At 60.3% G+C, this 56,354-nt stretch carries 54 protein-coding genes and 1 tRNA gene (2 of these 55 running past the window's edge); 16 read left to right on the top strand and 39 right to left on the bottom strand.

Annotation, left to right across the window (positions count from 1 at the left end):
* Positions 1–400, top strand: the 3' portion of a protein-coding gene (locus tag BMW49_RS09565) for a DUF2062 domain-containing protein (protein ID WP_069519019.1). Its footprint begins 137 nt before the window's first position; only the last 400 of its 537 coding nucleotides appear in the window; its start codon lies beyond the left edge, outside the window; the stop codon is at positions 398–400.
* Positions 401–452: 52 nt separating this feature from the next.
* Here the strand turns inward: BMW49_RS09565 and BMW49_RS09570 are convergent, their stop codons facing one another.
* From BMW49_RS09570 to BMW49_RS09580, 3 genes are read right to left on the bottom strand one after another with little or no spacing between them, the layout of a single operon-like run.
* On the bottom strand, positions 453–1,700 hold the full coding sequence (locus BMW49_RS09570) for a lipoprotein-releasing ABC transporter permease subunit (protein WP_069519018.1): 1,248 nt from the start codon (positions 1,698–1,700) through the stop codon (positions 453–455).
* Positions 1,700–2,383: a lipoprotein-releasing ABC transporter ATP-binding protein LolD gene (gene lolD / locus BMW49_RS09575; RefSeq protein ID WP_090390914.1), complete on the bottom strand. Its 684-nt coding sequence runs from the start codon at positions 2,381–2,383 to the stop codon at positions 1,700–1,702. The genes BMW49_RS09570 and lolD overlap by 1 nt, the downstream gene beginning before the upstream one ends.
* Before the next feature lie 7 nt (positions 2,384–2,390).
* A complete protein-coding gene (locus tag BMW49_RS09580) occupies positions 2,391–3,641 on the bottom strand; it encodes a lipoprotein-releasing ABC transporter permease subunit (RefSeq protein WP_069519015.1) in 1,251 nt (416 codons plus the stop codon).
* Between the two features lie 96 nt (positions 3,642–3,737).
* Here BMW49_RS09580 and BMW49_RS09585 point away from each other — a divergent pair, with 96 nt between their 5' ends.
* From BMW49_RS09585 to BMW49_RS09595, 3 genes are read left to right on the top strand one after another with little or no spacing between them, the layout of a single operon-like run.
* Positions 3,738–4,319 carry a PilZ domain-containing protein gene (locus BMW49_RS09585; protein WP_069519013.1) on the top strand — a complete coding sequence of 194 codons (582 nt, stop codon included), beginning with the start codon at positions 3,738–3,740 and terminating at the stop codon, positions 4,317–4,319.
* A gap of 11 nt (positions 4,320–4,330) precedes the next feature.
* A complete protein-coding gene (locus BMW49_RS09590; RefSeq protein ID WP_069519011.1) occupies positions 4,331–4,621 on the top strand; it encodes a phosphodiesterase in 291 nt (96 codons plus the stop codon).
* Positions 4,622–4,623: 2 nt separating this feature from the next.
* On the top strand, positions 4,624–5,343 hold the full coding sequence (locus BMW49_RS09595) for a glycerophosphodiester phosphodiesterase (protein ID WP_069519009.1): 720 nt from the start codon (positions 4,624–4,626) through the stop codon (positions 5,341–5,343).
* A 382-nt stretch (positions 5,344–5,725) separates the two neighbouring features.
* Here the strand turns inward: BMW49_RS09595 and BMW49_RS09600 are convergent, their stop codons facing one another.
* The 14 genes from BMW49_RS09600 to BMW49_RS09665 all read right to left on the bottom strand — a co-directional run bounded on the left by BMW49_RS09600 (position 5,726) and on the right by BMW49_RS09665 (position 20,755).
* Positions 5,726–6,676 carry a hypothetical protein gene (locus BMW49_RS09600; protein WP_069519006.1) on the bottom strand — a complete coding sequence of 317 codons (951 nt, stop codon included), beginning with the start codon at positions 6,674–6,676 and terminating at the stop codon, positions 5,726–5,728.
* A gap of 3 nt (positions 6,677–6,679) precedes the next feature.
* A complete protein-coding gene (locus tag BMW49_RS09605; protein WP_069519004.1) occupies positions 6,680–7,816 on the bottom strand; it encodes a DUF3696 domain-containing protein in 1,137 nt (378 codons plus the stop codon).
* On the bottom strand, positions 7,809–9,599 hold the full coding sequence (locus tag BMW49_RS09610) for a DUF262 domain-containing protein (protein ID WP_069519002.1): 1,791 nt from the start codon (positions 9,597–9,599) through the stop codon (positions 7,809–7,811). The genes BMW49_RS09605 and BMW49_RS09610 overlap by 8 nt, the downstream gene beginning before the upstream one ends.
* 11 nt (positions 9,600–9,610) lie before the next feature.
* Positions 9,611–10,975 (bottom strand): DNA cytosine methyltransferase, encoded by a 1,365-nt coding sequence (locus BMW49_RS09615; protein ID WP_083251738.1) that lies wholly within the window; start codon positions 10,973–10,975, stop codon positions 9,611–9,613.
* Between the two features lie 48 nt (positions 10,976–11,023).
* A complete protein-coding gene (locus tag BMW49_RS09620) occupies positions 11,024–11,320 on the bottom strand; it encodes a DNA-binding protein (RefSeq protein ID WP_069519000.1) in 297 nt (98 codons plus the stop codon).
* A gap of 839 nt (positions 11,321–12,159) precedes the next feature.
* Positions 12,160–13,554 carry a Si-specific NAD(P)(+) transhydrogenase gene (sthA, locus tag BMW49_RS09625; protein WP_069518997.1) on the bottom strand — a complete coding sequence of 465 codons (1,395 nt, stop codon included), beginning with the start codon at positions 13,552–13,554 and terminating at the stop codon, positions 12,160–12,162.
* Positions 13,555–13,648: 94 nt separating this feature from the next.
* Entirely contained in the window at positions 13,649–13,876 is a 228-nt protein-coding gene (gene nqrM, locus BMW49_RS09630) for a (Na+)-NQR maturation NqrM (RefSeq protein WP_069518994.1), read from the bottom strand.
* Entirely contained in the window at positions 13,873–14,796 is a 924-nt protein-coding gene (locus tag BMW49_RS09635; RefSeq protein ID WP_069518993.1) for an FAD:protein FMN transferase, read from the bottom strand. The genes nqrM and BMW49_RS09635 overlap by 4 nt, the downstream gene beginning before the upstream one ends.
* Positions 14,797–14,900: 104 nt before the next feature.
* Entirely contained in the window at positions 14,901–16,127 is a 1,227-nt protein-coding gene (gene nqrF / locus BMW49_RS09640) for an NADH:ubiquinone reductase (Na(+)-transporting) subunit F (RefSeq protein WP_090390916.1), read from the bottom strand.
* 15 nt (positions 16,128–16,142) lie between these two features.
* The gene (gene nqrE, locus BMW49_RS09645) at positions 16,143–16,751 is read right to left on the bottom strand and encodes an NADH:ubiquinone reductase (Na(+)-transporting) subunit E (RefSeq protein WP_069518992.1); all 609 of its coding nucleotides are present in this window, start codon (positions 16,749–16,751) and stop codon (positions 16,143–16,145) included.
* On the bottom strand, positions 16,751–17,425 hold the full coding sequence (locus BMW49_RS09650) for an NADH:ubiquinone reductase (Na(+)-transporting) subunit D (protein ID WP_170829049.1): 675 nt from the start codon (positions 17,423–17,425) through the stop codon (positions 16,751–16,753). The genes nqrE and BMW49_RS09650 overlap by 1 nt, the downstream gene beginning before the upstream one ends.
* Complete coding sequence (locus BMW49_RS09655) at positions 17,422–18,210, bottom strand: Na(+)-translocating NADH-quinone reductase subunit C (RefSeq protein WP_069518989.1); 789 nt, start codon at positions 18,208–18,210, stop codon at positions 17,422–17,424. Before BMW49_RS09655 ends, BMW49_RS09650 begins: the two co-directional genes overlap by 4 nt.
* On the bottom strand, positions 18,203–19,414 hold the full coding sequence (locus BMW49_RS09660) for an NADH:ubiquinone reductase (Na(+)-transporting) subunit B (RefSeq protein WP_069518988.1): 1,212 nt from the start codon (positions 19,412–19,414) through the stop codon (positions 18,203–18,205). The genes BMW49_RS09655 and BMW49_RS09660 overlap by 8 nt, the downstream gene beginning before the upstream one ends.
* A 3-nt stretch (positions 19,415–19,417) precedes the next feature.
* Positions 19,418–20,755, bottom strand: a complete 1,338-nt coding sequence (locus BMW49_RS09665) for a Na(+)-translocating NADH-quinone reductase subunit A (protein ID WP_069518987.1) — start codon at positions 20,753–20,755, stop codon at positions 19,418–19,420.
* Between the two features lie 271 nt (positions 20,756–21,026).
* Between BMW49_RS09665 and BMW49_RS09670 the strand changes: the two genes are divergently transcribed.
* Positions 21,027–21,587 (top strand): chalcone isomerase family protein, encoded by a 561-nt coding sequence (locus BMW49_RS09670; protein WP_069518985.1) that lies wholly within the window; start codon positions 21,027–21,029, stop codon positions 21,585–21,587.
* A 59-nt stretch (positions 21,588–21,646) separates the two neighbouring features.
* Here BMW49_RS09670 and BMW49_RS09675 read toward each other — a convergent pair whose 3' ends face one another.
* Positions 21,647–23,116, bottom strand: a complete 1,470-nt coding sequence (locus BMW49_RS09675) for a glyceraldehyde-3-phosphate dehydrogenase (RefSeq protein WP_069518983.1) — start codon at positions 23,114–23,116, stop codon at positions 21,647–21,649.
* A gap of 133 nt (positions 23,117–23,249) precedes the next feature.
* On the opposite strand from BMW49_RS09675, the gene mfd reads away from it, so the two are divergent.
* Positions 23,250–26,702 carry a transcription-repair coupling factor gene (gene mfd, locus BMW49_RS09680; protein ID WP_069518981.1) on the top strand — a complete coding sequence of 1,151 codons (3,453 nt, stop codon included), beginning with the start codon at positions 23,250–23,252 and terminating at the stop codon, positions 26,700–26,702.
* Between the two features lie 39 nt (positions 26,703–26,741).
* On the opposite strand, the gene BMW49_RS09685 is transcribed toward mfd, so the two are convergent.
* From BMW49_RS09685 to BMW49_RS09700, 4 genes are read right to left on the bottom strand one after another with little or no spacing between them, the layout of a single operon-like run.
* Positions 26,742–27,482 carry an S-methyl-5'-thioinosine phosphorylase gene (locus tag BMW49_RS09685; protein ID WP_069518980.1) on the bottom strand — a complete coding sequence of 247 codons (741 nt, stop codon included), beginning with the start codon at positions 27,480–27,482 and terminating at the stop codon, positions 26,742–26,744.
* Between the two features lie 9 nt (positions 27,483–27,491).
* Entirely contained in the window at positions 27,492–28,490 is a 999-nt protein-coding gene (nagZ, locus tag BMW49_RS09690; protein ID WP_170829050.1) for a beta-N-acetylhexosaminidase, read from the bottom strand.
* 21 nt (positions 28,491–28,511) lie between these two features.
* Positions 28,512–29,036, bottom strand: coding sequence for a L,D-transpeptidase (locus BMW49_RS09695; protein WP_069518975.1), 525 nt, complete (start codon positions 29,034–29,036; stop codon positions 28,512–28,514).
* Between the two features lie 38 nt (positions 29,037–29,074).
* A complete protein-coding gene (locus BMW49_RS09700) occupies positions 29,075–29,776 on the bottom strand; it encodes a TetR/AcrR family transcriptional regulator (protein WP_069518968.1) in 702 nt (233 codons plus the stop codon).
* 249 nt (positions 29,777–30,025) lie between these two features.
* Between BMW49_RS09700 and lexA the strand changes: the two genes are divergently transcribed.
* Both lexA and sulA read left to right on the top strand, forming a co-directional pair.
* A complete protein-coding gene (gene lexA / locus BMW49_RS09705) occupies positions 30,026–30,637 on the top strand; it encodes a transcriptional repressor LexA (RefSeq protein WP_069518967.1) in 612 nt (203 codons plus the stop codon).
* A gap of 10 nt (positions 30,638–30,647) precedes the next feature.
* Positions 30,648–31,118, top strand: coding sequence for an SOS-induced cell division inhibitor SulA (gene sulA, locus BMW49_RS09710; protein WP_069518965.1), 471 nt, complete (start codon positions 30,648–30,650; stop codon positions 31,116–31,118).
* Positions 31,119–31,231: 113 nt separating this feature from the next.
* Here the strand turns inward: sulA and BMW49_RS09715 are convergent, their stop codons facing one another.
* The 7 genes from BMW49_RS09715 to BMW49_RS09745 form a co-directional block, all read right to left on the bottom strand.
* Positions 31,232–31,468, bottom strand: coding sequence for a hypothetical protein (locus tag BMW49_RS09715; RefSeq protein ID WP_069518963.1), 237 nt, complete (start codon positions 31,466–31,468; stop codon positions 31,232–31,234).
* 118 nt (positions 31,469–31,586) lie between these two features.
* Positions 31,587–32,108: a DUF6586 family protein gene (locus tag BMW49_RS09720; protein ID WP_069518961.1), complete on the bottom strand. Its 522-nt coding sequence runs from the start codon at positions 32,106–32,108 to the stop codon at positions 31,587–31,589.
* A 63-nt stretch (positions 32,109–32,171) separates the two neighbouring features.
* Entirely contained in the window at positions 32,172–34,781 is a 2,610-nt protein-coding gene (topA, locus tag BMW49_RS09725) for a type I DNA topoisomerase (protein ID WP_069518959.1), read from the bottom strand.
* Between the two features lie 364 nt (positions 34,782–35,145).
* Positions 35,146–35,382 (bottom strand): DUF1653 domain-containing protein, encoded by a 237-nt coding sequence (locus BMW49_RS09730; RefSeq protein WP_069518957.1) that lies wholly within the window; start codon positions 35,380–35,382, stop codon positions 35,146–35,148.
* Between the two features lie 75 nt (positions 35,383–35,457).
* A complete protein-coding gene (fadA, locus tag BMW49_RS09735) occupies positions 35,458–36,633 on the bottom strand; it encodes an acetyl-CoA C-acyltransferase FadA (RefSeq protein WP_069518955.1) in 1,176 nt (391 codons plus the stop codon).
* A gap of 30 nt (positions 36,634–36,663) precedes the next feature.
* Entirely contained in the window at positions 36,664–38,811 is a 2,148-nt protein-coding gene (gene fadB / locus BMW49_RS09740; protein WP_069518954.1) for a fatty acid oxidation complex subunit alpha FadB, read from the bottom strand.
* Between the two features lie 778 nt (positions 38,812–39,589).
* On the bottom strand, positions 39,590–40,030 hold the full coding sequence (locus tag BMW49_RS09745) for a hypothetical protein (protein WP_069518953.1): 441 nt from the start codon (positions 40,028–40,030) through the stop codon (positions 39,590–39,592).
* Between the two features lie 88 nt (positions 40,031–40,118).
* On the opposite strand from BMW49_RS09745, the gene BMW49_RS09750 reads away from it, so the two are divergent.
* Positions 40,119–40,559: a universal stress protein gene (locus BMW49_RS09750; RefSeq protein WP_069518951.1), complete on the top strand. Its 441-nt coding sequence runs from the start codon at positions 40,119–40,121 to the stop codon at positions 40,557–40,559.
* A 22-nt stretch (positions 40,560–40,581) separates the two neighbouring features.
* On the opposite strand, the gene BMW49_RS09755 is transcribed toward BMW49_RS09750, so the two are convergent.
* Positions 40,582–41,271: a DUF6901 family protein gene (locus tag BMW49_RS09755; RefSeq protein WP_069518949.1), complete on the bottom strand. Its 690-nt coding sequence runs from the start codon at positions 41,269–41,271 to the stop codon at positions 40,582–40,584.
* A 47-nt stretch (positions 41,272–41,318) separates the two neighbouring features.
* Complete coding sequence (locus tag BMW49_RS09760) at positions 41,319–43,241, bottom strand: ATP-binding cassette domain-containing protein (RefSeq protein ID WP_069518947.1); 1,923 nt, start codon at positions 43,239–43,241, stop codon at positions 41,319–41,321.
* 359 nt (positions 43,242–43,600) lie between these two features.
* On the opposite strand from BMW49_RS09760, the gene BMW49_RS09765 reads away from it, so the two are divergent.
* Positions 43,601–45,526 (top strand): transglycosylase SLT domain-containing protein, encoded by a 1,926-nt coding sequence (locus tag BMW49_RS09765; protein WP_069518945.1) that lies wholly within the window; start codon positions 43,601–43,603, stop codon positions 45,524–45,526.
* A gap of 194 nt (positions 45,527–45,720) precedes the next feature.
* On the opposite strand, the gene BMW49_RS09770 is transcribed toward BMW49_RS09765, so the two are convergent.
* The gene (locus BMW49_RS09770) at positions 45,721–46,527 is read right to left on the bottom strand and encodes an MOSC domain-containing protein (protein WP_069518943.1); all 807 of its coding nucleotides are present in this window, start codon (positions 46,525–46,527) and stop codon (positions 45,721–45,723) included.
* Here BMW49_RS09770 and BMW49_RS09775 point away from each other — a divergent pair.
* A complete protein-coding gene (locus tag BMW49_RS09775; RefSeq protein ID WP_083251736.1) occupies positions 46,526–47,026 on the top strand; it encodes a DUF1499 domain-containing protein in 501 nt (166 codons plus the stop codon). The genes BMW49_RS09770 and BMW49_RS09775 overlap by 2 nt on opposite strands.
* Here BMW49_RS09775 and BMW49_RS09780 read toward each other — a convergent pair.
* Positions 47,014–47,946 (bottom strand): chemotaxis protein CheV, encoded by a 933-nt coding sequence (locus BMW49_RS09780; protein ID WP_069518941.1) that lies wholly within the window; start codon positions 47,944–47,946, stop codon positions 47,014–47,016. The genes BMW49_RS09775 and BMW49_RS09780 overlap by 13 nt on opposite strands.
* An 88-nt stretch (positions 47,947–48,034) precedes the next feature.
* Positions 48,035–48,964, bottom strand: a complete 930-nt coding sequence (yegS, locus tag BMW49_RS09785) for a lipid kinase YegS (protein WP_069518939.1) — start codon at positions 48,962–48,964, stop codon at positions 48,035–48,037.
* Between the two features lie 228 nt (positions 48,965–49,192).
* On the opposite strand from yegS, the gene BMW49_RS09790 reads away from it, so the two are divergent.
* On the top strand, positions 49,193–49,891 hold the full coding sequence (locus BMW49_RS09790) for a pirin family protein (RefSeq protein ID WP_069518937.1): 699 nt from the start codon (positions 49,193–49,195) through the stop codon (positions 49,889–49,891).
* A 31-nt stretch (positions 49,892–49,922) separates the two neighbouring features.
* Here BMW49_RS09790 and BMW49_RS09795 read toward each other — a convergent pair whose 3' ends face one another.
* Both BMW49_RS09795 and moaB read right to left on the bottom strand, forming a co-directional pair.
* On the bottom strand, positions 49,923–51,137 hold the full coding sequence (locus tag BMW49_RS09795; RefSeq protein ID WP_069518935.1) for a molybdopterin molybdotransferase MoeA: 1,215 nt from the start codon (positions 51,135–51,137) through the stop codon (positions 49,923–49,925).
* Positions 51,134–51,673 carry a molybdenum cofactor biosynthesis protein B gene (gene moaB, locus BMW49_RS09800; protein ID WP_069518933.1) on the bottom strand — a complete coding sequence of 180 codons (540 nt, stop codon included), beginning with the start codon at positions 51,671–51,673 and terminating at the stop codon, positions 51,134–51,136. The genes BMW49_RS09795 and moaB overlap by 4 nt, the downstream gene beginning before the upstream one ends.
* 68 nt (positions 51,674–51,741) lie before the next feature.
* On the opposite strand from moaB, the gene mobA reads away from it, so the two are divergent.
* From mobA to BMW49_RS09815, 3 genes are all read left to right on the top strand, one after another.
* Positions 51,742–52,338 (top strand): molybdenum cofactor guanylyltransferase MobA, encoded by a 597-nt coding sequence (gene mobA, locus BMW49_RS09805; RefSeq protein WP_069518932.1) that lies wholly within the window; start codon positions 51,742–51,744, stop codon positions 52,336–52,338.
* 66 nt (positions 52,339–52,404) lie between these two features.
* Complete coding sequence (locus tag BMW49_RS09810) at positions 52,405–52,626, top strand: YgdI/YgdR family lipoprotein (protein WP_069518930.1); 222 nt, start codon at positions 52,405–52,407, stop codon at positions 52,624–52,626.
* Between the two features lie 202 nt (positions 52,627–52,828).
* Positions 52,829–52,905, top strand: a tRNA-Pro gene (locus BMW49_RS09815).
* A gap of 77 nt (positions 52,906–52,982) precedes the next feature.
* Here the strand turns inward: BMW49_RS09815 and BMW49_RS09820 are convergent.
* The 3 genes from BMW49_RS09820 to BMW49_RS09830 all read right to left on the bottom strand — a co-directional run bounded on the left by BMW49_RS09820 (position 52,983) and on the right by BMW49_RS09830 (position 55,382).
* Positions 52,983–53,867, bottom strand: coding sequence for a chemotaxis protein CheV (locus tag BMW49_RS09820; RefSeq protein ID WP_069518928.1), 885 nt, complete (start codon positions 53,865–53,867; stop codon positions 52,983–52,985).
* 83 nt (positions 53,868–53,950) lie between these two features.
* Positions 53,951–54,196 (bottom strand): glutaredoxin family protein, encoded by a 246-nt coding sequence (locus BMW49_RS09825; protein WP_069518925.1) that lies wholly within the window; start codon positions 54,194–54,196, stop codon positions 53,951–53,953.
* Positions 54,197–54,236: 40 nt separating this feature from the next.
* Complete coding sequence (locus BMW49_RS09830) at positions 54,237–55,382, bottom strand: DUF5610 domain-containing protein (RefSeq protein ID WP_069518923.1); 1,146 nt, start codon at positions 55,380–55,382, stop codon at positions 54,237–54,239.
* 249 nt (positions 55,383–55,631) lie between these two features.
* Between BMW49_RS09830 and BMW49_RS09835 the strand changes: the two genes are divergently transcribed.
* Positions 55,632–56,354, top strand: partial view of an OprD family porin gene (locus BMW49_RS09835; protein WP_069518921.1) — the 5' portion only. 576 nt of this gene lie beyond the right edge of the window; only the first 723 of its 1,299 coding nucleotides appear in the window; its start codon is at positions 55,632–55,634; its stop codon lies off the right edge, out of view.

Here is a 56,354-nt window from a genome sequence, read left to right on the forward strand (position 1 = left end):
GGCCATCGGCCTGTTCTGGGCGATGATCCCAATGCCCATGCAGATGCTTGCCGCCGCTGCGGTGGCCATTCCCGCCCGCGCCAACCTGCCCATATCCGTGAGCCTGGTCTGGCTGACCAACCCCATTACCATGCCGGCCGTGTTCTATTGCAACTACAAGGCAGGTGCCTGGATGACCGGTACACCCGCCCTGCAAATGCCCGAACACATGTCCCTGGGCTGGATCGGCCACGTATTGCAGACCCATTGGCAGGCGCTCTACCTGGGCTCACTGGTGCTTGGCCTGATCATCGCCGTACTCGGCTACGTCGGCACCAATGTTTACTGGCACTGGTGGGTGCGCCATAACTGGCGCAAACGCCAGCAACGTCGCGCAGCAGCGCCTGGCAGCGCTGAATGACAGCCAATAAAAAGCCGCTACCTGATAGCGGCTTTTTACTGGCCGGCAGTCACTACTCGTAACGCAATGCCTCAGCCGGCTGGATCTGCGCGGCGCGCCATGACGGGTAGAGCGTGGCCAGAAAGCTCAGGGCCAGTGCCGCACTGCAAATCAGCAGCACATCAGTGGCCTGCAATTCCGAGGGCAGGTTGCTGATGAAATAGACATCGGAGCTGAGCACCTGCTGGCCACTGATGCGTTCGATCCAGCCGACCAACTGGCTGACATTCAGCGCCGCCGCAATCCCCAGCACAGCACCAATCAGCGTGCCCACCACGCCAATCACCGAGCCCTGGACGATAAACACGCCCATGATCTGTCGCGGCGTCGCGCCCAGGGTACGCAGGATGGCGATATCACCGCCCTTGTCGGCCACCACCATGATCAGCGTGGCGATGATGTTGAACGCTGCCACCGCGACGATCAGCAACAGCAACAGACCAATCATGGTCTTTTCCATCTTCATGGCGCTGAACAGGCTGCCCTGGGTCAGGGTCCAGTCGCTGGCGCGATAGCCCCCGCCCAGGTCAGCCACCACTGCAGCGGCTACCTGAGGGGCCTGATACAGGTCGGCCAGCTTGAGCCGTACGCTGGGTACCTGGCCCGGCTCCAGGCGCAGAATCTGTGCCGCGTCGGCGACACTGATCAGCGCCAGGGAGCTGTCCAGCTCGGCGCCGACCTTGAACACCCCGACCACATTCAGGCGCTGCATGCGCGGCGTGATACCGCCCGGCACGGAGCTGGCTTCCGGCACGATCAGCGCCAGCTTGTCGCCGACCTTGAGCTGAAAGCGCCGCGCGGTAATCTCACCGATCACCACACCGAACTCGCCTGGCACCAGGTCGCTCAAACGGCCCTGCACCATGTGCTCGCCGATGATCGATACATTACGTTCCTGCGCCGGGTCGATGCCCTGCAGCTGGATCGGCTGCATGGCGCCGCGGTACGAGAGCATGCCCTCCAGTTCGGCAAAGGGCGCCGTGCCCTGCACTGCCGGATTCTTCGCGGCGGCCTGAGCCACCGCCTGCCAGTTGTCCAGCGCCTTGCCAGTCGAGGAGATGCTGGCGTGCGGGACCATGCCGAGAATGCGGGTGCTCATCTCGCGCTGAAAGCCGTTCATCACCGAGAGCACCACGATCATCGCCAGCACGCCCAGGGCGAGGCCAATCATCGAGGTCAGGGAAATAAACGAAATGAAGTGATTGCGCCGCTTGGCCCGCGTGTAGCGCAAGCCGATGTAGACACTCAGAGGACGGAACATCAGCCGGCCACCAGCTTGCCGTCTTCCAGGCGCAGAATGCGGTCCATCTGACGCGCCAGAGAGAGGTCGTGGGTGACCACCAGAAACGCCGTCTGCGAGGCGCTGCTCAGCTCGCGCATCAGGTCCTGAATGTCCTGCGCCGTGTGCTGGTCGAGGTTACCGGTCGGCTCATCGAGCAGTACCAGACCTGGCTGGTTGACCAGGGCACGGGCAATCGCGACGCGCTGACGCTCGCCACCCGAGAGTTCGGCTGGCTTGTGCGACAGGCGATGCCCCAGACCCACCCGCTCCAGCAGCGCAGTGGCGCGCTGACGGGCCTCGGCGATGCTTGTACGGCCAATCAGCAACGGCATGCAGACGTTCTCCAGGGCGGTGAACTCCGGCAGCAGGTGGTGGAACTGATAGACGAAGCCCAACGCACGGTTGCGCAGCAGACCGCGCTGTTTTTCATTAAGCGCTGACAGTTCTTCGCCGGCCAGCCAGACGCTGCCACTGCTGGGTGTGTCGAGCCCGCCGAGCATGTTCAGCAGGGTGCTCTTGCCCGAGCCCGAGCTGCCGACGATGGCCACTCGCTCACCCGGCAGCAACTCCAGCTGCAGGTCGTCGAGCACGCGCACAGACTGCGGGCCTTCTTCATAGGACTTGCTCAGGTTGCGACAACTCAGAACGGCGCGATCGTGCATCACCGGGTTACTCATAACGCAGGGCCTCCGCGGGCTGGGTGCGCGCCGCGCGCCAGGCCGGATAAAGGGTGGCGAGAAAACTCAGAAGCAGTGCCGCCGCGCAGACCATCAACACATCGGCGAGCAGCAACTGCGAGGGCAGGTAATCGATGAAATAAACATCGGCATTGAGAAAGTGAATCCCCAGGGCGCGCTCCAGGGCGGCGATCCCAGCGCTGATATTGAGCGCAGCGAGGCAGCCGAGCACCGCGCCGATCAGCGTGCCCACCACGCCGATCACCGTGCCCTGGACCATAAAGATCGCCATGATCTGCCGGGGCGTGGCACCCAGGGTGCGCAGAATGGCGATATCGCCCTTCTTGTCGGTGACCACCATGACCAGGGTGGAAATGATATTGAATGCTGCCACCGCAACGATCAGCAACAGCAACAGGCCGATCATCGCTTTTTCCATGCGGATGGCCTGGTACAGGTTGCCGTGGGTACGGGTCCAGTCGCGGGCGTAATAGGTGTCGTCGCCCAGGCTCTGCGCCAGCTCCCAGGCGGTACGCGGTGCCTGGAACAGGTCGGCGAACTTCAGGCGAATGCCCTGCACCTGATCGGCCTGGCGACGTTGCAGACGCGCCAGGTCCTGCACATGGGTCATGGCCATAAAGCCGTCGATCTCACCGGCGCCAACGTGGAAGATACCCACCACGGTAAAACGCTTGAGCCGCGGGAACATGCCTGCCGGGGTCACCGTGACTTCCGGCGCAACGAAGGTGATGCGATCACCAATGCCCACGCCCAGCTTGGTCGCCGCCTTGTCGCCAATCACAATGCCGAAGTCACCCGGTTTGAGCGCCTGCAGGCTGCCTTGCTGGAAGAAATCGCCGATGATCGACACCTTCGGCTCCTCCAGCGGGTCGACGGCATTGATCAGCACTTTCTGCACCGTGCCTTCGTGGGTCAACAAACCCTGCATCTGGCTGAATGGCGCCACGGCGAGGACCTGCGGATTTTCCAGGGCACGCTCGCCAAGGCTGCGCCAGTCGTCGATCGGCGTCGCCGATTCGAGCGTGGCATGGGGCACCATGCCGAGCACGCGGGTGCGCATCTCGTGGTCGAAGCCGTTCATCACCGACAGCACGAGGATCATCACCAGCACCCCGAGGGCCAGGCCAATCATCGACGTGAGGGAAATAAACGAAACAAAATGGTTGCGGCGCTTGGCCCGCGTGTAACGCGTGCCGATAAATACGAACAGAGGTCTGAACATGTGGGAGGCTGGTTCGAGGAAAAAGAGGAACGTCCTTGTGGCGGGGCCTGGCGAGCAGCTTTACACTCAGACCACCACCGCTACCATGGGTTCGCCATGTCGACTCAAGATGCAGATGATCGCCGCGAATACTATCGTATCGATGACACGATCGCACTGGATTTCACCCCCCTGCGCGGCGCCGAGGCCCTGGCCAGCGATGTGCTGCACGACAGCTCGCCGCTGTTCAACCTGCTCAGCGACCTGCACCTGATGGACTTCGAGTCCCAGCACCTGCTGCGCCATATCGGTGAGCGCGACCGCACCCTGGCCAACTACCTCAAGGTGATGAACAAGCGCATCGACCTGCTCGGCCAAGCCGTCGCCCAGGGTCTGCTGCGTGACATCGGCACACCCAAACAGGTCAGCCTGTCGGAAGGCGGGGTGAGTTTCACCAGCGCTCAAGCCGTCGCGGTCGGTGAACATCTGGCGATCAAGATGGTGCTGATGCCCCAGGCTCTAGGGCTGCTGCTGCGTGCCCAGGTCATCCATTGCCGCGCGCTGGCGGATCAGCAGTTCGAGATCGGCACCGAGTTTGAAGCCCTCACCGAAGCCCAGCGCCAGTTGCTCGCACGCCACATTCTGCAGCGCCAAGCCCTTGAACGCCGCCAGGCGCGCGAACAGACCGACCCTTCCTGACGAGAGCCGCCATGCCCCGCCTCGCCCTGTTACTGAGTTTGCTCCTGCCCCTGTGCAGCCATGCCGAGACCCTGCAGATTCCACTCGGCGTCCAAGGCGCCGAGTCTGCAGATGATCTGCCGCACCGTGGCGAGTCACGCCGTGCGGTGCTGGAGCGTTTTGGCCTGGCGGATGAGGAGCACCCCAGCGTCGGCCAGCCGCCGATCACCCGTTGGGATTACCGCACCTTCAGCGTGTATTTTGAATACGACCACGTCGTCAACAGCGTGCGCCACCACCAACCCCGTACGGACAAGGAATAACCGTGACCTTTATTTACGGCCACCGCGGCGCCAAGGGCGAAGCGCCCGAGAACACCCTCGCCAGCTTCCAGCGCTGCCTGGAGCATGGCGTCAACCGTTGTGAACTGGACTTGCACCTGTCGCGCGATGGTGAGTTGATGGTGATCCACGACCCGACCCTGAAGCGTACGACGGGTCTACGCGGCAAGGTCCAGCAGCATGATGCGGCGGAGCTGCAAAGATACGATGCCCGCCTGGGCGGGCCGGGCTGGATCAGCCCCTGCCCTATTCCGCGCCTGGAAACGCTATTCGAGCAATGCCCCTTCGAGCACTGGCAACTCGAGGTCAAAAGCGCCTCGCGGGTGCGTGCGGCGAGAACTGTACAAGCCATCGCCACTCTGGCCGAACGCCACGGTCTGAGTGAACGGGTTACCGTCACCTCAAGCTCGCGGGAAGTGCTGCGCGCCCTGCAGCAACATGCGCCGCACCTGGCTCGCGGTCTGGTGGCCGAATACGCCTGGCTGGACCCACTGAAGGTGGCCCGCCACTACGGCTGCAACCTGCTGGCCCTGAACTGGACACTGTGCACCCCCGAACGCCAACTCAAGGCGCAGAAAGCCGGCCTGCATGTCTCGGTATGGACCGTCAATGACGCCGCGCTGATGCGCCGCCTCGCCGATTTTGGCGTGGACAGCCTGATCACCGACTTCCCCGGCCTGGCTGTTTCGACGTTGCGGGGCTAAGTGTCACGCCGGCAAGCACCGTTTCTTTGTTTCAACATGACTCCCTTGCACCGCCCACAACAAAGCGTTCGCCTTAAGCTTGTCTGAATCTAGAAATATTCATGACCCTGACGACGGAACAGCGAGCGGAACTGGGAAACACTGGATTAGCAAGGGGGAATCCACACTGAAGACGAGCTAGTACAGGATGCGGCCAAACAGGTGTCAGACCGGCAGTAGCCGATTACTGGGATGAGGAGTACAGCGGAAGCAAAGTATGACCAAAATAAAGGCGTCTATCACGCCTTCAGCTGCGACGACGGCTCAACTGGGCGATATCTAGGCAACCGCCATCATCCGCGAAACCGAATCCTTCCAGCGAGGGCTGGAAGCAAGCTTCTCTCTAACCCGATATCTTTCGCGTCAATTTGCTACCGACATAGGCAACGACGATCACTCTGTTCACTGTATCTACGCGAAAATGAACGCGCCCAGCCAATCCACCCGTGAATCGAGTGTGCCAGTCAAAGAGCTCTTCTTTGCCAGTTGCGTCGTCATATACCCAGCACAGCTTTTGGCGTTGCTCTGACTCGCCGGTGGTCTTTGTTGAGAACTCCGGCCATGGACTGTCCTTCTTCCATCCACCGGCATCTTTCTCCAAAGACTCAAGCGATGCCATTGCCTGTAAGAACGGAGCACCGCTGCCTTCTAACGCCGAGAGGTCCTTTTCTGTTCGAGCCAAAAACCGCAGATTCGGGAAACGCTCACTTTTCTCCCCCCAGACTTGCGCAGCAGTTGGTACTTCAGCGAAACCGAGCTGTTTCAGCCACTCTATATGCTCATCCGCATGCGAAGCTAGGCTGGCATTTTTGATGCAACCTTCTCCTTCCGCCACGCTACCATCGTCTTCAAGCGTATAATAAGCCGTTTCAACCCACGCTTTAGACCAATCCGGATGAGCGTTGAAACTGACGGTGGCTGAATCCAGTAGTGTCGCCCAAGCAAGCGCTCTGGAGGGTATCTGTCCGAGCCGCGTGCGAAACTCCATATCGTCGATTTCTTGCGAAATCCCTTCTTGCAGCTCTGCGGAAAAAGGTGAGCGGTCGCTAAGCGCTCGGACGAAATCCCATTCCTCCTTGAACGAGTTACCACCCAGTACTGCCTGCATCGTCCAATCATCCGTGATTTGGTGCTGGGCAATCGGCTGAGATGTATTCAACGCGATTCTTCTATTGATCCTTCGAAGGCGCCTTAGCGTAGTAATCAGCGTTATGGCGGTCTGCTCCGCTCTTGCCCGATCAATATGGCCTAGATGACGCGATGCGTCGTCTAAAAACAAAACTGGCGTTGTCATTACTCAAGTATCCAGCAGTTCATCTAGCGCCTTGCTCCATTCATCAAAGAAGCCATCAGGCCAATCGCTGAAGCGTCCGTTGGCATGCAAAATCGGTGAACTAATCGAAGACTCGCCGCTTTCCACATCACGAGAGAAGAAATGCACAGCAACGTTTTCGTTTGAAATCTCGGCGCGTTTCGTAGCCACTCGTATGCCATTAAGTAAATGGTCACTGTGAGTCTCGACAACGATTTGTACGCCGTCTGCAGCACAGCGTGCTAAAAGCTGTCCGAGCGCCGACTGGCCACGCGGATGAAGGTGTGCCTCTGGATTTTCCAATAGCAGCAATGCATCCTTTGGTGCAGCCAGACAAGCGACGATGATCGGCAAGCAATAGGTCAGCCCGAAGCCAACATTGGAAGGACGGTGTTCGCGACTACCCGAATCAACTGACGTACCGGTGTATGAAAATCTCAGCGAAGCTGCATCTGCAAGCTCGACGGCAACGGCACGAGGCCTGACTCCTGGACTGAGAAGCTGTAACCACCCCGAAACCTGATCAAGCAGACCCTCGGTCGGCGCGACCTGATTCAATAATTCGGCCGATAGAGTGGGCTGGTCGCGCGGGAAAAGTCGGCCGGACGAAACCTTCATGCTTTCGTTCTGCAGCAAGAAGTCGACCGTATACTCACCACCGCATCCCAACCAACCGGCAGCTCGCTCTGGGGTGCTGGCCTGCTGATATTGGACTGCCGGCGTGATCCGATCTGCCTGAATGAACTGAAAGCTGGTGTTCAGTGCATTGATTATATCTTTGAGATTTCCATCATGATGAAGCTTAAGCGTGTCGGCCCCAGAGGTAGCTGATGCAACCAATTTCGCCCAACTTTGAGAGGTCTCAATGGTGAAGCCAATCTCGTCGTCTGTAGCGTTCTCGAACCGTATGTCCTCACTACGCCCAAGATTGACAAGCGTCCCACGTAGAGAGAGCTCCTGGAGTTCCTCATCAAGACGCAGGCTTTGCTTCAGAAGTGCAAGGGCCTGTAAAACACTGCTTTTTCCCGAGCCGTTCAGACCTGTGAGAACGGTGAGGCTTGCAAGCCGAATGGGAAGATTACGAGCAGACTTGAAATTGTGGAGTTCAATACGCTCAAGCATAAATTGCCTCCATAACGATGCTGTTAAGCGCTGCGATGCGTGCGTTAGAGGACTCAGCAGACCCCGTCCCATAAAGCAGGGACTGAATCAGGTCTTTGTTCTTGGCCAGCGCTGCGATAAGCAGCTCTTCTATTTTGAGCTTGTGCGCGATCGCAAGCGGAAGGGTCTTGGAATCCAGAGCACCAAAGGCAATCAGTTCTGCTTCGAATAGGCCGCGGTTGATCGGTTTTCTTTGCTGCGCGCCTGCGCTTTTCCGAAAGGCATGCTTCCCGCGAACTTGGCATGTGGCAGCAATGGCGTGGTGGAACGCTTCACCTGCCTGCTTCCACTTGTCCGCACTCCAGCGGCTAAGGGTATGCTCGACCGTAAAATTTAAGAACTCGTCGAGCGTCTGATTGCCAGGCCTGCGATAGGGTTCGCCGAGTTGCCATAGAGCAATGAACCGAAGAACAAGTTCCATGTCTTGTTGTCGGGATGTCTGCACCTTGCTGTCCGTGGCCTTTATGAACTCCTCGCTCTCCGCCAGCCGCCGCAACTCATTGCGCCACTCTCCAGGAAAAATTGCATTGCGAATTTCTTGTGCGTTTAGCGGCATGCCACCCTGATTAAGGCGAGCGAAGACATTGAACTTGACGGCAGATGGTGTATTCGCCCGAATGATATTTGCAGTGATTTCGAGCTCTGATATGCGCCGCTGGAATTTTCGGTCCAAATCAGAATAAGATTTTCCCTCAAGATCCTTTAAATACTGCAATCCTTTAAGCCGTAGTGGTGTCAGGCTAGCCCCAGTGGACGAGTTGAGCAGCGCAGCATTCTTAAAATGGAATACTGCACATAACCGCTGAAGACCATCCACAACGGCATAACTGCCTTGTAAATCCTCACTAAAATAGAATGACGGCAACGGGATTCTTAGAAGAATTGACTCGATCAGTCTGGCCTTCCGCTTAGTGTCCCAAACGTTTGCCTGCCGCTGAAAGTCGGGAGTAAGATCGAGCTCGTCATTGTCCAGTCGATCTTCGAGAGAGCTGATCGTCATTGGCTTCGCGATGATGTCAATCTTTGTTGGATCGAATGGAACTTCGATATTCGTAGCAGGATCACGACTTTCATCTGGTTCGAGACCATCTTCGTCTTCTTCGCTCAGACTATTATTGCTCGCATCAATGGACTCAACTTTTCCTAAATCATCAGAGTCACTACTTGCTAAAGTGCCCCGAAGCCCTACTAAAGACTCCTGAGAGTTGCTTTTGTCGAACAAGTGCTCCAGATCGGCGTATGCTGACAGAGTCGCGAGCTGCAGCCCCGGAGCTATACTCTCCAAGGCGCTGAACAAGGCATATAGACTCTGTCCCGGCTCGGACGCCTCGATACGCTGTACGACTTGGCTACTATAGTTATTAACTCCAAGGACTGGCATAGCGGCAATTTCTGGATAAAGAGCGCTTTGCTTGGTCACGATATCCATCTTCGTCACGGACTGTGGAAGCACAACACCTATAGAAACGCGGACGGTCTTAGTAGCACCGTAACCGCCTTCCCCGCTGACACCCTTAATCCGTCCGAGCGCACGAATTCCTTGAACCCAAGGCGTCTTACCGCCTTTGTTATTGTTGGTTCCAAGCCAGATAATGGCAACATCGCCATCCGCCAAAACTTTAGGAACCTGCTTGCATTTAACATCGATATTGAAAGCACCTGAGGAATAAGCACTAAATGCATTGATCCTCTTGATTTCGCTTTCGCTATCAGCACCGAGACGAATGATGAAATAGCTGGTCATGACTGATGAGTTCATAAAGCTACGAGCTCGTTGACTCTAACATCTTCCTGCACATCTAAAGAGACCTCACCCAGCCTTGGCGCAGAAATGGAAACTCTTCTCAGCACAGCATCAAGCGGTGGAAAGAGATGGCGCCCAAGCCTGTCCACCCTGCGTACGATTCCTTGGGCAGCGTTTGCACTCAGAAAATAGCGCTGATGCACTTTCTTTTTCTCAATCACGTTGATCAACTGCGAAGACACTGGTGTAACGGGGCTGGAAGAAACAGACGTAGTCGCTACCCAATTCTTGTACGCGACCCCACCTGATTGCCATTTCACTTCATTAGAGTCAGCGGGCCGCGGTTTCAGCTCGCATTTAGACGAAAGATAAGTTTTGGCTAAATCATGAAGTCGTCTTTTGACTGCCGGCCCATTGAGGCCTTCGGCTTTATCCACAGGCACTTCAAAAACTTCCGAAACTCGCCCGGCAATCCATTGTACGACGGGGACACAAACTGCATTGCCAATCGCGTGATACCTGCTGGTTTCAATACCTCGGATAGGAATAACATAATCCTTATCAGGCAAGGTCCAATTCTCTGGTAGCCCCTGCAAACGCTCACATTCCAGTGGTGTCAACCTCCGTACCGCATCTGGGTAGGTCACATACGATCTCGCCCAGTCCAGTCCAGTATGTCGGCCCGAGGTGGCGGAAATGCAAAACGAAACCTGCGGCACAGAGATTCCAGACTCCGGGCATTTGGACTCAACCATAAAGCCTCGCCGCTCGTTCCTCGGCTTTACTGAAATTTCATCTTCGAACAGCGCTTTAACAGCATTTGCGGGGGAGCCAAGCCATGCGCATATGAAGACTCTAGGCCGAGATTGTGGGGCTCCGAAATAGCGCGCATTGAGCACCCGCCACGCTACCCCATACCCAAGCTTGGTTAGTGATGAGATAAGCGCATTGAAGTCTGCCCCATTGTGGGAGTTCAGCAAGCCCGCGACATTTTCCAGCAGCACGACTGAGGGTTTGTGAACAGACAGAAGATCAAGGAATGTGTAGAAAAGGCCGGACTGAGATCCCTTCAAACCATTTCGCTTGCCATGCGGCGTACGAGCCAAGGATAGATCCTGACACGGAAATCCGGCGGTCCAAACGTCCGCTACGGGAATTTCTTTCGCATCAAGCTGTTGAATGTCGCGTGCATTGGCAACTGTTGGCCAGTTTCGCTTCAAGACACTTCGGCAAAAATCATCCTTTTCGCAATAGAAACTTGTCTTAAAGCCATGTTTTTCAAACGCAAGATCGAAGCCCCCAATTCCTGCAAAGAAAGAATTCACTCGCATTGCATCGTTGGTGGTGCCCGGCTGCACGCTAGTAGTCTTTCCCATGGTTTCGCCTTCTATATCCAATTTTTTGTCCGTCGTGCTGTTGAAGCTTCAAGCCTCAGGCCCGAGTTCCAGTTGAGCTTGTTTATCTCCGCCGAATCGGCCTGGCTTGCCTCCACCACGAGGTTTCTTCCGGTTGGCGCAAATTCTTCCTATGGCATGTTGAAAGTCAATGCCATGTATATTCATCTCTGCGAGCAGTGCAGCGATAAGAGCCAGATGGCGAGGCACCCCACCAGCGCTAGCGTAGTTCGACACGGAGTTCGGGTTCATGCCGATCAGCCCCGCAAACGCTCGGACACTTAGCCCGGCCTTGCTCAATTCAGCCAAAAAGTCGTCATAGGTCATCAGTCTGGGCCTGTACGGGCTAATTGCACAGAATTATATGATGAAAGCACATAGAAATGTGTGGTGTCGCAGGAGCGATGATGCAAGCTTGGCACCTGTTGAAGTCGTAGTAATACTCTCTCACTGTGTCGCACGCCAAAACAGCGAGCGCTCAACAGATCCTGTGGCATTGTTACGTCTCGTAAGCACACAACCGTAACGTCTCAAGAGTACCCCGACCAAGAAACTTTGCCGTTCGCGCGCTAATGCAGCATATCGAGCCACCTGCGGCGCCTCTCCCCACGTAAGCTTCCATCTCTTCCTCGCTCAGCTCGGCCGACGACGCTGGGCTCAGAGGCTTGAAATCCGATGCAAGGCATCGACAACGCGCCATAGCGACCAACCCGACAAAGCGCCTGACCTGGCCCTGCTGTCACGACTGCTGCGCTACTTCAAACGCAGCGTGCACAGAATGCCACGCAAGTCCACCACCGAACTGGCTGCGAACAGTTCCCGCGCTGACCCGCTGCAAAATCTCGTTGCCATCCTCGCCGCCGATGGCGAGCAGTATTAAGAAGTGGTAGCCAGCACCTGACGCCTGAGCGCAGCGAATCAAGTAACTCGCCCGTCAGGGGAGAAACCAGAAGCCTGAATCAACACGTTAATGAATCCGCTCCAGAAACAAAGAACGCTGCTAGCCAAAACACATAAATTTACCAGCCCGGTGTTAACCCAAAGAAATGCGATAAACCTTTTTGTGCAGCTGCCTGGTCAGAAGCTTTCCCGGTTTGGCCAGCGCCAAGCTCGGGAATCGCTGAAGGGGTCCTCCCCGACCGGCTCAGGCCGCCGGCCGGAGCCGCTCAAAAAAGCCGGTTCAGGCCATCAAACGCCGCCACCCGATAGGCTTCGGCCATGGTCGGGTAGTTAAAGGTGGTGTTGATAAAGTACTTGAGGCTATTGGCTTCGCCCTTCTGGTTCATGATCGCCTGGCCGATATGCACGATCTCCGAGGCCTGGTAGCCGAAGCAGTGCACACCCAGCACTTCCAGGGTTTCACGATGGAAGAGAATCTTCAGCATGCCCACCGGCTCATGGGAAATCTGCGCCCGTGCCATGCTCTTGAAGAACGCCTTGCCCACTTCGTACGGCACCTTGGCCTGGGTCAGCTCACGCTCGTTCTTGCCGATCGAGCTGATCTCCGGAATCGTGTAAATACCGGTCGGCACGTCGTCGACGAAGCGCCAGCTGCCGTTATCGATGATATTGCCAGCGGCCGAGCGGCCCTGATCATAAGCTGCACTGGCCAGGCTCGGCCAACCGATCACATCGCCCGCGGCGAAGATGTTCGGCACTTCGGTGCGGTAATGCTCGTCGACTTCGATCTGCCCACGGCCGTTGACCTTGATGCCGATATTTTCCAGGCCTAGGCTGTCAGTGTTGCCGGTACGGCCATTACACCAGAGCAAAGCATCGGCCTTGATCTTCTTGCCGGACTTGAGGTGCAGGATGACGCCGTTATCCAGGCCTTCGATGCTTTCGTACTCTTCGTTATGGCGAATCAGCACGTTGGTGTTGCGCAGGTGATAGCTCAGCGCATCGGAAATCTCGGCATCGAGGAAGCTCAGCAGTTGATCGCGGTTGTCGATCAGGTCGACCAGTACGCCCAGGCCGCTGAAAATCGACGCGTACTCACAACCGATAACCCCGGCGCCGTAGATGATCAGTCGGCGCGGCGTGTGGCTGAGGGTCAGGATGGTGTCGCTGTCATACACGCGGGCATGATTGAAGTCCACGCCAGCAGGCCGATAAGGCCGCGAGCCAGTGGCGATGATGATCTGCTTGGCCACCAGCTTCTCGACCACACCGTTGGCGCAGACCACTTCGATGGTCTGCTCGTCGGCGAAGCTGCCAGTGCCGAAGAACACGTCGATACGGTTACGGGCGTAATAGCCGGTACGCGAGGTGACCTGTTTGGCGATCACCCGCTCGGCGCTTTTCAGCACGTCCGGGAAGGAGAACCAGCGCGGCTCGCCGATCTGGCGGAACATCGGGTTGGTGTTGAACTGCATGATCTGGCGCACCGAATGGCGCAGCGCCTTGGACGGGATGGTGCCCAGGTGGGTGCAGTTGCCGCCGACTTCGCGGCGACTGTCGACTACGGCCACCTTCTTGCCGGCCTTGGCCGCGTTCATTGCCGCGCCTTCGCCCGCCGGGCCGGAACCCAGTACCACCACATCGTAGTTGTAGACCGCCATGTTTACTCCTTCGGGTCAGGCCGGCGCGCTTGTGGCACGTCGCGGCAGGGCCGGTGTGCGCTGCGCGCGCCGGCTATCAATCTATAAAACGCAATCAGCGCTTGGACGCGTCGTAGGCCAGGTCGGTCGACGCCCCGCTCGGCTCGCGGTTGACCTCTTCGCACTTCTCGCGACTGCCACCGCAGATCGAACACTCTTTCTCGATGCCCAGGTTGGCGATGCCACCACAGGACCCGGCGATGGGCTTGCGCCCCATGATCACACCCACGGCCATCATGCCGACGACAGCCAGCATGGCCACAAATACCACTAGAAACGTCATGGTTCCTCTCCTGCAGCGAAAAGCTGCTCGAATGTCGGCGTGCTGCGTGTGACGAAGCCATCGTCTTCACGCGTCACGAAAAAGGCCGCGATACCATTGCGCTGCGCATACTCCAGACCCGCTTGCGGGCCAAGCACCATCAACAGCGTAGACAAACCATCGGCACGCAACGTCGAAGGATCAGCCACGGTAACAGAGGCCAGGCGGTGCGTAACAGGTTTGCCGGTCAAGGGATCGAGCGTATGGGAGTAACGCCGCCCCTGCTCCTCGAAATAATTGCGGTAGTCACCCGAGGTGGAAATGCCGTAGCCATCGAGTTGCAGGATACGCTGCGCGACCTGCTCATCATCATGCGGCGCCTCCAGGCCAATACGCCAGTGACTGCCATCCGGCTTGAGCCCGGCCGCCTTGAGCTCGCCAGTCGCCTCCACCAGGTAGCTGCGCACACCCAACTCGCCGAGACGCGCGACGATGCGATCAACGGCATAGCCCGCGGCAATGCTGTTGAAATCGACCTGAACGTCGGCGTCTTTGCACAGTTGCTCGCCTTCGACACGCAGGTGTTGCTGGCCCATGCGCTGGCGCACCTCGGCCAGCTGCGCCTCACTGGGCACCGCCTCGCTCTGCCCCTTGGGGCCGAACCCCCAGAGATCGAGCAGCGGCTCCAGGGTCAGGTCGAACGCCCCTTGGCTGTCGGCATGCAGTTGCTCACCCGCAGCGAGCAAGGTCAGCACACCCTCGGGCATGACCTGGCAGGTGCCGGCCGGTGCCTGGTTGAACTGCTCGATCAGCGAGTCTGCACGGTAGGTCGACATCTGCTGGTCGATCTCGGCCAGGATCGCCTCGGTCGCCACCTTGAGCTCGGCTGCCGGCGCCACCTCGGCGGTGCGCACGTACTTGACCGAATAGGTGCTGCCCATGGTGGGCCCACCGAAGGATTCGATCTTCTCAGAATTGAAACAGCCCGTTAGGGCTGCCGCGAGAGCGACAGCGATAACGGGCTGAGCTACAGCTGACTTCATTATCAACCGCCGAAGTCGTCGAGCAGGATATTTTCCGGCTCCACACCCAGGTCGGTGAGCAGCTTGATCACCGCGGCGTTCATCATGGGTGGACCACACATGTAGAACTCGCAGTCTTCCGGGGCCGGGTGGTCCTTGAGGTAGTTCTCGAAGAGCACGTTGTGGATAAAGCCCTTGAGGCCCGTCCAGTTGTCTTCCGGCAGCGGATCGGACAGTGCCAGATGCCACTTGAAGTTCGGGTTCTCGGCCTGCAGCTGGTCGTACTCTTCGACGTAGAACGCCTCACGCATGGAGCGTGCGCCGTACCAGAAGCTGATCTTGCGCGTCGACTTGAGGCGCTTGAGCTGGTCGAAGATGTGCGAGCGCATCGGCGCCATACCGGCACCACCACCGACGAAGACCATCTCGGCATCGGTGTCCTTGGCGAAGAACTCACCGAACGGACCGTACACAGTGACCTTGTCGCCCGGCTTGAGGCTGAACACCCAGGAGCTCATCTTGCCCGGCGGCAGGTCATCCTTGCCCGGCGGTGGCGAGGCAATGCGGATGTTGAACTTCACCAGCCCCACTTCTTCCGGGTAGTTGGCCATGGAGTAGGCGCGAATGGTGGTCTCTTCGACCTTCGACACGTACTTCCACTGGTTGAACTTGTCCCAGTCGCCGCGGTACTCCTCCTGGATGTCGAAGTCCTTGTAGTTGACGGTGTGCGGAGGGCATTCCAGCTGCACGTAACCACCGGCGCGGAAGTCGACGTTCTCGCCTTCCGGCAACTTGAGCGTCAGCTCCTTGATGAAGGTGGCGACGTTCGGGTTGGACAACACCGTGCATTCCCACTTCTTCACGCCGAAGACTTCTTCCGGCACCTCGATCTTCATGTCCTGCTTGACCGAGGCCTGGCAGGACAGGCGCCAGCCTTCCTTCGCTTCACGACGGGTGAAGTGCGACTCTTCGGTCGAGAGCATTTCGCCGCCGCCCGACTCGATGATGCACTTGCACTGGGCGCAGGTACCGCCGCCACCACAGGCCGACGACAGGAAGATGTTGTTGGCAGCCAGGGTCTGCAGCAGTTTGCCGCCGGCCGGCACCACGATGGTCTTCTCGCCATTGATTTCGATGCTCACGTCACCGCTGGAAACCAGCTTGGCGCGTGCCGCGAGAATGATCAGCACCAACCCCAGCACAATGCCGGTGAACATGCCGATCGCGATGAAAATCTCGTAACTGATCATATCGTCATCCCTTCCTTACAACTGCACGCCGGAGAAGGACATGAAGCCCAACGACATCAGACCGATGGTGATGAAGGTGATGCCCAGACCCTGCAGACCGTCGGGCACATCGCTGTACTTGAGCTTCTCGCGGATACCGGCCAGGGCGGCGATCGCCAGCGCCCAGGAGACACCAGCGCCCACACCGTAGACGGTGCTCTCGGCCAGGTTGTAGTCGCGCTCGACCATAAACAGCGAGCCACCCATGATGGCGCAGTTCACAGTAATCAGCGGCAGGAACACGCCCAGGGCGTTGTACAGCGACGGCACATACTTATCGAGGGTCATCTCGAGGATCTGCACCAGTGCCGCGATGACACCGATGAACGTCAGCAGCCCCAGGAAGCTCAGGTCAACCTCGGGATAGCCGGCCCAAGCCAGCGCGCCGTCCTTGAGCAACAGGGTGTAGATCAGGTTGTTCACCGGCATGGTGATACCCAGCACCACGATGACCGCGACGCCCAGACCAATGGCGGTCTCGACCTTCTTGGAAATGGCGATGAAGGTACACATGCCGAGGAAGAACGCCAGGGCCATGTTCTCGACGAACACCGCACGGACGAACAGGCTGATGTAGTGCTCCATTAGTAGGCCTCCTTGCTGGACACCTGAGGCGCCATCTTGAAGCTCGGCTTCTCAAGCTGGTCCTTCTTCCACACGCGGATGCCCCAGATGAACAGCCCGATCAGGAAGAACGCCGACGGTGGCAGCAGCAGCATGCCGTTGGGCTGGTACCAGCCGCCATCGTTGACCACCGGAATGATCTCGTAACCCATCAGCTTGCCGGCACCGAACAGCTCACGAATGATGCCCAGGGCGATCAGCATGGCGCTGTAGCCCAAGCCGTTACCGATACCGTCGAAGAACGACAGCACGGGCGGGTTCTGCATGGCGAAGGCTTCGGCACGGCCCATCACGATGCAGTTGGTGATGATCAGGCCGACGAATACCGACAACTGCTTGGAGAGGCTGAAGGCATAGGCCTTGAGTAACTGATCGACCACGATTACCAGGGACGCGATGATCACCATCTGCACGATCATGCGGATCGAACCGGGGATCTGGCTGCGGATCATCGAGATGAACAGGTTGGAGAACCCGGTCACCAGAGTCAGCGCGGCCGACATCACCAGCGCGGTCTTGAGGTTCGAGGTGACCGCCAGGGCGGAACAGATCCCGAGGATCTGCAGGCCGATGGGGTTGTTGTTGAAAATCGGGTTGAGCAGGACTTCTTTAATAGTCGGCTGCGACATGATCAAGCCTCCCCTGCGCGCAGGTTAGCGATAAACGGACCGAAGCCGTTCTGGCCCAGCCAGAACTTGAGCAGGTGATCGACACCGTTACTGGTCAGGGTTGCACCGGCCAGGCCATCGACCTGGTGTTCGGCGCGCGGGCTCTGCGGATCGACGCCACCCTTGACGACCTGCACGGCCAGCTTGCCGCTGTCATCGAACAGCGTCTTGCCTGGCCACTGGCCTTTCCATTTCGGGTTGTCGACTTCGCCGCCCAGGCCCGGGGTTTCGCCGTGCTGGTAGAAGCCCATGCCGACCACGGTATTGAGGTCACCCTTGACGGCAATAAAGCCATACAAGGTCGACCACAGGCCATAGCCACGTACCGGCAGGATCAGCGTATCCAGCTCGCCATCCTTCTCCACCACATACACGGTCGAGTAGTGCTCCAGACGCTTGATCGAGGCAATGTCCTGGCTACCCGGAAGCGCGCTGGACGTTTGCGGGTCCTTGGACGCTTTCAACGGATCGAAAGTGACCGGGTCCTTAGCATCAGAGAACTTGCCCGTCTGCAGGTCCACGAGCTTGGCGCTGATGGTGCCGTTGAACATCTCTTTGACCTGAGCACTGGACATGCTCGGATCGCCCAGGCCAGCAATGGCCAGGATGCTGCGCTGCTTGTCCAGCAGGCGGTTGTCCACCTGGGTCGGCTTCAGCGCCACGGCTGCACCGGCGACGAACACCGAGCACACCAGACAGACCAGCAGGGCCACCACCAGCGTACGGGTGGTGGATTCTTTTTGACTAGACATTGCGTGCCAGCCTCCGCTTGATATTGGCTTGAACGACGAAGTGGTCGATCAGCGGCGCGAACAGGTTGGCGAACAGGATCGCCAGCATCATGCCTTCCGGGAAAGCCGGGTTGACCACACGGATCAACACCACCATGACGCCAATCAACGCACCGAAAATCCACTTGCCGGTATTGGTCATCGAGGACGAGACCGGGTCGGTGGCCATAAAGAACATGCCAAAGGCAAAACCGCCGACCACCAGATGCCAGTACCACGGCATGGCGAACATCGGGTTGGTGGTCGAGCCGATGCTGTTGAGCAGCAGGCTCAGGCCGATCATGCCGAGCATTACGCCCGACACGATGCGCCAGGAGGCAATGCGGGTCAGCAGCAGGATGCCGCCACCGATGAGGATCGCCAGGGTGCTGGTCTCGCCCATCGAGCCGTGGATGGTGCCGAAGAACGCACTGCTCCAGGTGATGCCATTGTTCACCACATTCTCGATGCCGCCGGCAGCCGCCAGGCTCAGCGAGGTGGCCCCGGCAAAACCGTCAACCGCTGTCCAGACTGCATCGCCGGACATCTGCGCCGGGTAGGCGAAGAACAGGAACGCGCGGCCGGTCAGGGCCGGGTTGAGGAAGTTCTTGCCAGTACCGCCGAACACTTCCTTACCGATCACCACACCAAAGCTGATACCCAGCGCAACCTGCCACAGCGGAATGCTTGGCGGCAGAATCAGGGCAAACAGCACGGAGGTGACGAAGAAGCCTTCGTTGACTTCATGCTTGCGGATCGAAGCGAACAGCACTTCCCAGAACCCGCCGACGATGAAGGTCACCGCATACACCGGCAGGAAGTAAGCCGCACCCTGAATGAAATTGTCCCACAGGCTATTGGGGTCGAACCCGGCCAGCGAGCCAATCAGGGCGAAACGCCAGCCTTCCTGAGCTGCGAGCAACTCGGGGCTGCTGGCGAAGATCAGGTTGGCCTGGTAACCGGTGTTCCACATGCCGAAGAACATGGCCGGAAAGGTGCACAGCCACACAGTGATCATCATGCGCTTGAGGTCGATGCCGTCGCGCACGTGAGCGGTGGTTTTGGTGACACTGCCGGGACGATAGAAGAAGGTGTCGATGGCTTCGTACAAGGCATACCACTTCTCGTACTTGCCGCCCTTCTCGAAATTGTGCTCGACCTTGTCGAGGAATCCACGAATACCCATGACTTAACCCTCCTTCTCGATGCGGGCGAGGTTATCCCGCAGGATCGGGCCATATTCATATTTGCCGGCACACACATAGGTGCACAGCGCCAGGTCTTCTTCATCGAGTTCCAGGCAGCCCAGTTTCTGAGCCATCTCGGTGTCCCCAACGATCAGGTAGCGCAAGAGTTGGGTCGGCAGGATATCCAGTGGCATCACTGCTTCGTAATTACCCACCGGCACCATGGCGCGCGGGCTGCCGTTGGTGGTGGTGGAAAAGGCAAACTTCTTCGCCGCGTTCAGCTTGGAGACGAAAATATTCAGCACCGAGTGCTTGTTAACCCCAGCACGCAGGTAATGCATCATTTCGCGATGGTTACCCTCAGCCAGGCAGGAGACCTGCTGGTGATAACGCCCGAGGAACGCCAGCGCGCCCTGAGCGGTACGACCGCCGAGCACGGAACCCGAGACGATGCGGTTGTTACCTGGCTGCAACTCACCCGCCGTCAACTCCTGCAGGTTTGCCCCCAGGCGCGTACGCACCAGACGTGGCTGCTCGACCACAGGGCCGGCCAGCGACACCACGCGCTCGACCCACAGCTGGCCCGTGGTGAACAGTTTGCCGATGGCGATCACATCCTGATAACCGATGGTCCACACGCTCTTGGCCACGCTGACCGGATCGAGGAAGTGGATATGGGTACCGGCGAGGCCGGCCGGATGCGGCCCGGCGAACGACTCGGTGGTGACGTTGGCGCCCTGCTCGCCCGGCAGGCTGACGCCCTCGGCTTTGCACAGGAATACCTTGGCCAGGCGCGCAAGTACCTGCAGACCATGGTCGAAATCAGCAGCATGCTCAGCGATGACCACCGCCGGATCAGCTGCCAGCGGGTGGGTATCGATCGCGGTGACGAAAATCGAACTGGGCACGGCGTCGATGGCCGGCACCTTGCTCAGCGGACGAGTACGCAGAGCGGCCCACAAGCCGGACTGCTGGAGATTCTCGCGCACCTGGGCGTCGCTCAGACCCGCGAGATCCGCAGCGCCGTACTGGGCGAAAGCAACCTGTTCGTCGCCCTCAAGGTCAATCACCACCGACTGCAGGACGCGCTTCTCGCCGCGGTGAACCGCGCTGACTACACCGGCACCCGGTGCGGTAAACACCACGCCCGGGGTTTTCTTGTCGGAAAACAGCACCTGACCCAGCTTGACGCGATCGCCAACCTGAACCTCCATCGTCGGCTTCATACCGTGATAATCGAAGCCTATGACGGCGACGCTGCGCACTGGCCTGGCGGCCTCGATACGCTGCACCGGCGCGCCGGTTATGGGCAAATCAAGCCCATGTTTTATTTTGATCATAGGTTTGCCTAACCACTGATTTAAAAGCTTTTTTTAGAATACGCCAAACATCATCGAGCGAATGAACGCGACCACCTCGACAGCCTTGTCGGAGTGGATGACGCTGTTGGACGCGGGTAAAAAATCCGCTTGATTATAAAGACGGGCCTACCCACTGGCCACCCAAGCACTTGCTTTTTTTGACCTTTCCGTAACAGGACGCAACAGACGCCAGCTTGACGCTCGCCCCCTACGCGACACCATGGCGCACTGAACCACAAGGAGCGCTGTCATGCATCGTCTAATCGTCGTAATCGCCTTACTGCTGACCTCCGGCCTGGCCATCGCGTCGGAAAAACGCCTGCAAGAGGCTGCATTCGCACCTCAGGTCACCGTCGCGCAAACCACCCTGGCATTAAGAAACCAGACGGTACTGACCTACCTCTGGGTCGATGTGTATGCGGCCGCACTCTACACCCAAGCCGGCCTCAGCCCGCGCGCCGCGCTCGCTGACGACCAGAGCAAGCGCCTGGAGCTCTACTATTTCCGCGACATAGACCGCAGCGATGTGATCAAGGCTGCCTGGGTCACCCTCGAACGCCAGCATGACCAGCAGACCCTGGAGCGCCTGCGCCCCGAGATTGATGCACTGCACGAACAGTTCCAGTCGATCCGCGCCGGGGATCGCTATGCCCTGGTCTTCACCCCATCCAGCGGGCTGAGCCTGGAGCGTAACGGCGAAATCCTTTTCACCCGCAACGACCCAGCACTGGCCAGCGCCTACCTGGGTATCTGGCTGGCTCCCAAGGGCTTGTCGGATAGCCTGCGCGCGACCCTGCTCGCCGATTCCTGAACGCAGCACAACGAAAAACGGGAGCCCGAAGGCTCCCGTCTTTCAATGCACCACCGGCATCAGCCGCGCGGGAAAGCTGGCGGGTTGACCCCGGCCATGTCTTCCATCACGCGAACGACCTGACAGCTGTAACCAAACTCGTTGTCGTACCACACATAGAGCACGACCCGATTGTCGTTGGCGATGGTGGCTTCGGCATCGACCACACCCGCGTGGCGCGAACCGACGAAGTCGGTGGACACCACTTCCTGGGAGCTGACGAAGTCGATCTGCTTCTGCAGATCCGAGTGCATGGCCATCTGACGCAGGTACTCGTTGACCTCCTCGCGGGTGGTGGCCTTCTCAAGGTTGAGGTTGAGAATGGCCATCGACACGTTCGGCGTCGGTACGCGAATGGCATTACCGGTCAGCTTGCCCTTGAGCACCGGCAGCGCCTTGGCAGCAGCCGTGGCAGCACCCGTTTCGGTGATTACCATGTTCAGCGGTGCGCTGCGACCACGGCGATCACCCTTGTGGAAGTTGTCGATCAGGTTCTGGTCGTTGGTGTACGAGTGAACGGTTTCGACGTGACCGTTGACGATGCCGTACTGGTCATTGATCGCCTTGAGTACCGGCACGATGGCGTTGGTGGTGCAGGAAGCGGCCGAGATGATCTTGTCGTCCGGGGTGATTTCGCCATGGTTGATGCCGTGCACGATGTTTTTCAGCGCGCCCTTGCCAGGCGCGGTGAGCACTACGCGGTCGACACCCGGGCAGGCCAGGTGCTGGCCCAGGCCCTCGGCATCACGCCATACACCGGTGTTGTCGACCAGCAGCGCGTTCTTGATGCCGTACTGGGTGTAGTCGACTTCTTTCGGGTCTTTGGCGTAGATCACCTGGATCAGGTTGCCGTTGGCCGTCAGGGTGTTGTTCTCTTCGTCGATGGTGATGGTGCCATCGAACTTGCCGTGTACCGAATCACGACGCAGCAGGCTGGCACGCTTGACCAGATCATTGCTCGCGCCCTTGCGCACCACGATGGCGCGCAGACGCAGGCCATCGCCACCACCGGTTTTCTCGATCAGGATGCGCGCCAGCAGGCGGCCGATACGACCAAAGCCGTAAAGCACCACGTCGGTGCCCTCGCGGGCTTCGCCATTCTGCTTGCCCGCCACTTCGGCCAGCTCGTCCTTGACGAACTGCTCGATGCTACGGCCATTGGCTTCGGCCTTGAACTTGCCAGCCATTTTGCCCAGATCGACCGAGGCCGCGCCCAGCTTCAGCTCGCTCATGGTCTTGAGGATCGGGAAGGTATCGTGCACCGACAGCTCGACATTGTCGGCCAGGCGGTGACGGGCAAAGCGGTGAGCCTTGAGAATGTCGATCACCGAACGGTTGATCAGACCACGGCCGTAGATCGAGGTGACCACGTTGTTGTTGCGGTAGAGTTGGCCAATCATCGGAATCATCGCTTCCGCAAGGGCTTCTCGATCGATCCACTCACCGAGACACTGGTCGGGCTTCTGAGTCACGGGCAGTACCTTCCACATGTAGGGGCTGAAAAAAGGGGCTACATTATGACGTCGCAGACAATCGCCGGCAATGTGCAGCGGTGAAACACTGACAGCAAAGCCCATGGATAGTTACAATCGAAGGCCATATCGCCACGTCCGCGAGCTGCCCGTGTCTGTACCGACTGCATCCGTATTGCGTCTACCGTCCCTGCCTGCCACCGCTGGAAAACAACACTGGGGTAACCTGCCCGGCGCAGCGCTGAGCCTGGCCATCGCCGAAGCTGCCAGCGCCGCGCAACGCTTCACCCTGCTGCTGACCGCCGACAGTCAGAGCGCCGAGCGCCTGCAGGAAGAGTTGAGTTTCTTCGCCCCGACCCTCCCAGTACTGCATTTCCCGGACTGGGAAACCCTACCCTACGACCTGTTCTCGCCGCACCAGGACATCATTTCCCAGCGCATCGCCGCCCTGTATCGCTTGCCGGAGCTGAAGCACGGCATCCTCGTAGTGCCGATCACCACCGCCCTACACCGCCTGGCGCCGCTGCGCTTTCTGCTGGGCAGCAGCCTGGTGCTGGACGTCGGTCAGACCCTCGACGTTAACGAGATGCGCACGCGCCTGGAAGCAGCCGGTTACCGCTGCGTGGACACGGTCTATGAGCACGGTGAATTTGCCGTGCGTGGCGCGCTGATCGACCTGTTCCCGATGGGCAGCTCGCAGCCGTATCGCATCGACCTGTTCGACGATGAAATCGAGTCGCTGCGCACCTTCGACCCAGAGACTCAGCGCTCGATTGACAAGGTCGAGTCGATCAAGCTGCTGCCGGCCCGCGAGTTCCCCCTGGAAAAGAAGGCCGTCACCGACTTCCGCGGGCGTTTCCGCGAGCGTTTCGATGTCGATTTTCGCCGCTGCCCGATCTATCAGGACCTGTCCACCGGCATCACCCCGGCCGGCATCGAGTACTACATCCCGCTGTTCTTCGAGGAAACCGCCACCCTCTTCGATTATCTGCCCCAGGACACCCAGGTGTTCTCCCTGCCCGGCGTAGAAAAAGCCGCCGAACAGTTCTGGAGCGACGCCCGCGCCCGCTACGAAGACCGCCGCGTTGACCCTGAGCGCCCGCTGCTGCCGCCGGCCGATATTTTCCTCACGGTCGAGGACTGCTTCGCCCGCTTGAAACACTGGCCCCGCGTAGTGGTCAGCCAGGATGACGTCGAGACCGGCGTTGGCCGCACGCGTTTCAACGCCTCCCCTCTCCCAGACCTGGCGATTCAAGCCAAGGCCAACGAGCCGCTGGCCGCCCTGCGTCGCTTTATCGAAGACTATTCGGGCCGTGTGCTGTTCTGCGCCGAGTCGGCCGGGCGCCGCGAGGTCCTGCTGGAGCTGCTCGCGCGCCTCAAGCTGAAACCGAAGGAAGTCGACGGCTGGCCGGCATTCGTCGCCAGCGGTGAGCGCCTGGGCATCACCATCGCGCCGCTGGACGAAGGCCTGCTGCTCGACGACCTGGCCCTGGTGGCGGAAAGCCCGCTGTTCGGCCAACGGGTCATGCAGCGCCGGCGCCGGGAAAAAAGCCGCGACGGTGGCGACAACGTCATCAAGAACCTCACCGAGCTGCGCGAAGGCTCGCCGGTGGTGCACATCGACCATGGCGTCGGCCGCTACCTGGGCCTGGTCACCCTGGAGATCGACGGCCAGGCGGCGGAGTTCCTCGCCCTGATGTACGCCGAGGAAGCCAAGCTCTATGTGCCGGTGGCCAGCCTGCACCTGATAGCCCGCTACACCGGCAGTGACGATGCCCTGGCCCCGCTGCACCGCCTGGGCTCGGAAACCTGGCAGAAAGCCAAACGCAAGGCCGCCGAACAGGTGCGCGATGTCGCCGCCGAACTGCTCGACATCTATGCCCGCCGCGCTGCCCGCGAAGGCTATGCGTTTGCCGACCCGAAGGCCGACTACGCCACCTTCAGCGCCGGCTTCCCGTTCGAGGAAACCCCGGATCAGCAAGCCGCCATCGAGGCCGTGCATGACGACATGCTCGCGCCCAAGCCGATGGACCGCCTGGTCTGCGGCGATGTCGGCTTCGGCAAAACTGAAGTGGCGATGCGCGCCGCCTTTATCGCCGTACATGGCGGCAAGCAGGTGGCGGTGCTGGTACCGACCACCCTGCTCGCCCAGCAGCACTACAACAGTTTCCGCGACCGCTTCGCCGACTGGCCGGTAAAAGTCGAGGTAATGAGCCGCTTCAAGAGTGCCAAGGAAGTCAGCGAAGCCGTGCAGCAACTGGCCGAAGGCAAGGTCGACATCGTCATCGGTACCCACAAGCTGCTGCAGGAAGACGTCAAGTTCAGCAACCTGGGCCTGGTGATCATCGACGAGGAGCACCGTTTCGGCGTGCGCCAGAAGGAGCAGCTCAAGGCCCTGCGCAGCGAAGTCGACATCCTCACCCTGACTGCCACGCCGATCCCGCGCACCCTGAACATGGCCGTGGCCGGCATGCGTGATCTATCGATCATCGCCACACCGCCTGCGCGCCGCCTGTCGGTGCGCACCTTTGTCATGGAGCAGAACAACCCGACGATCAAGGAAGCGCTGCTGCGTGAGCTGCTGCGCGGCGGCCAGGTGTACTACCTGCACAACGATGTGAAAACCATCGAGAAATGCGCCGCCGACCTCGCCGAGCTGGTGCCGGAAGCACGCATCGGCATCGGCCACGGGCAGATGCGCGAGCGCGAGCTGGAACAGGTGATGGGCGACTTCTACCACAAGCGCTTCAACGTACTGATCGCCTCGACCATCATCGAAACCGGTATCGACGTACCCAGCGCTAACACCATCATCATCGAGCGCGCCGACAAGTTCGGCCTGGCCCAACTACATCAACTGCGTGGCCGCGTCGGTCGTAGCCACCACCAGGCCTACGCCTACCTGCTGACGCCACCGCGCAAGCAGATGACCGATGATGCGCAGAAACGCCTGGAAGCCATCTCCGGCGCCCAGGACCTCGGCGCAGGCTTTCTGCTGGCCACCCATGACCTGGAAATCCGCGGTGCCGGCGAGCTGCTTGGCGACGGCCAGAGTGGGCAGATTCAGGCGGTGGGCTTCACCCTCTATATGGAAATGCTCGAACGCGCGGTGAAATCCATCCGCAAGGGCGAGCAGCCCAACCTCGACCAGCCGTTGGGCGGCGGCCCGGAGATCAACCTGCGGGTGCCGGCCCTGATCCCCGAAGACTACCTGCCAGACGTGCATGCACGGCTGATCCTCTACAAGCGCATCGCCAACGCCGCCGACGAGGACGGCCTGAAAGAGCTGCAAGTGGAGATGATCGACCGTTTCGGCCTGCTACCGGAGCCGACCAAGAATCTGGTGCGCATTACCCTACTGAAACTGCAGGCAGAAACCCTGGGCATCAAGAAAGTCGACGCCGGCCCACAAGGTGGCCGCCTGGAGTTCGCCGCCGACACCTGCGTCGACCCGCTGACCCTGATCAAACTGATCCAGAGCGCACCGTCACGCTACAAGTTCGAAGGGGCGACACTGTTCAAGTTCCAGGTGCCCATGGAGCGTCCGGAGGACCGCTTCAATACCCTCGAAGCGCTGTTCGAGCGCCTGACACCTGCCACCTGAGAAGGATTGCGCCCTGCATACCCGCCTGAGTGGCGCCACTCAGGCGCCAGCCAGCACCCGCGCCAGGGTCGCCCTGACCTGATCCATACCCGCGCGCAAGGCCTGCTCGATGTCCGCCATGCTGATCGGCGTGCTCGACAGCCCCGCCGCCGGATTGACCACCAGCGCCAGGCACGCATAAGGCAGCCCCAGCTCACGCGCCAACCCGGTTTCCGGCATGCCGGTCATGCCCACCAGATCACAGCCATCGCGCTGCATCCGGGCAATTTCCGCGGCGGTTTCCAACCGCGGGCCCTGGGTACAGCCGTAGACACCTTGACTGCTGTAGGCGCACCCCTCAGCTGCAAGGGCTGCACACAAGGCCGCACGCAACCCGGCATCGTAGGGGTCGGCGAATTCGATATGCTCGACGGCCTGCGTATCATCCTCATAAAAGGTGTTGACCCGCCCGCTGGTGTAATCGATCAACTGATGCGGCACGCAGAAATGCCCGGTGCCCATATCGGGATGGATACCGCCCACGGCGTTGACCGCAATCACCGCCTCAGCCCCCGCCTCCTTCAGCGCCCAGAGGTTGGCGCGATAGTTGATGCGATGCGGCGCCAAGCGATGCGGATGACCATGGCGGGCGAGAAACAACACCTCGGCCCCGGCATAATTACCCCGCAAGATGGCCGCCGACGGCGCACCGAAGGGCGTGTCGAGATTCAACGCAGCACTCAGCGTCAACCCTTCGAGCTGAGTCAGGCCAGTACCGCCGATAATTGCGTGAACGGTCATGCAGCCTCCTTAGTCGATCAATTGTGCTGCGCGCAGAGCACTAAGTGCCTGCTGCCAGCGTGGCGATTGACGATATTCACTGCCGGGGAACCCTTGCCGACGCATCCGCGACAAACCCTCAGGAGCCACCACCTGCAGGCGCTGCAGCGCCGCCAGGGCCAGCTCGGCAGCCGCACGGTCGTTGCACACCAGGCCCATATCACAGCCTGCGGTCAGCGCCGCCTCGATACGCGCCGCAGCGTCACCGACCACATGGGCACCAGCCATGGACAGGTCGTCGCTGAAGATCACCCCCTTGAAGCCCAGCTCACCGCGCAGGATGTCCTGCAACCAGCGCCGGGAAAAACCGGCCGGCTGAGCATCGACCTTCGGGTAAATCACATGGGCCGGCATCACAGCGGCCAGTTCACCAGCCAGCCGGGCGAAGGGTTGAATGTCTTGTGCACGAATTTGCTCAAGGCTGCGCTCATCCACCGGAATGGCCACATGGGAATCGGCTTCGGCCCAGCCATGCCCAGGGAAATGCTTGCCGGTGGCCGCCATCCCGGCCTCGCGCATCCCCTTGATAAAGGCACCCGCCAGTGCCGTCGCGCGTTCGGGATTGCCCTCGAAGGCGCGCGTCCCGACCACTGCACTGCGTCCGTGATCAAGGTCGAGCACGGGCGCAAAGCTCAAATCCAGACCGACGGCCAACACTTCCGTGGCCATGACCCAGCCGCACTGCTCGGCGAGCATCAGCGCATCACTGCGTTCGGCGAACGCGCGCATGGCCGGCAAACGCACGAAACCTTCGCGCAAGCGCTGCACGCGCCCACCCTCTTGATCCACAGCCAGCAGCAGGTCCGGGCGCACGGCGCGAATGGACTCGCTCAACTCGCGAACCTGGCGCGGGTGCTCGATATTGCGGGCAAACAGAATCAAGCCGCCTACCTGGGGCTGACGCAGAATCTGCCGGTCTTCGGCCGTCAGCCAGGCGCCTTGGATATCCAGCATCAACGAGCCATACAGGGGTGCAGTCACAGGGTGTCCTTAATGCAGAGACGCGGCAGCCCAGTCCGGGCAAGCCGCTTCATCGATCATCACCGGGCAATGCGCCGGTACGCGGGGGAATAGGGTCAGCAGGTCGGCATTGCGCAAACGAATGCAGCCATGGGACAGCGCTACGCCCATGGGTTCGCTATCAGGCGTACCGTGCAGATAGATGTAGCGTCGAAAGGTATCAACCGCGCCAAGACGATTACGCCCAGGTTCGCAGCCACTGAGCCAGAGAATACGGGTCAGAATCCAGTCACGACCAGGGAAGCGTGCGTCCAGCTCGGCGGACCATACCTCCCCTGTCCAGCGCCGACCACGCAACACCGCGCCAGAAGGCAACCCCTCACCGATGCGCGCACGCACCTGATGCAAGCCACGCGGCGTGCAGCCGGAGCCATTACGCTCACCAGCCCCGTTGAGCGCAGTGGACACAGCGAGACGTAAGACAAGGTGCTCGCCGATAAAGCCGTAGAGGCGTTGGTCGGCAATAGAGATATGCAAGCGATCTAGAGTAGGCATGCAGGCTAGCTTAACGGATCACCCCGCCCACCAGCCACTCACACCTTGATCGAACCGCTCTTGTTACGCGGTTTGAGCTGCGCCCCCGCAAGCGCAGGATCACTGAGCCCGGTTTCCGAGCGCATCCCAGCAGCGAGAAACGGCACCATCAGACGCATAACCTGTTCGATCGAGGTGTTCACCCCGAAGTCGGTCTCGGCCATGGCTCGCAATGCCTTGATCCCCGACATGCTGAACGCTGCGGCACCGAGCATGAAGTGCACGCGCCAGAACAACTCCAACGGCGGAATCCGCGGAGCGGCCTCATGTACCAGGAGCATGTAGCGGCGAAAGACCTTACCGTAGACTTCCTCCAGGTACTTGCGCAGGTGTCCCTGGCTCTGACTGAACGCCAGGCCCAGCAGACGCATGAAAATCGACAGGTCGTTGCCGCTGCGCGGCTTCACCGCCAGCGCCTGCTCGACCAGCAGCTCCAGCAGCTCTTCCAGCGTCACCTTGCCTTCAGGTTTGCCCTGGCGGCGGTCAAGCTCGCGCTCCAGACTGGCACAGAAGGGCCCGAGAAACCGCGAGAAAACCGCCTGGATCAACGCCTTCTTGGAACCGAAGTGATAATTCACTGCGGCGAGATTGACCCCTGCCTTGCTGGTGATCAGCCGCAACGAGGTTTCTGCGAAGCCTTTTTCCGCGAACAACTGCTCAGCCGCATCAAGAATGCGCTCGACAGTTTCTGATTGAGCCATGACTGTTCACCTGACAAACATCTGTTTGAAACATACGTTTCAAACCATCTATTTGTCAAGTCGCATCAGCCGCAATTCGGCCGGCGAGTCACGCTTTTATAGCAAAGAAGCGGACTCTCCAGAGCAAGACGCTCGCCTGATGCGCCACGCCACAACCGGAACAAATACAACCCCGCGAGCACAGAAGGATTGCCAAGGGGCTTTCACTGTATATAATCCCAGTCACTGTATAAAAAGCCAGAGCCAGCCATGTTGAAACTGACGCCACGCCAAGCCGAAATTCTCGCCTTCATCAAACGCTGCCTGGAAGACAACGGCTTCCCGCCAACACGCGCGGAAATTGCCCAGGCCCTTGGGTTCAAATCCCCCAATGCGGCAGAGGAACATTTGAAAGCCCTCGCCCGCAAGGGTGCGATAGAAATGACCCCAGGCGCCTCCCGCGGCATCCGTATTCCCGGATTCGAGCCTAACGCTCAAGAAGAAGACGGGCTTCCGGTGATTGGCCGTGTCGCGGCCGGCGCGCCCATTCTGGCCCAACAGCACATCGAGGAGTCCTGCCGGATCAATCCAGCGTTCTTTCATCCGCCAGCCGACTACCTGCTGAAGGTACGCGGCATGAGCATGAAGGATATCGGTATCTTCGACGGCGACTTGCTGGCGGTGCACACCACCCGTGAGGCGCGCAACGGTCAGGTGGTCGTGGCGCGTATTGATGACGAAGTGACGGTCAAACGCTTCAAGCGTGAGGGCAATACGGTCTGGCTACTCGCCGAAAACGAAGAATTTGCCCCGATCGTGGTTGATCTGGAGCAACAGGAACTGATCATCGAAGGTTTGAGTGTCGGCGTGATACGCCGCTAAAGGAGTCGCCATGCAGATCCCGCAGTCGCTGAGCCGCACCCAACTGCCGTTGTTCGAAGGCTTCCTGGCCAGCTCGGTCGCACCCTTGCTGGAGCAACCTGCCAAGCACTGGCAGGACGCCCCCGAAGCATTCAGCGAGCTGTCGCTACGCGGCGCTGCCGGGCACTGCCTGAGCCTGCTGGCACCTATTCTGCGGGACCTCAGCCAGAACCAGGATGCACGCTGGCTCACTCTTATCGCACCACCACCGAGCCTCACCCAGCACTGGCTACGCGATGCCGGACTGAACCGCGAACGCATTCTCCTGCTCCACCCCCGCGGCCAACAAAGCCCGCTGGCACTTGCCGAGGAAGCGCTGCGCCTGGGCCGTAGTCATACGGTCGTAAGCTGGCTGCATCCGCTAGAAAGCGCAGCTCGCGCACAGCTAGAACAGGCCGCCCGACAGGGCAAGGCCCAAAGCCTGAATATCAGCCTGGGTTGACCTGTACGGTGCAGATAAAAAGGTTGTCCCAGTTGGCTGTTACACCGCTGTAGAAGCGAAGGGGGCGCCTAGCCTTTGTTCGCGATAATCACGGCGCAATAGCGAATAAAGGCTCAGTGCAGGACGCGGGGGCCGTCGTCTTCTGGCTGAAAATCACCTTCGGCAAGTCGACCTGCCATCTGTACACCGACATTCAGCATGGCCTTGGCAACTTCGACATGCTGGCCCTGCAGAAACGCTTTGGCATCGGCAGAGAAATCCAGCACTACCAGCGCTTCCTCATCGTCCGCACGACGCAGAGCAATACGCCCATCGGGCAGTTCGACGATTTCCAGGAAGGATGTAGGCATCAGGTAGGCTCTCCACTAAAGGCCACTATTGTAACAGCGCAACGCCCAAGGGTCTGCGGCGCTTGGGCGCATTCTGCTGTCCTTCAGTCGAGCGGTAGCAGAGCGAAAAACGCCCGGCTCACCATTCACTCAGTGTTTCGCGGAAACGCCGGGCCAGTCCTTTGAGCTCCGTGCGCCAACTTTCCAGCGTCTCACGCGCCAGCGGCGGTTCTTCTTGCTGATCCAGACTGATCGCCTCAATCAACGGGGTACGCGGGTCGACCTTGACCTTCTTTTCCGCCCGCGGCGGCTGAAACAGCTCGGCATAAGCTGCAAGCAAGTGTGCCAGCCAGGTCTCCCGATTGCTCGCCAGCTCGACCAATTCGGCCAGCTCCGGCGCAGGCGTAGCCCCTGACAGCGCCGGGTCGAGCAGGTCTTCGGCACGTGGCGCGCTGTCGTTGGGCAAGCGGTAGTAACCCGCAATCTCGTGGCAAAGTCCCAGAAGCGCCCCATACAGGTGAAACAACGCCGCCTCGCGCTCGGCCTGAATCAGGGCCTGCGCATTCAGCGCCTGCCCCGCCTCGGCCTTGCCCCAGGACTCCAGAGACAAGCCCGCGTAGAAAAGCTTCTGGTTGGTACGGGTATAACGCTCGTTGGCCATGCTGCACCCCTGAACGATCACAAGAAAAGAACGTGCACCCTTATCTGTGCACGTTCGCAGGTATCAACGCTTGTCTTCGACCTTCCACTTGCCGCCGTCGAAGAACGCCTTCCAGCCGGTGGGCTTACCGTCCACCTCTGTCTGCACGTATTGCTCCTTGGTCTTGCGGCTGTAGCGGATCACAGCCGGCAAGCCGTCCGGATCTTTCTGCGGCGCATCGATCAGAAAGTGATACTTCGGATCGATCTCTGCCTTGTGCGGCACCAACTCAAGCACCAACGGCGCGCGGGTTTCGCGATTTTTCGGGAACTGACTGGCCGCCAGAAACAGGCCTGAGGCACCATCGCGCAGAATGTAGGTGTCGTTTACCTTCTCGCACTTGAGCTCAGGCATCTTCACCGGGTCCATCTTCGGCGGCGCCGCTTCGCCGCTCTTGAGCAGCTTGCGGGTGTTCTTGCATTCGCTGTTAGTGCAGCCAAAGAACTTGCCGAAGCGGCCTGTTTTGAGCTGCATCTGGCTACCGCACTTGTCGCACTCAAGGCTTGGGCCTTCATAACCCTTGATGCGGTACTGACCGTGCTCGACCTCGTAGCCGGTGCAGTCCGGGTTATTGCCACAAATGTGCAGCTTGCGGGTTTCATCAAGCAGGTAAGCGTCCATGGCGGTCGCGCAGATCGGGCAGCGGTGTTTGCCCAGCAGTACGCGCGACTCGGACTCACCCTCGTCATCGGCGGCAATTTCGTCACCGGGCACCAGATTAAGGGTCGACTTGCAGCGCTCCTTAGGCGGCAGCGCATAGCCCGAGCAACCGAGGAACACCCCGGTCGAGGCGGTACGGATCATCATGTGACGGCCACACTCGCGGCAGGCAATGTCCGTCGGGGTCGGCAGATTGGCGCGCATGCCGGAATCGGACGCTTCAGCGACTTCGAGCTTCTTCTTGAAGTCACCGTAGAAATCGTCGAGCACATGTTTCCACTGACGCTCGCCTTGAGCGACGTCATCAAGGTGCTCTTCCATACCGGCGGTGAAGCCGTAGTCCATAAGGTTGGAGAAGCTCTCGCCCAGACGCTCGGTGACGATGTCACCCATCTTCTCGGAGTAGAAACGACGGTTATGCAGGGCCACGTACCCGCGGTCCTGAATGGTGCCAATGATCGCGGCATAGGTCGACGGGCGGCCGATGCCGCGTTTCTCCATCTCCTTGACCAGGCTGGCTTCGGAGTAGCGTGCCGGTGGCTTGGTGAAGTGCTGGCTGGGGTCGAGCTTGATCAGTTTGAGTACATCGCCCTGGCTCATGTCGGGCAACACATCGTCTTCGCCACTCTTGCTCAGCTGCGGCAACACGCGGGTATAACCGTCAAACTTGAGAATACGGCCCTTGGCGCGCAGCTCGAATTGCGCTGCTGTCACCGTCACGGTGGTCGACAGGTACTCGGCCGGCGGCATCTGGCAAGCGACGAACTGGCGCCAGATCAATTCATACAGGCGCTCGGCATCGCGCTCCATGCCGGACAGCTGAGTCGGCTTGAGGTTGACGTCGGAGGGACGAATCGCTTCGTGCGCCTCTTGCGCGCCTTCCTTGCTGCTGTAAGCAATCGGGTTGGCCGGCAGGTACTTCTTGCCGAACTCGCCTTCAATAAAGTCACGCACCATGCTCACGGCATCAGCCGAAAGATTGGTCGAGTCGGTACGCATATAAGTGATATAGCCGGCTTCATACAGACGCTGGGCCATCATCATGGTCTTCTTCACACCAAAGCCCAGGCGGTTGCTTGCAGCCTGCTGCAGGGTGGAGGTGATGAACGGCGCCGACGGCTTGCTGCTGGTCGGCTTGTCTTCGCGCTTGGCGATGCTGTACGCCGACGCCTTGAGCGTGTCGAGCGCCGCCATGGCCTGGGCTTCATTCAGCGGCTTGAAGGCAGCGCCGTTCTCGCGGGCCACTTCAAAACGCACATTGGCACCTTTGGCGGTGCCCAGGTCGGCATGCACTTCCCAGTATTCTTCCGGGACGAACGCACGAATTTCCTTCTCGCGCTCGACCACCAATTTCACCGCGACCGACTGCACACGACCGGCCGACAGACCACGGGCGATTTTCGCCCACAGCAGCGGCGAGACCATATAACCCACGACGCGGTCGAGGAAGCGCCGCGCCTGCTGGGCATTGACGCGGTTGATATCCAGCTCACCCGGTTTGGAAAACGCTTCCTGAATCGCCTTCTTGGTGATTTCGTTGAACACCACACGCTTGTAGCGACTGTCGTCACCACCGATGGACTCGCGCAGGTGCCAGGCAATGGCTTCCCCCTCGCGGTCCAAGTCGGTTGCGAGATAGATGGTGTCAGCTTCCTTGGCCAGGCGCCGCAGCTCCTCGACCACTTTCTCCTTGCCGGGGAGGATTTCGTACTGCGCTTTCCAGCCGTGCTCGGGGTCGACCCCCATGCGCGCGAACAGTTGGCGCTTGGCCTTTTCCTTGGGCGACAGGGCCGGCACTTCACCGGCCGCTGCCTTGCCGCGCTTGACCGGCTCCTTATTGGCACTCGCCGAGCCGCTGGTGGGCAGGTCACGGATGTGGCCGATGCTCGACTTCACCACGTACTCGTTGCCCAAGTACTTGTTGATGGTCTTGGCCTTGGCCGGGGATTCCACGATGACCAGCGATTTGCCCATGGATTGGAAAATTCCTGAATTCGATAAATGAAAGGCAAAAGTGCCCAGGGTCTATTCATGTTGTCGCGCCGCGTTCACGCAAGCGCCAGTGCTGACCGATGAAACCGACAGGCTGCATGTCCTGCTTGAGCCTCACCACGGTGCGCGCTGCAAACGCTGCGCAACCCGCTGGGGCGCGACCACTCGATGATCATTACGCAGAACGGTACGGCTCTGGGGCACTGCCCCTGCCCTGCTCACGTCCTTGCGTACGCCTCGTTGGCCACTGCCATGACCGCAAGTGACCGTAACCGGCCATTCGCGGCCCCGCTATATATAGTGGTGGTCAAGCCCAGGTCAAGGGCGAGCACACAGTGCGATGCGCTCACGGTACTTGAAAAAGTGCGTCTTCGGCCTTGATCAAAGCAAAGCGCGGAACCGTCTCGCCGTCCACCACGACCTGCTCACAGAACATCTGCAGCGGGCGCACCCACAGGCCAAACTCACCGTACAGCGCCTGGTAAACCACCACCTGCTCCTCGTTCTCGGAGTGACGGGCCACGCCCAGCACACGGTACTCGGGGCCTTTGTAGTGACGGTAGAGACCGGGTTGCAGCGACATAAACAGCCATCCTTATTCAATCAGCCTGAAAACAAAAACCGGGGCACTGGGCCCCGGTTTTGCGTCAACCAGCGCTTAGATGCGCTCGAAGACCGTGGTGATGCCTTGGCCAAGGCCCACACACATGGTGGACACGCCCAAAGTACCACCGTTCTGTTTCATCACGTTCAGCAGGGTACCGGAGATACGGGCACCGGAACAACCGAAGGGGTGACCCAGGGCAATCGCGCCGCCGTGCAGGTTGACCTTCTCGTTCATCTTGTCGAGCACTTTCAGGTCCTTCAGCACAGGCAATGCCTGGGCCGCGAAGGCTTCGTTGAGCTCGAAGAAATCGATGTCGTTGATGGTCAGACCAGCACGCTTGAGGGCTTTCTGCGTCGAGGGTACCGGGCCGTAACCCATGATCGCAGGATCCACACCGGCCACGGCCATGGCGCGAACCACGGCCATTGGCTGAATGCCCAGATCCTGAGCACGCTGGGCGCTCATGACAATCATGCAGGAGGCGCCGTCAGTGATCTGCGAGGAGGTACCCGCAGTCACGGTGCCGCCTTTCGGGTTGAACGCCGGCTTCAGCGCCGCCAGGCTTTCCAGAGTGGTTTCCGGACGAATGGTTTCGTCATAATCGAAGACTTTCAGGAAGCCGTTCTCATCAAAGCCTTGCATCGGGATGATTTCATCCTTGAACTTGCCTTCGACGGTGGCCTTGTGCGCCAGACGGTGCGAACGCTCACCGAAGGCATCCTGCTGCTCACGGCTGATACCGTGCATCTTGCCAAGCATTTCAGCAGTCAAGCCCATCATGCCCGAGGCTTTGGCGGCGTACAGCGACAGGTGCGGGTTCGGGTCGACGCCGTGCATCATGCCGACGTGGCCCATGTGCTCCACACCGCCGACGACGAAGACATCACCGTTACCGGTCTGGATCGCCTGCACGGCAGTGTGCAGGGCGCTCATGGACGAACCGCACAGGCGGCTGACGGTCTGGCCAGCACTGGTGTGCGGGATCTGGGTCATCAGCGAGGCCATGCGCGCGATGTTCCAGCCCTGCTCCAGGGTCTGGTTGACGCAGCCCCAGATCACGTCTTCGACTTCGGCCGGATCGACCTTGACGTTGCGCTCCAGCAGCTTGCTGATCAGGTGCGCGGACATGGTCTCGGCACGGGTGTTGCGGTGCATGCCGCCCTTGGAACGACCCATCGGGGTACGGCCGAAGTCGACGATCACTGCATCTCTAGGATTCAGGCTCATAAATTCACTCTCGCTCTAGTCTGTGCGCGATTAACCGAAAAACTTCTGGCCGTTGGCGGCCATTTCGCGAAGCTTGGCAGTCGGGGTGTACAGCGCGCCCAGTTCGGCGTACTTGTCGGCCAGGGCCACAAATTCGGCAACCCCGATGCTGTCGATGTAGCGCAGCGCACCCCCGCGGAAGGGCGGGAAGCCGATGCCGTAGATCAGGCCCATATCGGCCTCGGCTGCGGTGTCGACGATGCCGTCTTCCAGGCAACGTACGGTTTCCATGCACAGTGGGATCATCATGAAGTTGATGATGTCTTCATCGCTCACTTCACGCTGCTCGGTAACGATCGACTTGAGCAGCTCATACGCCTGCGGATCAATGACCTTTTTCGGCTTGCCGCGCTTGTCAGTTTCGTAGGCATAGAAGCCCTTGCCGTTTTTCTGGCCCAGGCGATCGGCTTCATACATCACGTCAACCGCGGTACGGCCTTCAACGGCCATGCGATCAGGGAAGCCTTCAGCCATCACGTCACGGCCGTGGTGACCGGTGTCGATACCGACCACGTCGGACAGGTACGCCGGGCCCATCGGCCAGCCGAACTTCTCCATGACCTTGTCGATACGCACGAAGTCCACACCGAAACCCAGCAGTTTGGAGAAGCCACCGAAATACGGGAACAGCACACGGTTAACCAGGAAGCCCGGGCAGTCATTGACCACAACCGGGGTCTTGCCCATTTTCTTGGCGTAGGCCACGGTGGTGGCCACAGCCACTTCGCTGGACTTCTCGCCACGGATCACTTCCACCAGCGGCATCATATGCACCGGGTTGAAGAAGTGCATGCCGACGAAGTTCTCCGGACGCTTGAGGGCTTTGGCCAACAGGCTGATGGAAATGGTCGAGGTGTTGGAAGCCAGGATCGCATCGTCCTTGACCGCCGCTTCAACTTCGGCCAGCACGGCCTGCTTGACCTTGGGGTTTTCGACCACGGCTTCGACGACGATGTCGACGTTGCCGAAATCACCGTAGGACATAGTCGGACGAATGGCGTTAAGCGCTTCGGCCATCTTCGCCGGGGTCATGCGGCCTTTTTCGACGCGCTTGCCGAGCAGCTTGGAAGCCTCGTTCAAGCCCATCTGGATACCCTCTTCACGGATATCCTTCATCAGGATCGGCGTACCTTTGGAGGCCGACTGATAGGCAATACCACCCCCCATGATGCCGGCGCCGAGTACGGCGGCCAGATTCACGTCTTTGGCGATGGCGTCGTGGTGCTTGGCTTTCTTTTTCAGTTCCTGATCATTGAGGAACAGACCGATCAGGCTCTCGGCAACCGAGGTCTTGGCCAGTTTGACGAAGCCAGCCGCTTCGACTTCCAGCGCCTTGTCGCGACCGAAGTTCGCAGCCTTCTGGATGGTCTTGATCGCCTCGACCGGCGCCGGGTAGTTCGGACCGGCCTGGCCAGCCACGAAACCCTTGGCAGTCTCAAAGCACATCATCTGTTCGATAGCATTGAGCTTGAGCTTTTCCAGCTTGGGCTGACGCTTGGCCTTGTGATCCAGCTCGCCAGCAATGGCACGCTTGATCAGGTCCAGCGCGGCGGCCTGCAGCTTGTCGGCCGCAACCACTGCATCCACAGCGCCCATCTTCAGGGCGTCTTCGGCACGGTTTTCCTTGCCGGAGGCAATCCACTCGACCGCGTTGTCGACACCGATTACCCGTGGCAGACGCACGGTGCCGCCAAAACCTGGGTAGATGCCCAGTTTGACTTCCGGCAGGCCCACCTTGGCGGTGTCAGCCATGACGCGGTAGTCAGCGGCCAGGCACATTTCGAAACCGCCACCCAGGGCGATACCGTTGATGGCCACGACGGTCGGCACGGCCAGGTCTTCGAAATCGCTGAAGATCTTGTTGGCTTCGAGGTTACCCGCCACCAGTTGCTCATCCGGCAACTTGAAGTTCTCGACGAACTCGGTGATGTCTGCACCGACGATAAATACGTCTTTGCCGCTGGTGACAATCACGCCCTTGATCGAACCATCGGCCTTGATTGCATCCACAGACTGGCGCAGTTCATTGAGGGTAAGACGGTTGAATTTGTTGACGGACTCACCCTTGAGGTCGAAATTCAATTCGACGATGCCACTCTCAAGAGCCTTAACCGTGATGGCTTTACCTTCGTAAATCATCAACTGATCTCCACGGTATGGAAGCTAAACAGTACACATCGGAGCCAACCAGCAGGCCACTCAACGACACCGTTGTCGAGAATAGCCCCTATCAGCCTGGCACACCCACCGACGCGATATGCGGGACGATGCGAGCGTGGCTCACCGGCCAAACGCTCAATTCATACGCCCGTTTGATTTGGGTGAGCACACCTTCACGGAAAAGCCGCGAATTGTCAATTGCTCGCCAGCAGTGCAGCGCGCCGAGTATTCTGCCGACCATGCACCGTCTCGGCGCCTGCAAGGACTTAAGAGGAAGACAGCGGTAGGGGCTGACAGATTCAGCCGCATGTCGCCGAGCCCGACTACCGGGCAGACGTAGTCGCCCCACTTGGCGCGGTCCTAGGGGGCCCTACAGGGAAGTTGAACTGCAAATGAAGCCGCGCAGTGCAGAAAGGCAGGCCGTTCTGTATCGAAAGCACGCGGCTCGGCTACAATGCCAGTGCTGACGCTTTACAAATCAGCACCTGTTTCCACAGCCTCTCGAAAGGTTGCACGCTGTTTCCACACACGGCCTGCACACAACCTGAAAGAGGGTGCCCGCTTTCCGGCCTGCCTGGCCGTCTCCGCCCGGTGCTTGCGCCGGGTTTTTATTTGGCGATGTCGCGTTCAAGTACTGGGCTTAACGGTGAAGCCGTAGGGTGCGCCGTGCGCACCGGCGCAGGCTGCAGACCCTTGGTGCGCGCGGCGCACCCTACACGGTGACTCGCAACACTCAATTGGGGCATAGCCTTTTATTTCAGGCCTGGGCCTGGAGAAAGGCGTCGACGCGTTGCAACGCTTCCAGCCCATTGCGCTCGCCCCAGCACACCGCCACCGTATTGGCCGTGGCTTCTGCCTTGTAGGCATCCTCCGGCAAGGCGGCCAACTGCTCGGCCAGGCGCGCATCCGTGCAGGGCTCACGCCAGCGATCAACCCACTGCCCTGGGCGCATTTGCCAGAAACACCAAGCCTCTTGCGCCTCGCCCCGCCGCCGCTCGCGCAGGTACTGGGCGCACATCGACGGGGCCGGCTGTTCCAGCCAGAATGGCCACTCCTGCCGCGACAGCTGCATGGCCAGCCCCAAACGCCGCGCCTCCACACGGACACTTGAGCGACCGCGCTGGTGACGTGAGGGCACTAACCAAGACAATGGACTGATCACCACGCCAACGAGTAATAATACAAGCCATAGATTCATCGCGTTCGCTCATCATCGAATGCCTCTGCGACAGCAGGCTTAAAGGTTTTACTTAACGCCCATTGCTCAGCCCCAGAAGGAGCGCACCATGCCCTACCAACATATTCTGGTTGCAGTCGACCTCACCGAGGAATGCGACCCAGTGATGCACCGCGCACATGCCCTGGCCACCAGCAGCAACGCCAAACTGTCGGTCGTGCACATCGTCGAACCCATGGCCATGGCCTTCGGTGGTGATGTGCCGATGGACCTGTCGATGCTGCAACAGCAGCAGTTCGAGCAGGCCCGTGAGCGGCTCGACGCTTTCGCCATCAAGTACCCCTACCTGACCGCCGAACAGCGCCACCTTGCTTACGGCCAGCCGCGCCAGGAAATTCACCGCCTGGCCGGTGAGCAGCGTTGTGACTTGATTATCGTCGGCAGCCACGGGCGTCACGGCCTGGCTCTGCTACTGGGCTCCACGGCCAACGACGTGCTGCACGGCGCACCCTGCGACGTATTGGCCGTCCGCCTGCGCAAACCGGAATAAGCGATCAGCGACGACAGCCGGTTCAAGCCTGGCTGTCGTCGCCCGCGCTCATCACCAGGGGACGGACCTTCTGCAGCTGGGTCTCCAGCGAATAGGTCATGCTCGATGCCATGGAGAAGAAGGTCAGAAACGCCTTCAGATTGGAATCGCCCTCGCAGGTGGCGTGGATGCGCTGCCAGAACGCCTGGTTGACCAGTTGCAATTGCTCGAACATGCGCACCAACCCCTTGAGCTCCCAATCGGCATGCCGCCCTTCGCGGGCATTGAAATACTGGCGCGCCAGATAAAGGGAGAACGCCCGCAGGATAAACTCCTGATTGGTAGCAAATGGCAGATGCTGCTGCGCCATGGGCTTGAGCGTGCGCAGCACCGGACAGCCACTGGTGGCCATGATCACCCCCAGCAGCGCACGCAGCCCTTCTTCCAGCCCGACTTGCTTGGTGTATTCACGCTCTGGCGTACGCACCCGTACCCAGGCGCGCTTGAACGCAGGCAAACCGCGGAAATCTTCAATCACCCGATGCAGGTCAACCGCCGCCGGGCAATGACTATGGTCAGCCTGACTGAGCGGGCAGTTACTGCACTGCTGATAAGCCAGACGCGTCCAGGCTGGCGCAGCCTGTGCTACTTCAGCGTCATAGACGCGGTCGAGTTGGATGCGATAGTCGAAAGCGTGCTCATCATCCAGGGTGATGCGGTAATCGATAGCCATGCTCGTTCTGCCCGACCTCGTTGATGCGCGTGCAGCACGCGCCGCTATTAGCCTTCCAGCTCTGCCCAGCGCTCAACCAACTGATCGAGCTGAGCCTGCTGCGCGTCGAGCTCAGCCAACACCGCAGCACTTTGCTCGGCCGCCTGTTGGTAGAAGGATGGCTCGGCAATCTGTGTCTGCAAGCGGGCGATCGACTGTTCAAGCGCATCGATCTGCCCAGGCATGGCTTCCAGCTCGCGCTGCAGCTTGTAACTGAGTTTCTTCTTCGCCGGCGCAACAGCTGCGGGCTCGGCCGCGACTGCGACGGTAGGCGCCTCAACCACAGCCGACGCCAGCTCAGGCTTGCCTGCCTTGCTCTCGCCAACACCCAGCAGGCGAGGTGAACCGCCCTGGCGCAGCCAATCCTGATAACCGCCGACGTACTCGCGCACCCGACCCTCACCCTCAAAGACCAAGGTGCTGGTGACCACGTTATCGAGGAAGGCCCGGTCGTGGCTGACCATCAGCACGGTGCCCTGGAAGGTGAGCAACACTTCTTCGAGCAGCTCGAGGGTCTCCACATCCAGGTCGTTGGTTGGTTCGTCCAGCACCAGCAGGTTGGCCGGCTTGCTGAACAACTTGGCCAACAGCAAGCGCGCACGCTCACCACCCGACAATGCCTTGACCGGCGTGCGCGCACGCTGCGGGCTGAACAGGAAGTCGCCGAGGTAGCTCAGCACATGACGGTTCTGCCCATCGATCTCGATAAAGTCGCGACCTTCGGCAACGTTGTCGATCACGGTCTTTTCCAGATCGAGTTGATGGCGCAACTGGTCGAAATACGCCACATCAATGCGCGTCCCTTCGGCCACTTTACCGCTGCTGGGTTGCAAGCCGCCGAGCATCAACTTGAGCAAGGTGGTTTTACCGGTGCCGTTGGCGCCAAGCAGACCGATGCGGTCGCCGCGCTGCAGCACCATGGAGAAATCCTTGACCAGGAACGGACCGCCCGGATGAGCAAAGCTGACGTTCTCCAGGACCATAACCTGCTTGCCGGATTTCTCTGCGGTGTCCAGCTGAATATTCGCCTTGCCGGTGCGCTCCCGGCGTTCGCTACGCTCCACGCGCAGGGCCTTGAGAGCACGCACACGGCCTTCGTTACGGGTGCGGCGCGCCTTGATGCCCTGACGAATCCACACTTCTTCCTGGGCCAGCTTCTTGTCGAACAGGGCGTTGGCAGTTTCCTCGGCAGCCAGGGTGGCTTCCTTGTGCACCAGGAAACTGGCGTAATCGCCGTTCCAGTCGATCAAGCCGCCGCGATCCAGTTCGAGAATGCGTGTGGCCAGGTTCTGCAAAAAGGAGCGGTCGTGGGTGATAAACAGCACGGCGCCCTGGAAGTCGACCAACGCTTCTTCCAACCAGGCGATAGCGCCGATATCCAGGTGGTTGGTCGGTTCGTCGAGCAGCAGCAAATCCGGCTCGGAGACCAGCGCCTGGGCCAGCAGCACGCGGCGACGCCAGCCACCGGACAATTCTGCAAGGGTCTTGTCGGCCGGTAACTGCAGACGGCTCAGGGTGCTGTCGACCAGTTGCTGCAGGCGCCAGCCATCCCGGGCCTCGAGGTCCTGCTGAACGTGCATCAGTTTGTTGAGGTCGTCTTCGGTGACGCAGTTCTGCGCCAGGTGATGATACTGGGCGAGCAGCTCGCCCACGCCATCGAGCCCCTGGGCGACGACGTCGAACACCGTACGCTCGTCGGCCACCGGCAGTTCCTGGGGCAATTCGCCGATTTTCAGCCCCGGCGCGCGCCAGACCGAACCGTCATCGGGGTTCTGGTCACCCTTGACCAGCTTGAGCATGCTCGACTTGCCGGTGCCGTTGCGCCCGATGATGCACACCCGCTCACCCCGGGCGATCTGCCAGGACACCTTGTCCAGCAGCGGCATGGCGCCGTAGGCCAGGGAAACTTCGGTGAACTTGAGCAGGGTCATGATACGCCTCGACGGTACGGCAGCGGCTGGCCAGGCCTGTAACCGACAAGGACCGGGCACGGCAGGCGCTGCGAAAAACGGTTCTGCCAACGCACGTACGCGGCAAAAAACTGGGCGCGCATTCTAACCGACTTGAGGCCATCGATTGCGGCAATTTTCAAGCGGCCTGAGCCGTCGATCACGGTTGCAAGAACATCCACACGCCTACCCTCGCGCTGTGCAAGCCGATAGCCGCGGCAACAAACCCTAACACCCATGAACCGCGCTACGGGTTCCACCCGCCGCCTGCAAAGGGCTAAGCTAGAGATCTGAAGCGCCTGTGTTTTATCGGCGCGCCATTCGTTCAAAATGGAAGTGTCATGCGCGGTCGTCTGCTCAGCCTGTTGTCCTGTTTACTCTTTACTGCCACGGCAGCATCCGCCCAGGCTGCCAGTCTGACCCAGCAACGTCAGTATTACGATGAAGCCAAGGCCGCCCTGGCCAAAGGCGACAAAGGCCCTTACCTACGCTATGCCGATGCTCTGCGCGACTACCCGCTAACGCCGCACCTGGCCTACGACGAGCTCACCGCTCGTCTGAAATGGGCCAGCAATGAAGAAATCGAAACCTTCCTTGCCCAGCACGGCGACCTGCCCCAAGCCAACTGGATGAAACTGCGCTGGCTGCGCTGGCTGGCCGAACGCGGCGACTGGCAAACCTTCGCCCGCTACTACGATCCAAGCCTCAATTTCACCGAACTCGACTGCCTCAACGGCCAGTACCTGCTGGGCCACGGCAAGACCGCCGAAGGTTTTGCCGCCGCCGAGAAACTCTGGCTGGTGGGTAAATCCCAGCCCGACGCCTGCGACCGTCTGTTCGATCAGTGGGCGGCGCAAGGGCAGTTGACTGAGACGCGCCGCTGGCAGCGCATCAAGCTGGCGGCGGAAGCACGCAATTATGGCTTGGCCACCCACTTGGCCAAGGGCCTCAGCAGCCTGGGGCCGCGTGCCAGCCTGCTGATCGAAGTAGCCCAGAAGCCAGCGTTGCTGAACCAGACCGCTCGCTTTACCCCGGCCGATGAGGCCATGGCCGATGTTGTCAGCCTGGGGCTGCGTCGTCTGGCCCGCCAGGATCCGGAAAAAGCCCTTAGTCTGCTCGATAACTACGCCACGCGCATGCGCTTCTCCAGCGAGGAGCAGGTTGCCATTGCCCGAGAAGTCGGCCTCACCCTGGCACGTCGCTTCGACGAACGCGCCCTGCCGATCATGGCCAAGTACGACCCTCAACTGCGTGACAACACGGTCAGCGAATGGCGTGCACGTTTGCTGTTGCGCCTGGGCCGCTGGGACGAGGTTTATCAGTTGACCCAGCGCATGCCTGCCGAGTTGGGGCAGACCAACCGCTGGCGCTACTGGCAGGCACGCAGCCTGCAACTGGCGCAGCCAGGCAATAACGCAGCACAGGCGCTTTACCGCGACCTGTCGCTGGAGCGCGATTTCTACGGCTTTATGGCCGCCGATCAGGTCAAGGCGCCCTACTCCCTGAAAAACCAGCCCTTGGCCCTGTCCCCCAAGATTATCCAACGCGTGCGCAACGCGCCGGGCATTCGCCGGGCGATGGAGTTTCACGATCGTGGTCAGGTGGTCGACGCACGGCGCGAGTGGTATCACGCGAGCCGGCATTTCGACCGCGACGAGCTGGTCGCCCAGGCGCGCCTGGCCTATGACATGCAGTGGTACTTCCCGGCTATCCGCACCATCAGCCAGGCCAAATACTGGGACGACCTGGAAGTCCGCTTCCCCATGGCCTACCGCGAGCCGCTGACCAGCGAAGCGAAGAAACGCGGCCTGACCTCAAGCTGGGTCTTTGCCATCACCCGCCAGGAAAGCGCGTTTATGGCCGACGCCCGCTCGCATGTCGGCGCCACTGGACTTATGCAACTGATGCCGGCGACCGCCAAGGAAACCGCCAAGCGCTTCGACATCCCCTTCAGCAACCCGAACAACACCCTGCTGCCGAGCGTCAATATCCAGCTCGGCACAGCCTACCTCAGCCAGATTTATGGCCAGTTCAATGGCAATCGGGTTCTCGCTTCAGCCGCCTACAACGCAGGCCCAGGCCGAGTGCGCCAGTGGCTGCGTGGCGCCGACCACCTGCCCTATGACGTCTGGGTGGAAAATATCCCGTTCGACGAGACCCGCCAATACGTGCAGAACGTGCTGTCCTACGCGGTGATCTACGGCGATAAGCTGAATACGCCGCAGCCGCTGATTGGTTGGCACGAGCGCTATTTCGACGGTCAGTAAACCGATGCCCAGCTGCGTAGGAGCGAATTTATTTGCGATTGTGCCGCGAGTTAAGCGAATAAAGGCTGGGCGCGCCCTTCGGTCCTACAGGTATGCAACAGCCAGTTGGGAGATAGTGTCGAAACACCGGGCTGTTGCCGCCTCGTCATACGTGCGTTGCCGAGAACCAAACGTCAACAGCCCCAGTAGAGCGCTCAGGCCAGCACCTCAACCGACGCCCCAAGTTGCAGTTCACCCTCTCCGCAGGCGATGAGGTTCTGCCCGAAATACACCTGACCTTCCCGCTCCCGGTAACCTTTGAGGGTCGCCAGGGGCTCACGAGCGGGATGGCGCTCACCCGTACCAGGGTCGAGTGTGGTGATGATGCAACGCGAGCAAGGCTTGACCACTCGAAACTCCAGGGTGCCGATGCGAATACGCTGCCAGCCGTCTTCCGCATAGGCGTCGGCACCGCTGATCAGCAGGTTGGGACGAAAGCGTTCAACCGGCAAAATCTGGCCGACGCGTGTCGACAAATCGTCCAGCGAGCCCTGGTTCAGCAGGAGCAACGGAAAACCATCGCTAAAAGCCACACGCTCACCGACCTCGGCGTAACCCGTATCCACCTGTACCCCTTCATCAGTGGGCATATACACCAGGCGACAGGGGCGCTCCAGCCACTGGCTTAACCAGGCTGCGGCAGCCTCCCCGGCATCGGGCACGCGCAAGCTCTCGCGCCAGATAATCACCCCAGTACGCGGTGCCTGCTCGTCAGGTCGGGCAACCCGTAGCTCAGGCATACCGGGCGCCTGCAGGCACAGGTGCTGCGCATCAACCCAGAGCGCCGACAGCTGAGTCATTTGCGGCAGCAGACGCTGAGTGATGAAGCGCCCATTCTGCGCATCGACTACCATCCAGCGACGATCACCGACGATACCCAGCGCATCGAGCCGCGCACTGGCCAGCGCTTCGCCGCGAGCGGACTTCAGTGGATAGCGATACAACCCGGAGAGATGCAGCATGTCCCAACCTTCTTGTTGGCAAAACGTCGTTATACGGGCCCGTTCGCGTGCTCACAAGCCTGCCACTCTGATTGCCGCCACCCTGCTCCTGAGTGCCTGCAGCGGCAGCCCACCCGAACACCTGGGCGTACACAATGGTCGCCTGGCCGCTTGCCCCCCATCGCCCAACTGCGTCAGCAGCCAGGCCGAAACACCCGCACAGCAGATCGCTCCACTGGCGTTGCATGGCACATCCGAACAGACCCAGGCACGGTTGCGTGAAATAGTCCAGCAAACGCCTCGGGCTCGCCTGATCGCAGACGAGCCAGGCTACCTGCGTGCCGAGTACAGCAGCCGCCTGATGCGCTTCGTCGATGATGTGGAATTGCTGATCGGCGCGGATGCCGTGCAGGTGCGCTCGGCATCACGCTTGGGATATTCGGACCTAGGCGTCAACCGGGAACGAATCGAGGCGCTGCGCCAGACACTGGCGCAGCAGGCAGAGGCTTACTCGGAGTAGTCCAGGCGCAGGCGCTCACGGACCATGTCGACCAGCTTGTCGGGCTGAAACTTGGACAGGAAATTATCGCAGCCGACCTTTTTCACCATGGCTTCGTTGAAGCTACCGGAGAGAGATGTATGCAGTACCACGTAGAGGTCTTTGAGGCGTGAGTCCTGGCGAATTTCCGTGGTCAGGCGATAGCCGTCCATTTCCGGCATTTCCGCATCGGTGATGACCATCAGCAGCTTGTCGGTCATCACTTCACCACTGTCAGCCCAGCTTTTCAGCTGGTTCAACGCCTTGAGCCCGTCAGTGGCCACATGCAGTTTCAGGCCCAACTGGGAGAGGGTGTCGCGCAACTGCATCAGCGCCACACTGGAGTCGTCGACCAACAGCACTTCACGGCCCTTGGCATGTTCGAGCAGCGGGTCAGCCAGGCGATCCCCGGAAATCTTCACGTTGTAGGGCACGATTTCGGCGAGCACCTTCTCCACATCGATGATTTCCACCAATTGATCTTCGACCTTGGTGATCGCCGTCAGGTAGTGCTGGCGACCCGCGCCACCAGGCGGTGGCAGGATCGACTCCCAGTTGAGGTTGAGAATACGGTCCACCCCACCCACCAGAAACGCCTGGATCGAACGGTTGTACTCAGTGACGATGATGGTACTGCGCTCATCCGGAACGATCGGGCGCATGCCAATGGCCTGGGACAGATCGATGACCGGCAAGGTCTGCCCACGCAGGTTGACCACGCCGCAGACGAAACGATGGCGATGCGGCATTAGCGTGAGCTTGGGCATCTGCAGGACTTCCTGCACCTTGAACACGTTGATTGCGAACAACTGCCGCCCCGCCAGACGAAACATCAGGATTTCCAGGCGGTTCTCACCCACCAGCTGGGTGCGTTGGTCAACTGAGTCGAGAATACCGGCCATGGGGGGCTCCAAAAAGGGATAGATCTAGCTACGCCACGGGTTATCGGCCGTTCACAGCGTTACTGAAGTGCCATCATGCCTCAGGCGCTCACGCGTCACCAGTGAGGCCGAATCCGGATGCGTTAGCTTCTAGTAAAGGCGATTCTGAGGGTAGATGCACGCGCAGCGCTGCAGGATGGCAAGTAAAACGCATTGTCCGCGCCTGCATAGGTTCACCGTCGAGGTTAAGGTCCAGCCCTTCCGGGGCTTCGACCTCCAGCCACGGCAGGCGCGCACTGATGGCCACGCTGTCGACGCCATTGATCCCGCCCGAGACCAAGGTGCCGAGCGTACCCACCACATCGGCAGCGGCCGGGATGATGCAGATATCGAGCAAGCCATCATTAACCGCCGCATGAGGACAAAGCACATGCCCTCCGCCCGCCTGACGCCCATTGCCAATACCCAGGGCAAGCACCTCACCCTCCCAGTGGAAGTCCGGGCCGTTGAATCGGGCAAAGGACGATTTGACCTCGGCGAAACGCGTCAGGCCAGTTAGCAGGTAGGCAGCGCCGCCCAGCACACGCTTGAGGTCTTCCGACGTATTGGCGGTCACGCTCGAGCCAAAGCCGCCAGTGGCCATATTGAGAAAGACCTGGCCGGCAATTTCACCCAGATCAATTGCCTGGGCCGGCTGGTCGAGCAGTGCCAACGCCTCCATTGGCTCCAGAGCAATGCCGGCGGCACGGGCGAAATCGTTGGCAGTCCCTAGCGGCAGCAGTGCCAGGCTGGTGTCGCTTTCGCTGCGCACCAGGGCTTCAGCCACCTCACGCAAGGTGCCATCCCCACCCCCGGCGATCACCAAGGGATAACCATCGCGCACCGCCTCGTTGACCAGGCGGGCGGCATCTCCTCCTTCCCAGGTCAGCCGTACAGCCAGCTCCCAGCCGTCCTTGCGGCGCGCCATAACCGCTGCGCGCACCGCCTCATTGAGGGCCTGTTTACCATGCAGAATCAATAATGCCTTGCGCTCGTGCATCGCCACTCCCCTGCCAGCCAATGAACCCTTAGAGTCCGATTCAGGTCGATGACCTCCTATGCAGACAACGCCAGAGGGCAATTGTCACAGCAAGTCGCCCACCTGAAACATCTACCAAGTAGATATATAAGGCGGAATATTTACCATTTTTATCAATTAAAAATTGATGGATTATGCCTACCATCACGACCGATCACTTCAACGGTCACTCACAACGAGACTACTACCATGATTGATATTCGTCCCTTCGAGGCCCTTGGCGGTGCTCACCATGGCTGGCTGAACGCACGCCATCACTTCTCCTTTGCCGAGTACCACGACGCATCCCGCATGAACTGGGGGCGACTGCGGGTATGGAATGACGACGAGATCGCCCCGCATTCGGGCTTTGCGCCGCACCCGCACCGCGACATGGAAATCATCACCTATGTTCGCAAAGGCGCCATCACCCATGAGGACAACCTGGGCAACCGCGGCCGTACCGAGGCGGGTGACGTGCAGGTCATGAGCGCAGGCACTGGCATCGCTCACAGCGAGTACAACCTGGAAGATGAAACCACGCAGATATTCCAGATATGGATTCAGCCCAACCAGGCCGGCCTGCCGCCTTCCTGGGGGGCCAAACCCTTTCCCAAAGGCGAGCGTGCCGGTGCATTCGTCACCCTGGCCAGTGGCTTCGAGGAAGACAGCGATGCCCTGCGCATCCGCACCGACGCACGCCTGGTAGCCGCTACGGTGAAGGCCGGCCAGAGCGCCGAATACGCCCTGCAGCCAGGTCGCAAGGCTTATCTGGTGGGTGCCAGCGGGCGTTTCTCGGTCAACGGGGTAGCGGCCAACGCCCGAGATGGCGTGGCCATTGCCGATGAAGCGCTGATCCGCGTCGAGGCGTTAGAAGACAGCGAGATCGTACTGGTGGATGTGGCCTAAACATGCACCGCCTGCCTACGGGCCGGGCCGGCTAACCCAGCAGTTCGCTAAGCGGGATAAAACGCAACCGCTCGCCGGGTTCGAGCGTCGTCCCCTCGCGCACCTCTGCCAGTCCTTCGGCCCAGGCGGCGCTACGCAGCACACCGGAACTCTGATTGGCATAGGGCACCACCTGCCCGCCTTCGAGCCGCGCGCGCAGGTATTCGCGACGCTGCCCGGCCTTGCTCCAGGTGAAACCAGCTGGCAGCTCGACCCCTAGGGGTTCGACACGCTGCACACCCATGCGGCGCAGCAGATAAGGCCGCGCCAGCAGGCCAAAGGTCACCAGGGTAGACGCGGGATTGCCCGGCAAGCCGATTACCGGCACACCGCGAAACTGGCCAAAGGTCAGCGGTTTACCCGGCTTGATCGCCAACTTCCAGAGCATCAGCTCGCCGGCCTCGCGCAGCGCCACACCGAGAAAGTCGGCTTCACCGACCGACACACCGCCAGTGGAGAGGATCAGGTCGACATCGTTGAGTGCCGCCAGAGCCGCGCGGGTCTTGGCCAGGTCGTCGGCGAGAATACCGCCATCCACCACCTCGCACCCCAGACGCTGCAGCCAGGCGATCAACAGGCGCCGATTACTGTTGTAGATCTGCCCCGCAGCCAGAGGCTCGCCCGGTTCGACCAACTCGTCACCGGTCGACAGCACAGCCACCCGCACCCGGCGACAGACCTCAAGCTGAGCCTGGCCAAGGGAAGCCGCCAGACCCAGCTCGATAGGCCCGAGGCGGGTGCCAGCTGGCAGTACGCAGTCGCCAACACGGGTTTCCTGACCTTGCGGGCGAACATTCTGTCCTGCGCGCAGAGGCGCGGCAAAACACACCCGGCCATCCGCCTCGAGTGTGACGTTCTCCTGCATCTCTACCGTATCGGCCCCTGCCGGCAGGGGCGCACCGGTGAAGATTCGCGCACAGGTGCCTGGCTGCAACGCAGGCGGTGCTTCGCCGGCCTGGATGCGCTGGCTGACTGGCAGCGGCGTACCCTGCCAATCGGTCAGGCACAGGGCGTAACCATCCATGGCACTGTTGGGCCATGGCGGCAGGTCGAGCGGGGCGATCAACGGCTGCGCCAGCACGCGGCCGTCGGCCTGCGCCAGGATGACTGTTTCACGCCCCTGAACCGGCGTGGCATCGGCCCGTTCAAGCAAGCGCCGCAACGCCTCCTCGACCGGCATCAAGCTGGATTGGCCGGCAGCGCTCATCCACGGCTCTCGCAGGCATCGGCCTGTTTCAGGTGGGCGACGAAGTTGCAGGGACGATGGCGGGCATCCAACTGGTCGGCCAGGATGCCGTCCCAGCCAGTGCGACAGGCGTTGGTCGAACCCGGCAGGCAGCACACCAGGGTGCCGTTGGACAGCCCCGCCAGGGCGCGCGACTGGATGGTCGAGGTACCGATATCAGCCACGGAAATCTGCCGGAACAGCTCGCCAAAACCATCAACTTGTTTGTCCAGCAAGCAGGCAACAGCTTCCGGCGTACTGTCGCGCCCGGTAAAGCCCGTGCCCCCGGTGACCAGCACCACCTGCACCTGCTCGTCGGCGATCCAGGTCGCGACTTGAGCACGAATGCGGTACAGGTCATCCTTGAGCAGCACCCGCGCCGCCAGACGATGCCCAGCGGCCTGCAGTCGATCAACAAACAGCTGCCCGGAGGTATCGGTCGCTTCGGTACGGGTGTCGCTGACGGTCAGAACGGCGATATTGAGCGGCACGAATACCGCCTCGGCCTTGTGATTCATGGCAGGTTTCCAGTTGTCGTTCACGATGCCCGCTGTTATATCACAGGCCCCGCTCACGAGGCCTCGCCATGCCCGCATATCCCGCTTATCCAAACCTCTCGGTCCTGCTCCTGGCCGGCGGCCGTGGCCAGCGCATGGCCGGCCAGGACAAGGGCTTGCTGCCCTGGCGCGGCAAGCCGCTGATCGCCTGGATAGCCGAGCAGGTCAGGCCACTGACGGATGACCTGCTGATTTCCTGCAATCGCAACCAGGCACAGTACGCTGCCCACGCCGACCGACTGGTCGCAGACCCGAGTCCAGATTACCTGGGGCCGCTGGCAGGCATATTGACGGGCCTGCGGGCTGCCCGCCATGAACAGCTGTTGATCCTGCCCTGCGATGCACCGTGCATAGACCGGGACCTGCTCAATGACCTGCTCGCCCTGGCAGGCGACAACCCGGTGATGGTGCGCCAAGGGGATTTCTGGGAGCCGTTGTTCAGCATCGTACCGCGCGTATTACTGGAAGATCTGGAGCGAGCCTGGCTGGAAGGTGTGCGCAGCCCACAACGTTGGTTGCAACCTCTAAACCCCCATGCACTGATCTGCGCAGCAGGAGATCGACGTCTGGCCAACTTCAATACGCCAGACTGGCTTGAAGAGGAAAACGGGCAATCTAGCGGCTAACATTCGGGAACTTGCAGAAGATATGCACGTCTGAGCAGGTAACCCTGTCAACCAAGGAGAATTGTCATGACTCAACGAATTATCCCGGCATGCCTGCTGGCACTCGGCCTGGCCACACTGGTCGGCTGTGCATCACCCACCGTCATCACCCTCAACGACGGCCGTGAAATCCAGGCTGTCGACACCCCTGATTATGACGACGAGTCCGGCTTCTACGAGTTCGAGCAACTCGACGGCAAGCGCTCCAAGGTCAACAAAGATCAGGTACGGACAGTCAAAGAGTTGTAATCGGCGCAGGGCCCCCACTCCTGCGCTGGGCCGGGCGGCAGAGGCGAAGCGGCTGTATAGCCACTAACGTCAGCGTCGCCTGGCCACCCTTGATAAGCGGCTTAGCTATAAATTCAGCCTCTATCCAGGCGGTCCCAGAGGGTAAAAAATTTTGGCCTAACCCCTTGTACAGCAAAAGTTTTTCAGTACAATCTCGACCCATCGGAGTGTAGCGCAGCTTGGTAGCGCGTCTCGTTCGGGACGAGAAGGTCGCAGGTTCGAATCCTGTCTCTCCGACCAATCCCTAGAAAGCCCGCCTGTGTGCGGGCTTTCGCGTTTCTACCCTTTGGCAAGCCCAAATGGCTGAGCTCAACGGCTCAGCCCAGGGTTTCGAAAGCCCTGACCATTGCACGACTGAGGTCGCTACTGGAGAACTTGGTGAGCATGTCATTGGCGCCTACCGCCCGCGCGCGCTCGGTATTCATGGTGCTGTCGAGCGAGGTGTGCAGAAGCACGTAGGTACTGCCGATATCCGCCTCGCGGCGCAAGGTCTGTACCAGGCTGTAGCCGTCCATCTCCGGCATCTCGATATCCGATACCAGCACCTCGATCGGCTCGCCCTCCTTGTAGTGGGCGTGCAGCATTGCCAGCGCGCCGGCAGCGCTGCGCACCGTCTGACAATCGAGTTCCAAGCGTTTCAGGGTATTGAGGCTCAACTGCAGCGCAACCTGAGAGTCGTCCACGACCAATACCCGGCGCCCGCGCAACAGGTCCCGTTCAGCGGGCGTAAGAATCTGCTCATCGGCCTCAGCCACCAGCGGCGGCGCCAGATCGTGAAGCACCCGCTCGATGTCGAGGATCTGCACGATGCGTCCATCGATCTGTGTTACCCCGGTAATGAAAGCGCCGCTGCCCGTAGCGGCCGGGGGGCGTTTCACATCCCGCGCCGAGCACTGCACGATACGTTCAACCTGATGCACATGCAGGCCCTGGCGCGAGCGACTCAGCTCGGTGACGATCAGGCAGCCATCACGAGTGTCACTGCCGCCCACCTCACCGATGGCACGCGCCAGGTCAATCACGGTCATGGCCGCGCCACGCAGCGAAGCAACACCGCGCACATGGGGATGGTGGCTGGGCAACCGGGTCAGCGTGGGACAGGGAATAATCTCGTTGACCTTGAGCAGATTGATACCCAGCAGGCGCCCGCTGTGCAGACGAAACAACAGCAACGACAGATTGTCTTCAAGGCCAGAACTCATTGCGCCATCTCCTTTGCTGCATCGACGACTTTGATAACCAGCTATCAAGCGTACCAGCATGGGCGTGCGGGTTCGACGTTGAATCAGCCCTGATGGCTGAGAAACTCCACGATCTGCGCCGCATCGAACGGCCAGTCCAGCTCGGCACCGGTATCGCAGCGTTTTAACACAGGGATGCGCACGCCATACTGCTCGACCCAGTCGGCCTGCTCGGCGATATCAACCAGCTCGACCAGCAAACCGTGCTCAACAAACGGCATCAGCAGCGCCTCGGCCACCTCACACAGGTGACATCCCAGGGTACCGAACAGCTGACATTCCGGACGCATGGGCGCCTCCTTACTCATTCGGCGCGCAGTTTACATCGACTCAGGATGCCGGTTGTGCACCCGGATTGGTTGCATCCACCACCGACTGCAGACCGTCGAGCAGTCGGCTGTTAAGACGCTCGGCCTTGTCCAGGCGCCCTGCATCGAAGCGCTCATCCAGCGAGAAACCGCCGCGCAACAGATCAAGCAGGCTGCTAGGCGCTTCCTCGACCAGCGAATTGGCCGTGCGCAACGAATCGAGCAGGCCTTGCGCGTAGTCGGCCAGGGTACGATTGACGGCATCCGCAGCCTGCCCACCCTGCCCCGCTACGCTGCTGTAGGCATCCGTGGCCTGACGAACGCTGGTCTGGGTCAGGCGCAGCGACATCGACGCCAACTGCTCACCATCCAGGTCCAGCGCCAGCGCTCGGTCAAATGCGCCACTGAGATCCCCCGAGTAAAAACGCGTCGACAGGTCCTGCACCTGATTGAAGAGCTTTTCCAGCGAAGCGCGCTCTTCATCATCCAGTTCCCCTTCGACCTCGACCTGCCAGGCGCCGATACGAATACTGCCCGAGCTCTGGCTGGCAACCGCTTGCATGGCATTTTCATCGCCGCTGGCATCAACACGACTCTGCGACCAGTCGGCCGATGCCTGGGCAATGGACACGCGCAAACGGTCACCGTCGCGGGTGGTGACATTCAGCTCGAAGGTTTCGGCCTGGGCTGCGAAACGCTCGCGGTTAGCCGACAGCGAAACACCACCGCTGGACGGCACCTCTGGCGTCGCACCAGCAAAACGCTCATCCAGGCTGGCCAGGCCAGTCTGGATACGCTGATAGGTGTCATCGACATCCGTCGCCACCTGCCCATTGAGCGCACCGATACCATCGAGAATCTTGCGCGCCTCGGCGAAGCCCTTTTCCACGCCCTCACGAGCCTGGCCCATCAATGCCTTGAGCCGTTCCGGGTCGGCACCGCCCGCTTCTTCAGCCTCGAGGCGCTGGCCGATAAAATCGAGAATACGCCCAGCGACTTTTTCCGGGGTGTACTCATCTCGACTGCCCTGTAGCGCACCAGGCTCCATACCCAAGCGCTCAGCCAGGCGATTGGCCAGTGTTGTTTGCGCATCATTGCTGCGTGCTGTCGCCTGGGCCAACGCCGCCGTGCGGGATGGGGATGACAGCAAGGGAGTCAGGTTATTCATGGCAGGGCACTCGAAAGTGGAGGTTCACGAGGTTGACGGCCGCGTTCAGGAGAAGTTTAGCCCTCGCCGCCGACAGCGCGACCAACGGTCAAAAGCCGCATCACTCGGCCAATACGGCCCCGTAGGTCGGCCAGCCACTGAAAAATACTAAAGTCTAAAAGCCGGGTCGCCACCCGCATGCTTTAGTTCATGGTGCCGTAACCGGCCGGTCACATCCGGCCTGACTATAAAAACGTGGAGACAACAATAATGAGCAAGACTCCCCTCGCCCAGGCTGTGGCACTTGCCACTCTGGGAGCCAGCCTCACCCTACCGACACTGGGCTACGCCGCTTTCCTGGAAGACAGCAAGGCCAGTCTCGAAGCCCGTAACTTCTATTTCAACCGCGATTTCCGCGAGAGCACCGAGCCACGCCGCGATGAGCCGTCCAAGTCCGAAGAATGGGCGCAAGGCTTTATTCTGCGCGCCGAGTCGGGCTACACCGAAGGCACTGTAGGCTTCGGTCTGGATGCCATTGGCATGCTCGGCTTCAAGCTGGACTCCGGTGGCGGCACTGCCGGCAGCGGCCTGCTGACGCCTGATAATTCGGGTGGCTCGCAGGACTATTCGTCCGACTTGGCCGTTGCAGCCAAGGCGAAAATCTCCAAGAGCGTGCTGAAAGTCGGCAGCATGCAGTTCAAGAATATGGCCATCGGCTCCAGCGACAGCCGCCTGACCCCGCAAGTGTTCCAGGCTGGCCAGATCGTCTCCCAGGAAATCGACGGCCTGACCCTGGATGTGGCACGCGTCCGTGAAGTCAATAACCGGGACTCCGGCGACTATCAAGATATCTCTATCGCCAATAGCTTCAACAGCGGAACTGGCGCTGTAGGTACTCGCGGTATTCGCCTGAGTGGCGGTGCAACCACCGACAAGTTCACCTATGCCGGGGGTACTTACAAGCTGACGCCAGAACTGACGGGCGCCTACTAC

This window comes from Pseudomonas cuatrocienegasensis (assembly GCF_900110925.1).
Lineage (GTDB): Bacteria > Pseudomonadota > Gammaproteobacteria > Pseudomonadales > Pseudomonadaceae > Aquipseudomonas > Aquipseudomonas cuatrocienegasensis.

Coding starts and splice junctions, on each gene's coding strand:
- BMW49_RS09570 (WP_069519018.1), bottom strand. CDS start 1,700: ATGTTCCGTCCTCTGAGTGTCTACATCGGCTTGCGCTACACGCGGGCC.
- lolD (WP_090390914.1), bottom strand. CDS start 2,383: ATGCACGATCGCGCCGTTCTGAGTTGTCGCAACCTGAGCAAGTCCTAT.
- BMW49_RS09580 (WP_069519015.1), bottom strand. CDS start 3,641: ATGTTCAGACCTCTGTTCGTATTTATCGGCACGCGTTACACGCGGGCC.
- BMW49_RS09585 (WP_069519013.1), top strand. CDS start 3,738: ATGTCGACTCAAGATGCAGATGATCGCCGCGAATACTATCGTATCGAT.
- BMW49_RS09590 (WP_069519011.1), top strand. CDS start 4,331: ATGCCCCGCCTCGCCCTGTTACTGAGTTTGCTCCTGCCCCTGTGCAGC.
- BMW49_RS09600 (WP_069519006.1), bottom strand. CDS start 6,676: ATGACAACGCCAGTTTTGTTTTTAGACGACGCATCGCGTCATCTAGGC.
- BMW49_RS09605 (WP_069519004.1), bottom strand. CDS start 7,816: ATGCTTGAGCGTATTGAACTCCACAATTTCAAGTCTGCTCGTAATCTT.
- BMW49_RS09610 (WP_069519002.1), bottom strand. CDS start 9,599: ATGACCAGCTATTTCATCATTCGTCTCGGTGCTGATAGCGAAAGCGAA.
- BMW49_RS09615 (WP_083251738.1), bottom strand. CDS start 10,975: ATGGGAAAGACTACTAGCGTGCAGCCGGGCACCACCAACGATGCAATG.
- BMW49_RS09620 (WP_069519000.1), bottom strand. CDS start 11,320: ATGACCTATGACGACTTTTTGGCTGAATTGAGCAAGGCCGGGCTAAGT.
- sthA (WP_069518997.1), bottom strand. CDS start 13,554: ATGGCGGTCTACAACTACGATGTGGTGGTACTGGGTTCCGGCCCGGCG.
- nqrM (WP_069518994.1), bottom strand. CDS start 13,876: ATGACGTTTCTAGTGGTATTTGTGGCCATGCTGGCTGTCGTCGGCATG.
- BMW49_RS09635 (WP_069518993.1), bottom strand. CDS start 14,796: ATGGGCAGCACCTATTCGGTCAAGTACGTGCGCACCGCCGAGGTGGCG.
- nqrF (WP_090390916.1), bottom strand. CDS start 16,127: ATGATCAGTTACGAGATTTTCATCGCGATCGGCATGTTCACCGGCATT.
- nqrE (WP_069518992.1), bottom strand. CDS start 16,751: ATGGAGCACTACATCAGCCTGTTCGTCCGTGCGGTGTTCGTCGAGAAC.
- BMW49_RS09655 (WP_069518989.1), bottom strand. CDS start 18,210: ATGTCTAGTCAAAAAGAATCCACCACCCGTACGCTGGTGGTGGCCCTG.
- BMW49_RS09660 (WP_069518988.1), bottom strand. CDS start 19,414: ATGGGTATTCGTGGATTCCTCGACAAGGTCGAGCACAATTTCGAGAAG.
- BMW49_RS09665 (WP_069518987.1), bottom strand. CDS start 20,755: ATGATCAAAATAAAACATGGGCTTGATTTGCCCATAACCGGCGCGCCG.
- BMW49_RS09670 (WP_069518985.1), top strand. CDS start 21,027: ATGCATCGTCTAATCGTCGTAATCGCCTTACTGCTGACCTCCGGCCTG.
- BMW49_RS09675 (WP_069518983.1), bottom strand. CDS start 23,116: ATGTGGAAGGTACTGCCCGTGACTCAGAAGCCCGACCAGTGTCTCGGT.
- BMW49_RS09685 (WP_069518980.1), bottom strand. CDS start 27,482: ATGACCGTTCACGCAATTATCGGCGGTACTGGCCTGACTCAGCTCGAA.
- BMW49_RS09695 (WP_069518975.1), bottom strand. CDS start 29,036: ATGCCTACTCTAGATCGCTTGCATATCTCTATTGCCGACCAACGCCTC.
- BMW49_RS09700 (WP_069518968.1), bottom strand. CDS start 29,776: ATGGCTCAATCAGAAACTGTCGAGCGCATTCTTGATGCGGCTGAGCAG.
- lexA (WP_069518967.1), top strand. CDS start 30,026: ATGTTGAAACTGACGCCACGCCAAGCCGAAATTCTCGCCTTCATCAAA.
- sulA (WP_069518965.1), top strand. CDS start 30,648: ATGCAGATCCCGCAGTCGCTGAGCCGCACCCAACTGCCGTTGTTCGAA.
- BMW49_RS09715 (WP_069518963.1), bottom strand. CDS start 31,468: ATGCCTACATCCTTCCTGGAAATCGTCGAACTGCCCGATGGGCGTATT.
- BMW49_RS09720 (WP_069518961.1), bottom strand. CDS start 32,108: ATGGCCAACGAGCGTTATACCCGTACCAACCAGAAGCTTTTCTACGCG.
- topA (WP_069518959.1), bottom strand. CDS start 34,781: ATGGGCAAATCGCTGGTCATCGTGGAATCCCCGGCCAAGGCCAAGACC.
- BMW49_RS09730 (WP_069518957.1), bottom strand. CDS start 35,382: ATGTCGCTGCAACCCGGTCTCTACCGTCACTACAAAGGCCCCGAGTAC.
- fadA (WP_069518955.1), bottom strand. CDS start 36,633: ATGAGCCTGAATCCTAGAGATGCAGTGATCGTCGACTTCGGCCGTACC.
- fadB (WP_069518954.1), bottom strand. CDS start 38,811: ATGATTTACGAAGGTAAAGCCATCACGGTTAAGGCTCTTGAGAGTGGC.
- BMW49_RS09745 (WP_069518953.1), bottom strand. CDS start 40,030: ATGAATCTATGGCTTGTATTATTACTCGTTGGCGTGGTGATCAGTCCA.
- BMW49_RS09750 (WP_069518951.1), top strand. CDS start 40,119: ATGCCCTACCAACATATTCTGGTTGCAGTCGACCTCACCGAGGAATGC.
- BMW49_RS09755 (WP_069518949.1), bottom strand. CDS start 41,271: ATGGCTATCGATTACCGCATCACCCTGGATGATGAGCACGCTTTCGAC.
- BMW49_RS09760 (WP_069518947.1), bottom strand. CDS start 43,241: ATGACCCTGCTCAAGTTCACCGAAGTTTCCCTGGCCTACGGCGCCATG.
- BMW49_RS09765 (WP_069518945.1), top strand. CDS start 43,601: ATGCGCGGTCGTCTGCTCAGCCTGTTGTCCTGTTTACTCTTTACTGCC.
- BMW49_RS09775 (WP_083251736.1), top strand. CDS start 46,526: ATGTCCCAACCTTCTTGTTGGCAAAACGTCGTTATACGGGCCCGTTCG.
- BMW49_RS09770 (WP_069518943.1), bottom strand. CDS start 46,527: ATGCTGCATCTCTCCGGGTTGTATCGCTATCCACTGAAGTCCGCTCGC.
- BMW49_RS09780 (WP_069518941.1), bottom strand. CDS start 47,946: ATGGCCGGTATTCTCGACTCAGTTGACCAACGCACCCAGCTGGTGGGT.
- yegS (WP_069518939.1), bottom strand. CDS start 48,964: ATGCACGAGCGCAAGGCATTATTGATTCTGCATGGTAAACAGGCCCTC.
- BMW49_RS09790 (WP_069518937.1), top strand. CDS start 49,193: ATGATTGATATTCGTCCCTTCGAGGCCCTTGGCGGTGCTCACCATGGC.
- BMW49_RS09795 (WP_069518935.1), bottom strand. CDS start 51,137: ATGAGCGCTGCCGGCCAATCCAGCTTGATGCCGGTCGAGGAGGCGTTG.
- moaB (WP_069518933.1), bottom strand. CDS start 51,673: ATGAATCACAAGGCCGAGGCGGTATTCGTGCCGCTCAATATCGCCGTT.
- mobA (WP_069518932.1), top strand. CDS start 51,742: ATGCCCGCATATCCCGCTTATCCAAACCTCTCGGTCCTGCTCCTGGCC.
- BMW49_RS09810 (WP_069518930.1), top strand. CDS start 52,405: ATGACTCAACGAATTATCCCGGCATGCCTGCTGGCACTCGGCCTGGCC.
- BMW49_RS09820 (WP_069518928.1), bottom strand. CDS start 53,867: ATGAGTTCTGGCCTTGAAGACAATCTGTCGTTGCTGTTGTTTCGTCTG.
- BMW49_RS09825 (WP_069518925.1), bottom strand. CDS start 54,196: ATGCGTCCGGAATGTCAGCTGTTCGGTACCCTGGGATGTCACCTGTGT.
- BMW49_RS09830 (WP_069518923.1), bottom strand. CDS start 55,382: ATGAATAACCTGACTCCCTTGCTGTCATCCCCATCCCGCACGGCGGCG.